General features: G+C 38.4%; 47 protein-coding genes, 1 pseudogene and 3 other annotated features (1 of these 51 only partly in view). Of the genes and pseudogenes, 10 read left to right on the top strand and 38 right to left on the bottom strand.

Features of this window, described 5'->3' with window-relative positions; genetic code table 11:
• The 5 genes and pseudogenes from J2S17_RS18970 to J2S17_RS18990 all read right to left on the bottom strand — a co-directional run.
• A protein-coding gene (locus tag J2S17_RS18970) for an ABC-F family ATP-binding cassette domain-containing protein (protein ID WP_307477343.1) crosses the window boundary here: on the bottom strand, positions 1-176 show its beginning. The gene continues 1,705 nt to the left of window position 1, outside the view; only the first 176 of its 1,881 coding nucleotides appear in the window; its start codon is at positions 174-176; the stop codon falls past the left edge of the window.
• Positions 173-823: an HD domain-containing protein gene (locus J2S17_RS18975; RefSeq protein WP_307477344.1), complete on the bottom strand. Its 651-nt coding sequence runs from the start codon at positions 821-823 to the stop codon at positions 173-175. The genes J2S17_RS18970 and J2S17_RS18975 overlap by 4 nt, the downstream gene beginning before the upstream one ends.
• Positions 824-970: 147 nt before the next feature.
• Positions 971-1,197, bottom strand: a pseudogene (locus J2S17_RS18980) (ethanolamine ammonia-lyase light chain EutC); the annotation flags it as partial.
• A 157-nt stretch (positions 1,198-1,354) separates the two neighbouring features.
• Positions 1,355-1,885, bottom strand: a complete 531-nt coding sequence (locus J2S17_RS18985) for a hypothetical protein (protein ID WP_307477345.1) — start codon at positions 1,883-1,885, stop codon at positions 1,355-1,357.
• Positions 1,886-1,951: 66 nt separating this feature from the next.
• Positions 1,952-3,631 carry a formate--tetrahydrofolate ligase gene (locus J2S17_RS18990; RefSeq protein ID WP_307477346.1) on the bottom strand — a complete coding sequence of 560 codons (1,680 nt, stop codon included), beginning with the start codon at positions 3,629-3,631 and terminating at the stop codon, positions 1,952-1,954.
• 196 nt (positions 3,632-3,827) lie between these two features.
• Here J2S17_RS18990 and metA point away from each other — a divergent pair, with 196 nt between their 5' ends.
• Positions 3,828-4,736 (top strand): homoserine O-acetyltransferase MetA, encoded by a 909-nt coding sequence (metA, locus tag J2S17_RS18995; protein ID WP_307477347.1) that lies wholly within the window; start codon positions 3,828-3,830, stop codon positions 4,734-4,736.
• A 553-nt stretch (positions 4,737-5,289) separates the two neighbouring features.
• Here metA and J2S17_RS19000 read toward each other — a convergent pair.
• The 9 genes from J2S17_RS19000 to J2S17_RS19040 all read right to left on the bottom strand — a co-directional run bounded on the left by J2S17_RS19000 (position 5,290) and on the right by J2S17_RS19040 (position 14,021).
• Positions 5,290-5,982 carry an AIM24 family protein gene (locus J2S17_RS19000; protein WP_307477348.1) on the bottom strand — a complete coding sequence of 231 codons (693 nt, stop codon included), beginning with the start codon at positions 5,980-5,982 and terminating at the stop codon, positions 5,290-5,292.
• Between the two features lie 18 nt (positions 5,983-6,000).
• Positions 6,001-6,678 (bottom strand): class I SAM-dependent methyltransferase, encoded by a 678-nt coding sequence (locus J2S17_RS19005; protein ID WP_307477349.1) that lies wholly within the window; start codon positions 6,676-6,678, stop codon positions 6,001-6,003.
• A gap of 183 nt (positions 6,679-6,861) precedes the next feature.
• Positions 6,862-7,284: a transcriptional regulator MntR gene (gene mntR / locus J2S17_RS19010; protein ID WP_307477350.1), complete on the bottom strand. Its 423-nt coding sequence runs from the start codon at positions 7,282-7,284 to the stop codon at positions 6,862-6,864.
• Between the two features lie 254 nt (positions 7,285-7,538).
• The gene (locus J2S17_RS19015) at positions 7,539-9,704 is read right to left on the bottom strand and encodes a DNA topoisomerase III (protein ID WP_307477351.1); all 2,166 of its coding nucleotides are present in this window, start codon (positions 9,702-9,704) and stop codon (positions 7,539-7,541) included.
• Between the two features lie 136 nt (positions 9,705-9,840).
• The gene (locus tag J2S17_RS19020) at positions 9,841-10,722 is read right to left on the bottom strand and encodes a metal ABC transporter permease (RefSeq protein WP_307477352.1); all 882 of its coding nucleotides are present in this window, start codon (positions 10,720-10,722) and stop codon (positions 9,841-9,843) included.
• Positions 10,719-11,636 carry a metal ABC transporter permease gene (locus J2S17_RS19025; protein ID WP_307477353.1) on the bottom strand — a complete coding sequence of 306 codons (918 nt, stop codon included), beginning with the start codon at positions 11,634-11,636 and terminating at the stop codon, positions 10,719-10,721. The genes J2S17_RS19020 and J2S17_RS19025 overlap by 4 nt, the downstream gene beginning before the upstream one ends.
• A 10-nt stretch (positions 11,637-11,646) precedes the next feature.
• Positions 11,647-12,396, bottom strand: coding sequence for a metal ABC transporter ATP-binding protein (locus J2S17_RS19030; RefSeq protein WP_307477354.1), 750 nt, complete (start codon positions 12,394-12,396; stop codon positions 11,647-11,649).
• Between the two features lie 169 nt (positions 12,397-12,565).
• On the bottom strand, positions 12,566-13,495 hold the full coding sequence (locus J2S17_RS19035) for a metal ABC transporter solute-binding protein, Zn/Mn family (RefSeq protein ID WP_307477355.1): 930 nt from the start codon (positions 13,493-13,495) through the stop codon (positions 12,566-12,568).
• Between the two features lie 235 nt (positions 13,496-13,730).
• A complete protein-coding gene (locus J2S17_RS19040) occupies positions 13,731-14,021 on the bottom strand; it encodes a hypothetical protein (RefSeq protein WP_307477356.1) in 291 nt (96 codons plus the stop codon).
• A gap of 314 nt (positions 14,022-14,335) precedes the next feature.
• Here J2S17_RS19040 and cspD point away from each other — a divergent pair, with 314 nt between their 5' ends.
• On the top strand, positions 14,336-14,536 hold the full coding sequence (cspD, locus tag J2S17_RS19045) for a cold-shock protein CspD (RefSeq protein ID WP_307477357.1): 201 nt from the start codon (positions 14,336-14,338) through the stop codon (positions 14,534-14,536).
• Between the two features lie 59 nt (positions 14,537-14,595).
• Here cspD and J2S17_RS19050 read toward each other — a convergent pair whose 3' ends face one another.
• Positions 14,596-14,772 carry a zinc-finger domain-containing protein gene (locus J2S17_RS19050; RefSeq protein WP_307477358.1) on the bottom strand — a complete coding sequence of 59 codons (177 nt, stop codon included), beginning with the start codon at positions 14,770-14,772 and terminating at the stop codon, positions 14,596-14,598.
• A 16-nt stretch (positions 14,773-14,788) separates the two neighbouring features.
• Positions 14,789-15,445 (bottom strand): reverse transcriptase-like protein, encoded by a 657-nt coding sequence (locus J2S17_RS19055; protein WP_307477359.1) that lies wholly within the window; start codon positions 15,443-15,445, stop codon positions 14,789-14,791.
• Positions 15,446-15,577: 132 nt separating this feature from the next.
• Here J2S17_RS19055 and J2S17_RS19060 point away from each other — a divergent pair, with 132 nt between their 5' ends.
• Both J2S17_RS19060 and J2S17_RS19065 read left to right on the top strand, forming a co-directional pair.
• Positions 15,578-15,967 (top strand): reverse transcriptase-like protein, encoded by a 390-nt coding sequence (locus J2S17_RS19060; protein ID WP_307477360.1) that lies wholly within the window; start codon positions 15,578-15,580, stop codon positions 15,965-15,967.
• A gap of 16 nt (positions 15,968-15,983) precedes the next feature.
• Entirely contained in the window at positions 15,984-16,892 is a 909-nt protein-coding gene (locus tag J2S17_RS19065; protein WP_307477361.1) for a DMT family transporter, read from the top strand.
• Positions 16,893-16,932: 40 nt separating this feature from the next.
• Here J2S17_RS19065 and J2S17_RS19070 read toward each other — a convergent pair whose 3' ends face one another.
• The 3 genes from J2S17_RS19070 to J2S17_RS19080 all read right to left on the bottom strand — a co-directional run bounded on the left by J2S17_RS19070 (position 16,933) and on the right by J2S17_RS19080 (position 18,589).
• On the bottom strand, positions 16,933-17,202 hold the full coding sequence (locus tag J2S17_RS19070; RefSeq protein WP_307477362.1) for a DUF6123 family protein: 270 nt from the start codon (positions 17,200-17,202) through the stop codon (positions 16,933-16,935).
• 113 nt (positions 17,203-17,315) lie between these two features.
• A complete protein-coding gene (splB, locus tag J2S17_RS19075) occupies positions 17,316-18,341 on the bottom strand; it encodes a spore photoproduct lyase (protein WP_307477363.1) in 1,026 nt (341 codons plus the stop codon).
• Positions 18,338-18,589 (bottom strand): transcriptional regulator SplA domain-containing protein, encoded by a 252-nt coding sequence (locus J2S17_RS19080; protein WP_307477364.1) that lies wholly within the window; start codon positions 18,587-18,589, stop codon positions 18,338-18,340. Before J2S17_RS19080 ends, splB begins: the two co-directional genes overlap by 4 nt.
• Positions 18,590-18,744: 155 nt before the next feature.
• Here J2S17_RS19080 and J2S17_RS19085 point away from each other — a divergent pair, with 155 nt between their 5' ends.
• Both J2S17_RS19085 and J2S17_RS19090 read left to right on the top strand, forming a co-directional pair.
• Entirely contained in the window at positions 18,745-19,107 is a 363-nt protein-coding gene (locus J2S17_RS19085; RefSeq protein ID WP_307477365.1) for a carboxymuconolactone decarboxylase family protein, read from the top strand.
• A 17-nt stretch (positions 19,108-19,124) separates the two neighbouring features.
• Positions 19,125-19,547, top strand: a complete 423-nt coding sequence (locus J2S17_RS19090) for a pyridoxamine 5'-phosphate oxidase family protein (RefSeq protein WP_307477366.1) — start codon at positions 19,125-19,127, stop codon at positions 19,545-19,547.
• Positions 19,548-19,758: 211 nt separating this feature from the next.
• Here J2S17_RS19090 and J2S17_RS19095 read toward each other — a convergent pair whose 3' ends face one another.
• The 19 genes from J2S17_RS19095 to J2S17_RS19185 all read right to left on the bottom strand — a co-directional run bounded on the left by J2S17_RS19095 (position 19,759) and on the right by J2S17_RS19185 (position 39,251).
• On the bottom strand, positions 19,759-20,856 hold the full coding sequence (locus J2S17_RS19095; RefSeq protein ID WP_307477367.1) for a prephenate dehydrogenase: 1,098 nt from the start codon (positions 20,854-20,856) through the stop codon (positions 19,759-19,761).
• 28 nt (positions 20,857-20,884) lie between these two features.
• Positions 20,885-21,973 (bottom strand): histidinol-phosphate transaminase, encoded by a 1,089-nt coding sequence (gene hisC / locus J2S17_RS19100; RefSeq protein ID WP_307477368.1) that lies wholly within the window; start codon positions 21,971-21,973, stop codon positions 20,885-20,887.
• A gap of 86 nt (positions 21,974-22,059) precedes the next feature.
• A complete protein-coding gene (gene aroC, locus J2S17_RS19105; RefSeq protein WP_307477369.1) occupies positions 22,060-23,229 on the bottom strand; it encodes a chorismate synthase in 1,170 nt (389 codons plus the stop codon).
• Between the two features lie 58 nt (positions 23,230-23,287).
• Positions 23,288-24,370 (bottom strand): bifunctional 3-deoxy-7-phosphoheptulonate synthase/chorismate mutase, encoded by a 1,083-nt coding sequence (locus J2S17_RS19110; RefSeq protein WP_307477370.1) that lies wholly within the window; start codon positions 24,368-24,370, stop codon positions 23,288-23,290.
• A 172-nt stretch (positions 24,371-24,542) separates the two neighbouring features.
• Positions 24,543-24,771, bottom strand: a binding site (T-box leader).
• 43 nt (positions 24,772-24,814) lie between these two features.
• Positions 24,815-25,042 (bottom strand) — a binding site (T-box leader).
• A 41-nt stretch (positions 25,043-25,083) separates the two neighbouring features.
• Positions 25,084-25,313, bottom strand: a binding site (T-box leader).
• Positions 25,314-25,690: 377 nt separating this feature from the next.
• Positions 25,691-26,581 carry a 5'-3' exonuclease gene (locus J2S17_RS19115; protein ID WP_307477371.1) on the bottom strand — a complete coding sequence of 297 codons (891 nt, stop codon included), beginning with the start codon at positions 26,579-26,581 and terminating at the stop codon, positions 25,691-25,693.
• Between the two features lie 107 nt (positions 26,582-26,688).
• Positions 26,689-26,889 carry a hypothetical protein gene (locus J2S17_RS19120; protein WP_307477372.1) on the bottom strand — a complete coding sequence of 67 codons (201 nt, stop codon included), beginning with the start codon at positions 26,887-26,889 and terminating at the stop codon, positions 26,689-26,691.
• Between the two features lie 76 nt (positions 26,890-26,965).
• The gene (locus tag J2S17_RS19125) at positions 26,966-27,163 is read right to left on the bottom strand and encodes a hypothetical protein (RefSeq protein WP_307477373.1); all 198 of its coding nucleotides are present in this window, start codon (positions 27,161-27,163) and stop codon (positions 26,966-26,968) included.
• Between the two features lie 218 nt (positions 27,164-27,381).
• Positions 27,382-27,537 carry a response regulator transcription factor gene (locus J2S17_RS19130; RefSeq protein ID WP_307477374.1) on the bottom strand — a complete coding sequence of 52 codons (156 nt, stop codon included), beginning with the start codon at positions 27,535-27,537 and terminating at the stop codon, positions 27,382-27,384.
• 230 nt (positions 27,538-27,767) lie between these two features.
• Positions 27,768-28,604: a sulfurtransferase gene (locus J2S17_RS19135; RefSeq protein WP_307477375.1), complete on the bottom strand. Its 837-nt coding sequence runs from the start codon at positions 28,602-28,604 to the stop codon at positions 27,768-27,770.
• On the bottom strand, positions 28,588-28,791 hold the full coding sequence (locus J2S17_RS19140; RefSeq protein ID WP_307477376.1) for a hypothetical protein: 204 nt from the start codon (positions 28,789-28,791) through the stop codon (positions 28,588-28,590). Before J2S17_RS19140 ends, J2S17_RS19135 begins: the two co-directional genes overlap by 17 nt.
• A gap of 18 nt (positions 28,792-28,809) precedes the next feature.
• Entirely contained in the window at positions 28,810-32,469 is a 3,660-nt protein-coding gene (locus J2S17_RS19145) for a dynamin family protein (protein ID WP_307477377.1), read from the bottom strand.
• Positions 32,470-32,840: 371 nt separating this feature from the next.
• Positions 32,841-34,175: a peptidoglycan-binding protein gene (locus J2S17_RS19150; protein WP_307477378.1), complete on the bottom strand. Its 1,335-nt coding sequence runs from the start codon at positions 34,173-34,175 to the stop codon at positions 32,841-32,843.
• 29 nt (positions 34,176-34,204) lie between these two features.
• Positions 34,205-34,453, bottom strand: a complete 249-nt coding sequence (locus tag J2S17_RS19155; RefSeq protein ID WP_307477379.1) for a twin-arginine translocation signal domain-containing protein — start codon at positions 34,451-34,453, stop codon at positions 34,205-34,207.
• A gap of 470 nt (positions 34,454-34,923) precedes the next feature.
• The gene (locus J2S17_RS19160; RefSeq protein WP_307477380.1) at positions 34,924-35,481 is read right to left on the bottom strand and encodes an isoprenylcysteine carboxyl methyltransferase family protein; all 558 of its coding nucleotides are present in this window, start codon (positions 35,479-35,481) and stop codon (positions 34,924-34,926) included.
• A 4-nt stretch (positions 35,482-35,485) separates the two neighbouring features.
• Positions 35,486-36,571, bottom strand: a complete 1,086-nt coding sequence (locus J2S17_RS19165) for a type III polyketide synthase (RefSeq protein WP_307477381.1) — start codon at positions 36,569-36,571, stop codon at positions 35,486-35,488.
• 282 nt (positions 36,572-36,853) lie between these two features.
• Positions 36,854-36,985, bottom strand: a complete 132-nt coding sequence (locus J2S17_RS19170; RefSeq protein ID WP_307477382.1) for a hypothetical protein — start codon at positions 36,983-36,985, stop codon at positions 36,854-36,856.
• Between the two features lie 64 nt (positions 36,986-37,049).
• Complete coding sequence (locus J2S17_RS19175) at positions 37,050-37,850, bottom strand: formate/nitrite transporter family protein (protein ID WP_307477383.1); 801 nt, start codon at positions 37,848-37,850, stop codon at positions 37,050-37,052.
• A gap of 235 nt (positions 37,851-38,085) precedes the next feature.
• Entirely contained in the window at positions 38,086-38,877 is a 792-nt protein-coding gene (fdhD, locus tag J2S17_RS19180) for a formate dehydrogenase accessory sulfurtransferase FdhD (RefSeq protein WP_307477384.1), read from the bottom strand.
• Positions 38,878-38,903: 26 nt separating this feature from the next.
• A complete protein-coding gene (locus J2S17_RS19185; protein WP_307477385.1) occupies positions 38,904-39,251 on the bottom strand; it encodes a Na-translocating system protein MpsC family protein in 348 nt (115 codons plus the stop codon).
• A 383-nt stretch (positions 39,252-39,634) separates the two neighbouring features.
• On the opposite strand from J2S17_RS19185, the gene fdhF reads away from it, so the two are divergent.
• The 4 genes from fdhF (at position 39,635) to J2S17_RS19205 (ending at position 45,176) form a co-directional block, all read left to right on the top strand.
• Positions 39,635-42,571: a formate dehydrogenase subunit alpha gene (gene fdhF / locus J2S17_RS19190; RefSeq protein WP_307477386.1), complete on the top strand. Its 2,937-nt coding sequence runs from the start codon at positions 39,635-39,637 to the stop codon at positions 42,569-42,571.
• A 16-nt stretch (positions 42,572-42,587) separates the two neighbouring features.
• A complete protein-coding gene (locus J2S17_RS19195; RefSeq protein WP_307477387.1) occupies positions 42,588-43,064 on the top strand; it encodes a helical membrane plugin domain-containing protein in 477 nt (158 codons plus the stop codon).
• A 182-nt stretch (positions 43,065-43,246) separates the two neighbouring features.
• Positions 43,247-44,392 (top strand): stage II sporulation protein P, encoded by a 1,146-nt coding sequence (gene spoIIP, locus J2S17_RS19200; RefSeq protein WP_307477388.1) that lies wholly within the window; start codon positions 43,247-43,249, stop codon positions 44,390-44,392.
• 352 nt (positions 44,393-44,744) lie between these two features.
• Positions 44,745-45,176, top strand: a complete 432-nt coding sequence (locus tag J2S17_RS19205; protein WP_307477389.1) for a hypothetical protein — start codon at positions 44,745-44,747, stop codon at positions 45,174-45,176.
• The last annotated feature ends 642 nt before the right edge of the window (positions 45,177-45,818 follow it).

Consider the following 45,818-nt stretch of genomic DNA (forward strand, 5'->3'; position numbering starts at 1 on the left):
TCCCCAGAATCAGGTTGGTCAATACCTGCCACGATTTTAAGAAGCGAGGATTTCCCAGTTCCGTTTACCCCGATAAGCCCAACTCGTTCTTTCTCTGCAATCGTAAAGGAAATGCCGTTGAATAACTCTTTTTCCCCATATGTTTTTGTCACATTTTCTAGTGTGATCATATTCATAATTGACCCTTCCATTCTTTATAAAATTCAGCTAAAAACTCTTCCATAATCCGGTTCCGACTTTCAGCTATCTCTCTTGCTGTATTTGTATTAAGTAAATCCTTTAATTTCAAAAGTTTTTCATAGAAATGGTTGATTGAGGAGGATTTACCATCTCTGTATTCCTTTTCGGTCATTCGCTCCCTCACTGCCAGGGATGGATCATACATTGGCTGGCCCTTCGCTCCGCCATATGCAAATGTCCTGGCAATGCCCATCGCACCAATGGCGTCAAGGCGATCAGCATCTTGAACAACCTTTGCTTCATCGCTTAAATCGTGGACTTGCCCGCCGCCTTTATAGGATACTGATGCAATAACAGCGATTATCTCTCGAGATAATCCTTCAGCTAACTCGAGGGAACCCAGAAAGTGATTAAGTCTTTGTTCCCCTTCCTCTTTAGAGCTATTTAGCTTATCATCTGGAATATCATGCAATAATGCAGCCATCTCTATAATAAACTTATTGCCTATCTTTTCTTTTTCACATATGTATAGGGCTTGATTGCGTACCCGTCTGATATGATACCAATCATGTCCTGTCGAATCTGATTCAAGTGCCTTTTTTACAAACATTTCTGTTGTATGAATGAGTGCTTTTTCGTTCATTGTTCTACACCTGCCTATATTTCTAACTTCTAATTGTAACATGAAGACCCAAGACAAGAAATGTTTCCATCCGATTGCTGCAAAATTTAAAAAGAGAAAAATAAAAAAAGTGCCGATAAGCACTTTTAAAACGCGAGAAACAACCCCTTAATTGTTGCTTCCCTCTTGTCTTATTTTACTGACCAGCGTCACTCCACTTGCTTGATACTTCAGCTGCTTTTGTACAACTGTACCTAAATGAGCACCCGCTTCCACCGGCGGCATTCCTTTTTATGCATATTAGAAATGACCATACGATCAGCTTCAATCGTCCCTTTCCTCGGCTGATAACAAAAATACACGCTTTATGATTCTGCACTGACAAGCCCTGCCCTTATCCTGAATATCTTGAATAATCATAAAACACATGGCGAATTGTCCACTATCATTGTTCTGACAAAACAATTTATTTTTAATGAATATAACGCTTACAAAAATCATCATGCACGAGTAAAGTAGAGAGGATGCAGCCGCAGGTGGCTTAGAACTTACTCAGTCGACGGCTACCTCAAGATGATGAAGGGTTTCTAGCATATGGTTAAACATGGCTATTACATCATCGATCTGATCTTCGGATATTAATCGGTTAAACGTAACGGATATGTCATTTTCAATTCTATTTATATCATTTGCTGTATTTTGCTTAATGATTTGATTAACAATTCTATCCTCACCCCATACAGATTTTACGATTCTTCTCGTTTCCTTTATTAATATGGGATCATTTCGATGAACCGTTATAAAATGAACGGCTAGTTTACAACCGGCTAAGTAACCGCTTTTATCATTCGGCAGCAGTTCTGCAGCAAGATTAGCAAGATCTGCCTTCAGAATAACCTGGCAGTATAGGTCTTTGTCATTCCGCTTATCATTTGTAAAAGAAAGATCAAATTGTCGGGATAGTTTAGATGAGTTAAAAACATCATTGCGGTCAATGATGCTAATATCTCCTGATAAGTCATGATCATAAATATGCCCTTCTAATACAACCCTTAGATTTTCAAAAGCAGTAGGATCAAACATTCAATCATTCCTTTTTTTAAAAAAAGGTGCCACTTTTAACAAATGAGACACCTTTTTGTTGATGATTTAAAATAAACCGATGGCTTGTCCCTTTTCATTAACATCCATTTTTAAAGCCGCTGGTGATTTAGGTAATCCAGGCATTGTCATGACATCTCCGGTTAAGGCAACGATAAAGCCAGCACCAATAGAAGGCTTAAGCTCTCTAATGGTGATAATAAAAGATTCTGGTCTTCCTAATTTTTTTGGATCGTCTGACAATGAATATTGCGTTTTTGCCATACAGATTGGCAGTTGATCCCAACCATGCTCAGCAAATTCGTGAAGTTGTTTTCTCGCTTTTGCTGAAAAGTCCACATTTATTGCTCCGTAAACTTTTTGCGCAATTGTTTTTATTTTATCTTCAAGTGGAAGTTCCAGGTTGTATAGCGGTTTAAAGTTGGACTCTTGCATTTCTATTAAACCTAATACTCTCTTTGCAAGATCCACTCCGCCATCTCCACCCTTTTCCCATACTTCAGTAATTGCATGCGGAATTTCATATTGGTCACATAAAGCGCTTAAAACTTTTAGCTCGTTATCTGTATCTGCAATAAAACGGTTAATGGCAACGACAAAAGGTAAACCAAAGCTTTCGATTGTTTCCACATGTTTTTTCAGATTAGCAAATCCTGATGTTAATGCTTCAATATCTTCGCTCGCCAGCTCATTCTTTTGCAACCCTCCGTGCATTTTCAATGCCCTCACTGTAGCTACAATGACAACTGCTTCTGGCTTTATGCCAGCGCTTCTTGCTTTAATATGAAGGAATTTTTCTGCACCTAGATCGGCACCAAACCCTGCTTCTGTTACCACATAGTCAGCAAGTTTCACTGCAGCCTTTGTCGCAATTACACTATTGCATCCATGGGCAATATTTGCAAAGGGCCCTCCATGAATAAGCGCCGGTGTGTGTTCAATCGTCTGAACAAGATTCGGTTTGACCGCTTCTTTTAATAAAAGTGTCAAGGCACCTTCAACACCAAGGTCTTTAACGGTTACCGGCTTCCGGTCCACATTATATGCGATTACCATTTTTCCCAGTCTTTCTTTTAAATCTGGCAAATCTGTCGCTAAACAGAGAACTGCCATAATTTCTGAAGCAACTGTGATATCAAAGCCATCTTCCCGCGGTACACCTTGTACTGGACCGCCTAGACCAATTATTACTTTACGCAACGCGCGATCGTTTAAATCTAGTGCTCTTTTCCACACAATCCTTCTTTGATCTATACGCAGCTCATTACCTTGCTGAAGATGATTATCAATCAATGCCGCTAAAGCATTATTAGCTGAGGTAATCGCATGGAGGTCACCAGTAAAATGCAAGTTTATGTCTTCCATCGGCAGTACTTGAGAATATCCGCCTCCAGCCGCTCCACCCTTCAATCCCATCGTCGGTCCGAGTGAAGGCTCACGCATAGCGACCATTGCGTTTTTGCCTAATTTATTTAACGCATCTCCTAAACCAACTGTTACTGTGGATTTACCCTCTCCTGCAGGAGTTGGGTTTATCGCTGTGACAAGGATAAGCTTTCCACTTTCCTTCTCACTTAATCTATTTAATACGTCTGTCGATAATTTCGCTTTATATTTTCCAAATGACTCAAGATCATCTTCCCCAAGTCCAATTTTTTTGCCGATTTCTTTAATCGGTTTCATTAAGGCAGCTTGAGCGATTTCTATATCAGATTTTATTAGGTTCATGTTTGTCCTCCTATGTATACAGAACTTTGCACTAAACACCTTACTATTGTATCACTTTCATCACGAAAAATATTTATCTATTTTGAGTCATTCGATTTGAGGAACTATTATCTATTTTTCAAAACATAATCATTGCCCCAGCGCGTAATCGTCTTTATAATGAATTTATTGAAATTTCGGACTGGGAGATGATCATTTGCCTATTACAATTCCGCAAGGGCTTCCGGCAAGGGAGATTTTGGAGGAAGAAAATATATTTATTATGGATGAAAATCGGGCACAAAATCAAGATATCAGGCCATTAAATATTCTTATCTTGAACCTCATGCCACAAAAAGAAAAAACGGAAGCTCATTTATTAAGACTATTAGGAAATACACCTTTGCAAGTGAACATTACCTTTTTAAAAACAGAAACGCATCAATCAAAAAACACGAGCCCCCTTCATTTAGAACAATTTTACACAACCTTCCCTGAGATAAAACATCGAAAATTTGATGGGATGATTATTACAGGTGCACCTGTGGAACTTCTTGATTTTAGACAGGTGGATTATTGGGATGAACTTGTAGAGATGATGGAATGGACGAAGACCAACGTCACATCTACCCTTCACATTTGTTGGGGTGCTCAAGCAGCCTTATATCATCACTTCGGTGTGGATAAATATGAGCTACCAGATAAATGTTTCGGAGTGTTTAATCACACAGTTAAGGATTGGTCAGAAAAACTTTTAAGGGGTTTTGATGATCAATATGTTGCCCCTCATTCAAGACATACTAACGTGCCTATGAAGGATTTAATTGCTCATCCAGACATCAAATTGTTATCTGCCTCAGAGGAAGCAGGCGCTTTTATCATGAGTGCAAACAGCGGCAAACAAATAATGATTACTGGTCATTTAGAATATGAAGCTGCTACATTGGCAGAGGAATATCACCGTGATCGCGCTAAGGGGCTAGCGATTCATATGCCTCGTCATTATTTCCCGAAAGATAATCCAGAAAAACAACCAAGCAACAAATGGCGATCCCACGCCCACCTTCTCTTCTCAAACTGGCTCAACTACTACGTGTATCAGGAAACGCCTTTTAAGTGGGATTGATTGAACTAGAGAGGACTTATATTTAAGTGACTCGAACCTTTATCTTCGGGTCACTAGTAGATTGAGATATTAAACACCTTTGTTTATCCTGTTATTTTCACAAGCCCTGTATGTGAACGAGTTGATAAAAAGATTAAGCTGGGCGACTTGCCCTGGCTGGATAGCTGTGAATTTAAGGGGCTAACTATGTGTTAAGTGCCTAAATTTATTTGATAACTTCGAATTGGGCATCTAACTACTTGTTTGGTTCCCTTTTTTCATTAGATACCCATCGAGTCGGGCATCTAACTACTTGTTTGGTTCCCTTTTTCATTTGATACTCATCGAATTGGGCATCTAACTACTTGTTTGATGCTCGATTTCATTTGATACCCTCAAATTAGTCGCCTAACAATCAGTCAAGTCTTAAAAATAGATTCTCTTCATAAGGAGCGGAAATCCACAGTCCAAGTAATGAACTTTTCATTCTCAAACTAGCTTAATTTTCACTTCTCATCCGCTATAAAAGGTGATTGTAAAAAGATTCATAGATTGTAATAACACCTTCTATCATTTAAGAATCATCAGACGAGCGACCCTCTTCGTATGGTTGAACAACAACAAATCCATTGCCTGTGAATTTCATTTGCAACGAGTCACCGCTTCCTCTCCCAACAAAGGTTTTAAATGAAACGTCTGCGACAAACTCCGGCTGCAAATCTCCCGACCATGCAACCGTTGCGTTAGGATCGGTATATACCGGGTTATGTGGAGTAACAAGCAAGGTTAAGGGTTCGTAATGAGAGGTGATCGCCACCATGCCATGTCCTTCCAATCTTATGTTGAATAGCCCGCCAGATAGTACCCCTGCTATTTTTTTCATCAGTTTTATATCCCAATCAAGAGATGGCTCAAATGCTAATATGTCATTACCGCTGACATAAATAGATTCACCATTCAACTGTAAAATTGATATCTTTTTACCTTGATCGGCCAAGTACAATTTGCCATTGCCAGTCGCTTTCATGAGCGCAGTACCTTCTCCTGAGAAAGCTTTTTTGAACATTTTTCCTATCCCATGCTCAAGAATCCCTTCTCGTTCGAACTTTATTTTTCCGCGATAAGAAATCATCGCTCCTGTTTTTGCCCATACTTGATTGTCCAAATTAATTTCTAGTAATCTTGGTGTCTCTAATTCAAATAACCCTTCACCTTTATCTTGTTGCTTCGTCGCTTCTACAAACTCATTTACAGAGTACCGATTCATCATTTTACCCCCGCTTATTTATTTTCTTAATAGAAATACCCACATGAAGGATAACGCTTGCTTCAATTCAATAGGCAAGGCACCTTTTGAAAGTTGTTCTGCCGCCTTCTTATACACACCGAGCTCGTCTACTTTATTAAAATCCATTTGTAACGCAAGTGCTTCAAATTCCCAGGGCATTATGGTATTGCATATAACTTCTTCTCCATATAGTCGCGGAAAGCTATTTTGGCGAGGTCCAGATGTCGGGCCTAAAATACCAACACATGCTAGCCCGCCGGGTTTTAATACTCTCTTAATTTCCTCTAATACCAACAGGGGCTTTTCTGTCCATTCCAATGAATTAATTGCCAAGATTCCATCAAAGTCTTCATCTTGAAATGGAAGAGAAGCGATATCTCCTTTTATAAAGGTCGCTGATTGTCCTTTGTTTACTGTTCTTGCTTTTTGCACCATTACTTCTGCCACATCTATGCCAGTGACTTCAAACCCTGAGCTGGCTAACTTCAACGACCCATATCCATCACCGCACCCCAGGTCGCACACTTTGCTTCCATCATTTAAATGCTTAATGAAAAATGGGGCAATGTCCTTCCTGCTTCCACTTTCCCACATTTCCTCACTTCTCGAGTTCCATCCATCCGCTCTCTCACCCCATTGCTTTTCTGATTCTTTTGCCCATTCGAATTGCCCCATATATAATCACCCTTTTTATGTATGTTCACTGCTTCTTTTTATTATATACGTAATATTATGAGAATAAGTTTCATTCACTGGTCTGGTCGATTCTCTTTTTTATTGAAAATAACCTAAAAGGTTTGTTTTTAAACAAAAATAAACAGATATCTAAAGAAAAAAACCTGAGTCTCCTCAGGTTTTTCAAGATTCTTCATTATTCTTTTGTACGACTCTTAACGCTTCGATTCGTGATTTGTCTTCTTCGAAATATTGCACTAAGTCACCAATTCGATCGATTGCATCCCAGCTAAGATGATGCTCAATTCCTTCGACATCTTCATAAATATGTTCTTCCTTAACGCCTATGATTCTTAAAAGCTGTTCTAGGAGTTCATGACGGTAGACAAGCCTCTTGCCGATTTTTTTTCCTTTTGAAGTTAGAATAAGACCACGATATTTTTCATATACAAGATATTCATCTTTATCGAGTTTTTGCACCATTTTTGTTACTGAAGAAGGATGTACTGATAGCGCTTCCGCTATATCAGATACGCGGGCATAACCTTTTTCTTCAATTAATAAATATATTTGTTCGATATAATCTTCCATACTCGGTGTTGGCATGAGGACCCTCCCATAAAAAAAGCGTTAGTACCGAGTTTGAGACAAAGAATTAAGCCTTGCCAGTATGAAGGGAAGCCATTCTCTCTGCATAATGTGCGAAATTGATCTCCAAGCCTCAAGGCACTGTTGCTAGACAAATTATCTAATTGCTAAATAGGCTATGCCTATTATTATTCACATGAATATACTCGGTTTTTTAACCATCATTCAAATTTTACTACACATAGAATAAGGAGACAAGACATCCTTGGATACTATGGGAGAATTTTGCTTTCAGGAAAGCTGAATTTGAGCTTATTTTCCCTTTTATCCCATGATAGTGACGCCGCAAATGTACGTTCCTTACTCTTAAATCCTTCAATAACTTCTGTTTCTCCGTCTTTCAAAAGCTGTTTGACCGCTTTTTGCGTAATGGGTTTGCCCATGATTCTTTTTGAAAGAGTAAAACGGCAATTTGTTTTCTTATAATTGGAACAACCATAGAATTCACCTTTATCTAGTACTTTCCCTTCACATAGCATGCATTTTCCTAGCTGCACGGTTCTCTTCTTCTTATATTCCCTAGGTGTGAAATTTTCCTGATCTTCAGCAGAAAACGTCCACTTCTCGGCATTCTCTCCTGATGCATTAATCAAGTGTGTAATCATTCTATTCGTTAACTCCATGAATTGTTTCGGTGAAGCACTTCCTTCAGATATTTCTTTTAATCTTTGTTCCCATTTAGCTGTCATCTCTGGAGAAGCTAATATTTCTTCGCCAATCGCGTTGATCAAAATTTTTGCCTTGGATGTCGCATATACAAGGTTTTTAGTTACTTCAATATATTTTCGATCCTTTAGCATCGTTAATATTCCTGCCCTTGTAGCTTCCGTTCCTAGACCTTCTGTTTTCATCAATACTTTTTCCAGCTCTTTATCCTCGATATGCTTACCGGCCGTTTTCATTAGTGTAATTAACTGTCCTTCTGTGAATCTTTTCGGAGGCTGGGTTTTACTTTCTTTTACCTCCGCTTTGACAGTTTTGCCTATTTCGCCTTGCCTTAAAATAGGTAATGTGGTCTCTTTCTCATTGTCCACTTGCGGAATTACTTTCCGATATCCTTCCTCAAGCTGCACTTTCCCTTTAGAAATAAACACCGCTCTGCCATCAACTTTCGTTCTAACCGTGGTAAACTCAGTCACTGCCTTATCGTAATGGGCTGCTATCAAGCTTTTGGCAACGAGCTCATAGATTTTCTTTTCATCTACTGACAATCTCTCAGTTCGAGGCACTTGCTCTGTTGGAATAATGGCATAGTGGTCAGTGACCTTCTTTTCGTTTACATAACGTTTATTATGCATAATGGAATTTTTAGGCAGAGGAAAGAACGAAGCATATTCTGCTTGCTTTGAAATTTTCTCCAATATTTGCGGAAACATTTCGGCTTCCCCGGGGGTAACATGCCTAGAATCTGAACGCGGATAGGATACCATTCCTTTTTGATAAAGCTTTTGCAGCACATCTAAAGTTTTTTTGGGCGGGAATTTAAAACGGCGATTTGCATCTGCTTGTAGTGCCGAAAGATTATATAATAGAGGAGGTAAAAATTCCTTTTTCTCTGCTTGAACTTCTGCAACTTCAGCCTCCTTACCATGGCAAAAAGAAGCAATTTTCTCGGCAAGCAGCTTCGTTTTAATCCTTGTTTCTCCTTTGTCTTCCCATTTTCCGAGATATGCTTTTCCAGATATATCGAATTTAGCCTGTACCTCCCAAAAAGGTTCTGAAACAAACTTGTCAATTTCCATTTCCCTTTTAACTATGAGCGCCAAAGTTGGAGTCTGTACACGGCCAACTGAAAAAACATCAGAAAAACCTTTCTGCTGCAATAAGAGGCTATATAAACGGGAGGCATTCATCCCTACCACCCAATCGGCGCATGCTCGCGTGTATGCTTCATAGTACAGGTTTCTAGTATCCGACTCTTCCCGTAAACTGAGGAACCCTTCCTTAATCGCTTTTGGTGTGAGTGAGGATATCCACAATCTCTTCATTGGGAGGCGACAGTCTGTAATTCTTAAAATATTGCGGATAATCAACTCTCCTTCTCGCCCGGCATCCCCAGCGTGAATCACTTCTGTCAGCTGAGGAGCAGCAAGAAGCTTCTTAATAATATTAAATTGCTTTGCCTTATCTTTTGTTACTTCGTATTTAAATTGTTCTGGGATGATAGGCAAAGTATCAAGTGACCACTTCTTCCATTTGGCTTCATATTTCTCTGGAGATGATAATTGGCATAAATGCCCAACAGCCCATGTCACATATGCTCCGTCTGGAAAAATATCATTCGGCATGATTTCTACATAACCTTGCTGCTTCTTCATCCGAAAAACTGAGGCGAGCGTCAAACCTTGGTCTGGTTTTTCTGCAATGATTAACTTCATCGTTTATCCACACTTCCATATTTTCATATAGTTTCATCTTACTTAATTAATCGTGAAAGCACCAGAAAAAACATTTAAAAGCAAAAGAAAGCCCGCTCTTATTTTGTGAATGAGCGGGGTCTGATTTTTAATCAATTTAAGACTCTGTATTCAATTTTTTAAATGTAAACTTTTTTGAAATAAGTCCTTTAGATGGCGAGAATAAGAACACGAGAGCAAAAATAATTCCATTCACAGATGCCATGCTTCCTGAAATGGATGCATCGAGAAAACTTGCAGTATAGTAACCCAATACAGCTGAAGCAATGCCAAATACTGCACTTAGCAAAAGCATGATGGTTAACTTATTTGTTAAAAGGTACGCTGATGCCCCTGGTGCAATTAACATCGCCACAACTAAAATTGCTCCAACACTATCAAAAGATGCGACAGTGGTAATAGAGACCATCCCCATCAATAAATAGTGTATGAATAATACAGGGATGCCTATGGCCGCTGCCATTTGCGGATCAAATGACGTAATCTTAAATTCTTTATAAAACAAGACGATAATGAGCAAGTTAGTGATCAAAACCGCAGAGAGCATTAAAAATGCTTTTGGCAACGGTGGTAAAAATCCTAACTGAACTAAATCAAATGGTACAAAAGCAATTTCGCCCATTAATGCATGATCAACATCTAAGTGCACATTGTCGGCAAATACAGTAATTAAAATGACTCCAATCGCGAATAAAAATGTAAAAACAACGCCAATTGACGCATCTTCTTGGATTCCTGAACTGGAGAGAAGCTGTACAAAGACCGCAGTCAAAACGCCAACCACAGCCGCACCAATTAGCATATACATCCCATTCATGCTTTGACTTATGAGAAATGCAAGCACAATCCCAAGGAGAACAGTATGGCTAATCGCATCTGCGAGCATAGAGAGTCTCCGTAAAATCAGGAAGCATCCGATGATGCCGCATGTAACACCAGCTAGTGACCCGATGATCAATATCCATGCCTCATAGCTCATGACATCCCCTCCTTTGCACCTGCTTTATTCAATTGTTTATGGTATATGTTTTGCTTAATTTTCTTTGCAATGATTCCTCTTTCAGGAGCAAAAAGCATCGAAACCAAGAAGATGAATGTAGCAGTAACAACGATAAAGGGACCAGTAGGCAATCCTTGACCAAACGTACTGATAAGCGTTCCGACAACTCCTGATATCGCGCCAAATATACCGGAAATGATAATCATTTTACTTAAAGAATTCGTCCAATAGCGAGCAGCAATTGCAGGAGTGATTAATAATGCTGCCATTAATATCACACCAACAGCTTGGATCCCAATGACTACTACCGCAACTAATAATGACAAAAATAAGAAATTCAAGAAACCTGTCGGCAGTCCAAGACCCTTTGCAAACTCAGGATCAAAAGTTAATACTTTAAATTCTTTAAAAAGCAGCATGGTAATGATGATTAATATAGCAGCTGCTCCTGCCATCAGCTTCACATCACTTCCAACAAGCGAAGCCGCTTGACCAAATATAAAGGCATCCAATCCGCTTTTATTACCTGAAGGCATTTGTTGAACCTTCGTTAATAACACAATGCCAAATCCAAAAAATACCGATAATATTAAACAAATAGCTGTATCTTCCTTAATAATCGAAGAAGAAACAATTAATTGGATACAATACGCGGCTAATAAACCAGTAGTGGTTGCACCTATTAGAAGAACGATTAAAGATTTCTCGCCAGTAAATAAAAAGGCAATACATATCCCAGGTAACGCAGCATGCGCAACTGCATCGCCAATTAAACTCTGTTTTCTAAGCAAGGCAAAGCTTCCCAGCACACCGCTAGCAAGTCCGAGAAGCATAGTCCCAACCAGAACCCATCTCGTATTTGCATCACCTAGCATCATCAAAAGGTCACTCATACTTGCCACCTCACTTTTGTTCAACCATCATTTGTCCTTTATCTAAGAACGATAACTTTCCTCCATACGTTTGATGCAGATTTTCCATTGTAAACACTTCTTCTGTAGGACCGGAAGTAATGATGCTCACATTTAATAAAATACAGTGATCAAAATAATCCTTAACTGTCTGTAAATCATGATGCACGACAAGCACTGTTTTACCTTGACTCTTCAGTTCATTCAATAGGTCAATGATTGCCCGTTCTGTTGCTGCATCGACGCCAACAAACGGTTCATCCATAAAGTATACTTTGGCATCCTGAGCTAGAGCTCTAGCTAAAAATACGCGCTGTTGCTGTCCTCCGGATAACTGGCTAATTTGGCGATCTGCGTACTCTTCCATTCCTACTTTTTTTAGGCTTTCATGAGCGATATTCAAATCTTTCTTACTCGGTCGTTTAAACCAGCCAATATGGCCATATCTCCCCATAAGTACAACATCCAAAGCATTTGTAGGAAAATCCCAGTCAACCGAACCTCTTTGCGGGACATAGCCCACAATTCTATCCTTTGCACGATATTGTTTATCATATATTTTCACATCACCCGCAGCTTTCGGAATAAGACCGAGAATAGCTTTAATCAAAGTTGATTTACCGGCACCGTTAGGCCCGATAATTCCAATCAGTTGACCTTCAGGCACAGTAAAATTAATATCTTTTAACACTGCTTTCTTTTCATAAGCTACTGTCAAATTCTTCACATCAACAGGATTCATAATCATCAACTCCAAAATAGAAATGTGGAGGTGGCTTGTTTAGGGGCGACAAGCTTAAGGCGAGGCTACCGAAAAAGGGGACCTTTCCTTTTTTGGTTGTCTTGACTTAAGACCTCGAGCCTCTAGCCACCGCAACTAGACAAACGAAATGCAAATCTTAAACCTAAAACTATTTCAATGCTTCTGCAATGGTATCTACATTATGTTTGTACATACCGATATAAGTACCTTCTTCTGTGCCTTCTTCACCCATGGCATCAGAGTATAACTCTCCTCCAATACTTACTCCATGTCCTTTTTGCTGTGAACCTTCGATAACAGCGTTGATCGAACGTTCAGAAATACTTGATTCAACAAAAACGGCTTTGATTTCTCTTGTGGCTAAAGTATCAACTAAATGCTTAACGTCACCAAGACCAAACTCTGCATCCGTACTTAATCCTTGAAGACCCATTACCTCCAGGTTATACGCAGCACCAAAATAGCCGAAGGCATCATGTGCTGTCACAAGTACCCGCTGTTCTTCAGGAATTTGAGTTAATTCTTCAGTCGCATAAGCCTTTAATTCGTTCAGTTTATTAAAATATTGTTTAGCATTTTCTTCGTAGTACGCACCATTATCAGGATCTGCTTCAATCAAACCTTCTTTAACGGTTTCAAGGGCTTGGTGCCATAAATCAATATCAAACCATACATGAGGGTCGATGGCGTTATTGTTTTCTACATCATCGAGTAGCTCATCCTCTTTAATCGTTTCTGCAATGGCGTAAACAGGCTTTTGTTCATTCATTTTCTCTAAAATGTCATGTAATTTCCCTTCAAGGTTTAAACCGTTATAAAAAATAATCTCTGCACCTTGCAACTTTGAAATATCACTTTGAGTCGCTTTATAAAGATGGGGATCCGTCCCGGGACCCATTAAGCTTTGTACCTCGACTTTGTCACCGCCAATGTTCTTTACTCCATCAGCGATTTGAGCAATAGTAGTTGTTACCTTTAGTTTTCCATCTCCGTTTTTACTTGTAGAATCAGCTTCATTTGAACAAGCACTTAATAACAATAGTACAGATACAATCAGCCCTGCAAAAATTTTATTCAATTCAGTTTCATCTCCTCTTTTAATTCTCCTAACATGAATATATGCATGTTTTTTTAATAAGCACACAGATTTTAACTTCGGACATGATTTTTTTATTTGGTTATAAAAGTTTCCTATGTGCAACATTTTAAACCCAATTAAACAATCCGTCAATAAATAAATAAAAAAGAAGCTGACTTTTAAAAAGCAGCTTCTTTTTCATGTTTATTTTTTTTCACTTGCGGCCATGTGATGCTTACTTGCCGGTATATCGTTTAACCATTTGCCCATCATACATATACCAGTCCTCATCGCTGACAACATTAGAAACAATTAATATAAATGAAGGTATTGTTTCAACATTAAATACAACCATTCCAATCTCTTTATCAATAATAATAAATGAATCACCATGAGTGAAATGGATTAGCTCACTACCCATTTGAACTATAGCTTTAAAAACTCGCTGCTTTTCCAGTTTTTCCATTGTAACATTAATTGAAAAGCGGAGAATCCATTCTTGTTGATTGATAGAAAAGCGATACATATTTTCTCACCTCAAGGTTTCATCAATTTACACCATTAGTATGAAAAAAAACGAAAAATATGTATAGCAAATTTCTCACAAACCTTTACCAAACCTGAGAAAGATTCATTATTATAATTTTTAAAATATTTTATTTTTTTATCGAAAAACCATTCAGATTTCTTGACTGAATGTTGACATTCGTGTATATTATAAACATCATTTAACTGAATATACTTTCTATATTTGATAATACAATTGCAGTATGTAGGTTGAATGAAAATTTTTTCTGAGGGCTGTAATGGTCTTCTAAGGTTTAGGGAGGAAAAGTTAATATGCAAAATGGTAAAGTAAAATGGTTCAACAATGAAAAAGGTTTCGGATTTATCGAAGTTGAAGGCGGAGACGATGTATTCGTACACTTCACAGCTATCTCAGGCGACGGATTCAAATCACTAGAAGAAGGTCAAGAAGTTTCTTTCGAAATCGTTGAAGGAAATCGCGGACCACAAGCTGCAAACGTTGTAAAACTTTAATCTTATCATAAAACAAGGCTGGCATATTGCCAGCCTTTTATTTATTTCAACACTTCAAATTAAGACAATTTTTTTCCGATTGATTTTATTTTCTGTCCTACTGTACATTCAGAAATACAAAAGCGATGGGCAAAATTCCGCCCCTTTTCCTTGCGGTGATGTTTATACAAAAAGCACTCCTCACAGTAATGCCCCATCAAGCTTCCCACTTCCTGAACGATTTTCTTTTTTTCCAAGGCGGATACTCCCTTCTCAAAGCAGTTGCATTTTACTATGAATCACTTTACCTTCTAAGGCTTGTGATGCCAATTTATCTGCTTCTTTATTTTCATTTCTGGAAATCGGCGTATATCGAGCATGCAAACTTAGTCCGTTTATCTTTTCTTCAATATTATCAAGCCATCGACTTAAGTTTTCTTCATAGCACGGCCAATCACCTTCAAGCTGCTTTAATACCCCTTGCGCATCCCCTTTAAATTCGCAGGACATCTGACTAACACCCAATTCTTCTAATAAGCTGAGCGCATAGTGTAGAGCCGCATATTCCGCTTCATTGTTATTTTCGAGCTCATGAAATAGTTGGTTAGACCTTATCCGGTATTTCTTCTTTCCCTGTTTATAATAAATGACCGCACCAAGCCCAGACTCATTCGTATCCTTATTATACCCACCGTCAAAGAAAACAAGAATATCATGTGGCTCTTCTTCAACTTCGATCAAGAGCTTTTTCATTTCTTTCAATATCCAAGAAGTACCTGCTTCATCATAAAAGGTTAGCTCTTTTCCCTTTCCTGATCTTTCAATCTCTTCTCCAAACAGAAGGGCAGTCTCTCCATCTAACCAATCCGATGTAACTAAGACCCCTTCCCCTCCTTTAAGTTTATAAATCCACTCCAATTTATATTTCATTTTTTTCAACCTTCCTAGATCTTTAAATTATCTTCAAGCTCAAATATTTTTATGATACACTTACTTTTAGTTTATTTCATTCATGATATGTATGTACATCCGTATTTATTGTTAGTGAGAGGTGGTGCGACTTTGATAGAAGTCTATATTGATGGAGCAAGTGCAGGTAATCCCGGCTTAAGTGGAGCTGGTATTTTTATTAAGGCAAACGGGGCGGTCGAGCGTCATTCAATCCCGCTCGGTATGATGGAAAATCATGAAGCAGAATTCCGTGCACTCATTCACGCACTTCATATTTGCATTGATAAAGGTTATACAACTGTATCGTTTCGAACAGACTCACAAGCTGTGAATCGGGCAATTGAAAAAGAATTTGCCAAAAACCAGAAATTTGCGCCTTTACTTAAAGAAGCACTGCTTTTAAGTAATCAGTTGGATCTTTTTTTTATGAAATGGATTCCCAGCACTGAAAACAGAGCAGCTGATGAATTAGCAAGAGCCGCAATCAGAAAAAACGAATAGAAAAGGAACAACAAACATGAAAAAAACTGCTTTCATTGCTGACATTAGTCTGCTTTTAGTAGCACTTATTTGGGGTGTTACTTTTGTAATTGTCCAAAATGCGCTTGCTTTTCTAGAGCCTTTTTCTTTTAACGGGTTTCGCTTTCTTATTGCAGCCTTTTTACTTGGCGGATGGCTAATATTATTCAAGAGAAAACAGCTTCAACACTTGAACAAAAAAGCATTATTCTCAGGAATCTTAATTGGCATTTGGCTTTTTATTGGCTATGCCTTTCAAACCTTAGGCCTTTTATACACTTCTTCCTCTAAGGCAGGCTTTATTACAGGATTAAGTGTTATCCTTGTCCCTTTGATCGCCTTCTTATTTATAAAAGTAAAAATAGGACGCAAAGCCGTTATTGGTGTGAGTATTGCCACTTTTGGCTTGTACTTATTGGCAATGACAGACGCTGTCTCCCTCAACCAGGGTGATGCCTATGTATTCATCTGTGCGTTTGGTTTTGCCCTGCATATTATTTTCACAGGGAAATATGCCAACAAGTATCCTGCGCTGCTTTTAACTGTGATTCAAATTACAACTGTAGCTGTTTTATCTATATTCTTTGCTTTCTTATTAGAAGACCTGCATTCCGCAATAAACCCAGAAATATTGTTTTCCAAAGAGGTCGCAGCCGGACTCATTATTACTTCCGTATTTGCTACCGCTCTAGCTTTCTTTGCGCAAACACACTATCAACAATTTACCACTCCGACAAGAGTCGCACTTATATTTGCGATGGAGCCTGTCTTCGCTGCAATTACAGGATTTATATGGGCAAACGACCGCCTGTCCTACAGTGCAGCCTTGGGATGTCTCTTCATTTTTGCAGGAATGGTATTCGCTGAGATGCCCGATAAGAAATTACGCAAAGCAACAGCCGCCTAACCTTCACAGTAAAGGCGTGTAATAATTACACGCCTTTTGTTTATATCGATATGAGTAAATCCTTCTTCGCAAAAAGGATTGCTTCTTTGCGACTCTCTATATTGTTTGACTTTAAATTCTCAAGCAAAGATAGGTAAAAGCTCCCATCAAAAGACTTTTGAGCTTTCAAGGTCATTTCAACTGCGACATTAACAAGTTCATCTGAAGCATTTGTATAATGCTTGCCAAAATAAATAAAACCAAGCGCATCATCCGCAAGCTGAAAGCCTTTCCCCTGTAAATCGTGCAAATAATCATCCACTGTTTTCACAGATTAAACCATTCCTCTCTGACTTCTCCTCTACAATCTTTGTATAATTTTACCGTATTTTTCGACAATTCGCTACCTTTTTCCTAAAGAAGAAGTGAATACACTACAAGAGTTTATGTGAAATACTCAAGCTTCGCATCAGGAAAAAACTTCTCCATATAACTGTATAAATGAGTCTTCATATCCTCCTCATCTTCTTTTTGATAAATATATTTGCCAATTCCATATTTACCCCATTTGTATCTTCTTTTCTCTTCATCCAACTCTAATTTTGTCATCGGATAGTTTTTTTCAATTACCCTTTTTGCTGGTTTTGTAAAACGATGCTGGATAAATTCGAAGGTTAAATCTTTTCTTGCATCTGCCGGCAATTCTGCATCCAGGCGTTTGAACATTTCATAGTAGCCTTCCTTCCACCCTTCATGAAGATAGATAGGGGCTACAATGAAGCCGAGCGGATAGCCAGCTCTCGCCACTTTTCCCGCTGCTTCAATTCTTTTTGCCAGTGGAGAGGTGCCAGGCTCAAAATTTTTAATAACAAAATCCGCATTGACACTAAAACGGAATCTTGTTTTTCCATTATGCTTCGCATCAAGAAGATGATCGACATGGTGAAATTTAGTCACGAACCGCAGTTTGCCATGTTTTGATTCCCCAAAATGTTCAATCGCCCGCTTTAATGTATGGGTTAAATGGTCAATACCTACGATATCTGAAGTACAGGAAGCTTCAAACCTGGTTATCTCCGGAGCTCGTTCAGCCATGTATTGATCTGCCGCATCAAGAATCTCATCGACATTAACGTATGTACGAATATAGGGCTTGCTTCCCATCGTCGTCTGCAAGTAACAATAATGACAATGCCCCATACATCCTGTAGCAAATGGGATGGCATACTCCGCAGAAGGTTTAGATGTATCAAACTTTAATGTTTTCCTAATACCAACGACCAATGTAGATTTGGCAACTCGATATTTTTGAAAGTCATTTTTTCCTGGAAGGTTTCTTACTTGGTTGTGGGAAGTTGTATATTGGATTTCCACATCCATATTTTCAAATTTTTTTTTCAATGTTTGGCCAAGTGGATAGTCTAGTGCTTTTGGTTCAAAGTAAACCAGCTTTGGATTGAATGGTCTCATACATCAAGCGTCCCTTCCGAAACATCGCCATAATAGTAGGTGTAAGCAGCGTTTGCTTCTTCTTCTGATGAATAGATTGCCATATCCTCCGACACGGGGTAATAGGTTTCATATAAGAATAAGGCTAATTCATTCGGTTGATCAGGGTGATTTACAACCGCTGCAGCTTGAATATTCGCAACATCTTGTGTATGGGGATTGCGATAGAATACATATACAATATCTCCTGCTTCATAATTCAAAGTCATCGTCTCCACCTTTTTTGTCGATTTCAATATTAAAATCTTTCCAAAAGTGAGCAGATATTATGATACTTAATTATGGAAATAAAGTTCACAGATTATTTCTCGAAGATACGTTCATAATAAAAATGATATAAAAAAATGAATGGAGTGCATATATTATGGAATTTCAATCACAGTCATATGCGAAGGAATCATTAATTAAATATAAAGAAGGATTAGGACTTCTTGCAGAGAATCTTCCTTCATTTACGGATAAATTCAATGAGTTTACACAGGAATGCTTCAAAGAAGGAACGCTATCACAGAAGGAAAAACAATTAATTGCTCTTGGAATTAGTGTTCAGGCACAAGATGAGTTTTGCATGATTTATCATACGAAAGGCTGCATTGATTATGGGTGTACCGAGCAAGAGATACTGGAAGCCATCGGTGTAGCCGCGGCATTTGGCGGTGGAGCTGCTATCAGTCAAGGCGCTACACTTGTTCAAGACTGTATCAAAGAATTTAATACATTAAATTAAGATAAGGAGGATCTCGCATGCATGAAACAGAAATCATCTCGCGCGTTACCAAAATCGTCAGCAATCATAAGATTGGCGTTTTATCAACCGTAGAAAATAATCAGCCGCACTCACGATATATGACCTTTTTTCTGCAAGACCTCACTCTGTTTACGCCTACTAAAAAAGATACAGAAAAACTGGCAGAGATCCAGAAGAATCCTTATGTTTCAATATTATTGGGATTTGCAGAAAAGGGAAGCAATGATGAATATATAGAGTTGAAGGGCGTGTGCACATTAAACGAAACAAAAGAAATCAAAAAGAAATTTTGGAATGATTCTTTTAATAGTTGGTTTGAAGGACCAAATGACCCGAACTATATATTCTTGGAGATTAAACCTGAAACCATTCGCATTTTAAATGGGGAACATATGTCTACAAAAGAATACAAGCTTTAAACTTTGGTGTTGACCTTAATAAAACACCGGCAGGTTTCATTCGGATACTTGTGAACTGAGAACTTACCGGTGTTTTTTCATTTGTTTTCATATTTATTGATTTCTATATCCATTGACTCAGCTTTACTACTTTTGATTTCCTTCCTGGGAAATAATTTCATTATTAACGAGTCACTCAACAGCAGACAGCCTTCCAGTTCGATATTCACCTTTAAGCTACCTGACAAATCTGGAAATGATTATTTTCCAGTAATTCACAGGCCTTTAATCGGTCTTCTTCTTTCATAAAACAAAGATTCACTACTTGATTGGCATGCAGCCATTCCAATTGGTAATCTGCAATAAGAATATTTTCATTGTCTAATAAACGGAATAAGCAGTTTAATTCTTCAGGTGCATGATTCACCTGTATGCTCAATCGGAAATATGGAAGTGATGCTTGTTTATTACGAGAGGGTAATGAATCTCTGTATTGCTTGGCTTCTTCAAAAAACTGTGTAGTAACTGTCTCATTGCCCTCCAACAAAACCTCAGATAATCCTTCCAGTTTATGCTGGAAATCACTGATCAGATTTAACAGAACCCTTCGATTTTGCAACGTAATATCTTTCCACATCTTAGGGTTGCTTGAAGCAATTCTAGTAAAATCGCGAAACCCTCCAGCAGCTATCATCGAAGTGATTGGACTGCTACCAGATTGCTGCTTTACTTGATTAACAAGTAAACTCGCAAGTATATGCGGAAAATGACTAATTAGCCCAGTAACGAAATCATGCTCTTCTTTATCCACTATAACAAATTGTGCTTTGATTTTGCTTAGCCATTTTTTTAATTCATCCACTCTTCCAGTACAGGCAATCGTTGCTGGAGTCAAAAGGTAGTAGGCATTCTCAAATAAATGGAGGTCGCTATTATCTACTCCTGATTGGTGTGAGCCGGACATAGGATGACCACCAATAAACGTAACTTGATTATTAAAACATCTGATAGCCGCATCCACTATCTCTCCTTTCGCGCTTCCTGTATCAGTAACAATGACGTGCTCTTTTAGCTTCATTTGTGCTAATTTTTCTATTGTCTTTTTTGATTCTATTACAGGTGTTGATAATATGATTAAATCCGCTGTTCTTGCCCCTTCTTCCAAAGACTGCGCCGCTGCATCGATGATCTTATATTTTAAGGCTTTTTCAATTTCATTTTGATTAACATCGAAACCCATTACTTTTGCATTGGGATGGTGCGTCTTAATAGATAGAGCGAGGGAGCCGCCAATCATTCCAACTCCGACAATCAATACAGTACCAAGCATTGCTGTCCTACCTCCCTACCCATATTAGCTAGTTCTGATGATGGTTTTGCATAAATTCCAATATTTTTTCTCTGACCTTTATGTTTTGCTCTTCTAAACCTATGGTAATTCTTATAGATGTAGGAAACCCCAGCCCGGTGCCCGACCGAAGGATTATTCCGCTTGATTCTAGAAAAGCCTCCAGACGTTCAATGTCGCATTGAAGATCAACTAAAATAAAATTGGTTTCCGATGGAAAGCAATGCAGGTTGTTCTCAGAACAAAATGTATAGTATTTTTCTCGTTCTATTACATTTTTCAATCGACTTGATTCTATAAATGCTTGATCCTCCAAAGCCAGTGACGCTGCATGTTGTCCGTACTGATTATTTGTAAAGGGTAGTCGAATCGATTCCAGGTGTTGAATAATATGATGGGACGCAATGCCATAACCTATACGCAAACTGGCAAGTCCGTATATTTTCGAAAAGGTCCTCATAATGATTAAATTAGCAAAGTCATTTATAAGATCAATAGAATGATACGCTTGATTAATATACTCAAAATAGGCTTCGTCAAGCACAACTAATACATGTGATGGAATCTTCTGCATAAATTCTCTTATTTTATTTTCAGGGATAAATGTGCCTGTTGGATTATTGGGATTGCATACCCATACTACTGCAGTATTTTGGTCAATTTTTGTTATCATTTTCTCCAAATCATGCGTACCATTCAGCAATTCCACTTCTCTTATTTCAGCTCCATCAATGATTGAGTTATTTTTATATTGCGAAAAAGTCTGCGAAGCCATTACCGTATTTTTCCCTGGCTCTAGCAATGTTCTTGAAATCATTTGTATTAACTCATCTGTGCCATTTGAGAAAATAAACTCAGTTTCATTCATATTATATAACGATGCCAACGACTTCCTTAGATGTCCTACATTTCCTTCCGGATATATATTTAAAGGAATTTGCCTCTCCGTTAATAAATCCTTTACTTTGTTTGAATAGCCATATGGATTTTCATTAGAGTTCAGCTTAATAAGCAAATCAGTTTTTGATCGTTCTGCTGCCTCATTAATGGATTTCCCTCTCTTATAAGTTTGCATCTTCAATATTTGTTTTTTCCACATCAATTGTATCTCCCCGCCTTCTTATAGCGTTGTTCTAGCTGAGTTTAATCCCCTATAACCACTTGCTATTGCATCATGCATACACGCTAAAATGCTAGTGCGTCTGCTTTATGCTTTTCGATTGATTCTCGCAATTTATCAAATTTGTCACTGTCAAATTGCTGAGTGAGTGCGGCTGCCAGCTCCCATGAAACCACTGCCTCTGCCACAACACTAGCTGCTGGAACAGCGCAGCTATCAGAACGCTCAATATTAGCTGAAAAGGTTGCTTTAGACTCTATATCAACACTCATCAACGGCTTATATAGTGTGGGTATAGGCTTCATCACTCCCCTTACTACAATCGGCATACCAGTTGTCATTCCACCTTCGAACCCGCCAAGCCTATTTGTTTTCCGCGAAAAACCTTTGTATTCATCCCATATAATTTCATCGTGCACTTTGCTGCCAGGCATCCTTGCCATTTCAAACCCCAAGCCGAATTCTACGCCTTTAAAAGCATTAATGCTGATCATTGTATTTGCAATTTTAGCATCCAGTTTTCTATCGTGGTGAACATAGCTGCCGACCCCTACAGGCATGCCTTCAACAATGACTTCAACGACTCCGCCTATCGAATCACCCTTCTTTTTTGCTTCATCGATTGCTTCCATCATGCCTGTTTCAGCAGCTTTATCACTACATCTGACAGGCGAGTCTTCAGTTACTGCCTTTAACGCGGCTAAATTTTGATATTTGAAATCTTCAGCCCGTACACCACCTATTTCAATGACGCGAGAAGCTACTTCAATGTTTAATAGCGACAATATTTTTTTCGCCACGGCACCAACTGCCACTCTGATTGCTGTTTCTCTTGCTGAAGACCTTTCAAGCACATTCCTCATATCACGGTGACCGTACTTTATTCCCCCTACAAGGTCAGCATGACCAGGCCTTGGCCTTGTTATTCTTCTCTTTATTTCAGCTTCATCTTCTGCCAATGAGTCTATTGCCATGATTTTTGTCCAATGCTTCCAGTCATGATTTTCTATTGTTAAAGCTACAGGCGAGCCTAATGTATAACCGTGCCGCACTCCAGCTGTAATTTCAACCTGATCCTTTTCTATTTGCATTCTTCTTCCTCGTCCATAGCCCTTTTGTCGTTGTGATAATTCTATATTGATGTCTTCAACTGAAAGGGGCATGCCTGCAGGCAAGCCTTCAATAATCGCCGTAAGTCTTGGTCCATGTGACTCTCCCGCTGTAATAAAACGCATTTCTCCAACCTCCATTATGATCAACCAGTATTGTGGGATCTTGATGATGTTCTATTCTTTATACTAAAGCCAATTTTTTCTGCAATACTTTTAATTCTTCAATGAACTCATTGAATTCAGCAATATTCATTTGCTGCGCCGAATCAGATAAAGCAACTGCCGGATCAGGATGCACTTCAGCCATAACCGCATCTGCACCAATTGCCAATGCCGCCTTCGCCGTTGGCAGCAATAAATCTTTTCTGCCTGTGGAATGCGTTACATCTACAATAACCGGTAAATGAGTTTCTTTTTTCAATATTGGGACTGCAGAGATATCCAACGTGTTTCTTGTTGCCTTCTCATATGTCCTTATTCCTCGTTCACAAAGGATGATTTGATTATTCCCATTAGCCATGATGTATTCGGCTGCATTGATAAACTCTTCAATGGTTGCCGAGAGGCCACGCTTTAATAGCACTGGTTTGTCTACCTTTCCAACTGTTTTGAGCAATTCGAAATTTTGCATATTTCTAGCACCAATTTGAATTACATCCACATACGGTAATGCCATTTCTACATCGTTCGAGGAAACAATTTCACTTATAACAGACATTCCTACCTCGTCTCCAACCTTTCTTAATATCTGCAATCCTCTCTCTCCAAGACCTTGAAAATCATACGGAGATGTTCTCGGTTTGAACGCTCCACCTCGCAATAACGTTAAACCTTGCTTTTTCATAGCCAATGCCACAGATTTTACCTGATCGTAGCTTTCAACAGCACAGGGACCCATTATGAACCGCTGGCTTCCATCGCCTATCATTTCACCATTTATATCCACAATCGTATTCTGCGGCTGCATCTTTCGGGAGACGAGCATCTCTTTCTTTTGGTGGTTATTTTGCAGATTTAAACTAGCTTTAAATATCTCTTTAAAAAGAAATTTAATCGTAGATACTTCAAATGGTCCGCGATGATTCTCTATGATTAAGGCTAATGATTCATTTTCGCGGATTGGATCAAAGGCTTTCATGCCCAGCTCTTCTTTCTTCCAGCCGATGTTTTGAGCTACCTCTGCTCTTTCATTGAGCAATTCCAGGATATCTAGATTAATCCTGTCTATTCTTTTTCTTAGTTGTTCCAATTCATTTGCATTCATTTTGCTTCTCTCCTTCACTTTTTTATCATTGATTGAGCAGTTCTATTTTTTCAAACTCATTTGCAGCCTCATCCCAATAAATAGGAATCACCTCCTTTAGTTTTTCGAATTAACGACATCAGAAAATTCCAGCCAACCTTTCAACATAAAAAAGCCCCTACTGAAATGATTCAGTAGGGGCGAATTTGCTCGCGGTACCACCCTAATTGTGAACAGGATTGTTCACTTCTCATTTTTGTTAACGATCATAAGACCGTCTTTCCCTCGTAAAGCTTGCGCTATACTTCGAAAAAGAAGCTCCAGGATTGTAATTCGTGTTTACCTTTGTACTGATTTGCACCAACCATCAGCTCTCTTTAACAGGAAGATATACACTACTTTATTCCTTTCTTCGCCTATCTTATTAAATTTTTTTATATAAAAAAACCCCTACTGAAATGATTCAGTAGGGGCGAATTTGCTCGCGGTACCACCCTAATTGTGAACAGATTTGTTCACTTCTCATTGTGTTAACGATCATATGACCGTCTTTCCCTCATAAAGCTTAAGCTTTACTTCGAAAAAGAAGCTCCAGGATTGTAATTCGCGTTTACCTTTGCACTGATTTTCACCAACCATCAGCTCTCTTTAACAGGGAGGTATACACTACTTTATTCCTTTCTTCGCCGATCCTATTAAATTCTAAATATAAAAAGCCCCTACTGAAATGATTCAGTAGGGGCGAGGTTGCTCGCGGTACCACCCTAATTGTGAACAGATTTGTTCACTTCTCATTGTGTTAACGATCATATGACCGTCTTTCCCTCATAAAGCTTAAGCTTTATTTCGAAAAAGAAGCTCCAGGATTGTAATTCGCGTTTATCTTTGGACTGATTTGCACCAACCATCAGCTCTCTATAGCAGGGAGATAATTACGCTACTGTGTTCCTTTCATGGCTGCATTAAAAATGCTATGAATATTATATTTTTGAATTATACATTGCTTATCATTTTTTTGTCAACAATATTTTTTCAAATAACCGAAGTAAACAAAATCTATTGAAGTGCAAATCCCTTATCACGGCTCTATTTCTTTAGTGATACTCCCTTTTCAAAAAAACATTTTCTGCAGTTCCAAAAAACGTAATGTTTGAATGATTGCTGAGTATAAAGACAGCGTCATCAATTTCATAATAGGGAAAAGGAGAAATTCATCAAATGTTACCGATAGCTTTTTGGAAAGCGAACGTACGCTTCTCGAAGTTCAATGAGATACAATTCATTTCACATTTTTTACACGCAGAATAATTGGCTCTATAGCCTTAGCAGCTTAGTAAAAATTTATGCAAATGATTTGCTATCTTCAAGCAGCTTATGCATTCCGCGAAACTCAACTTCTGTGAACTTTTCTATGACTTTATTTCTGTCCATTCTAAATACTGAATCAGTTAAAGTACAGGCAACAGGCACATCACATTTAATTTCTGCCAGTTGTCGGCTAAGGTGCAGCATGTCCAAGTCCTGTTCGATCTTTACCCGCTGTCCCTTAGTGATAAGGTGAAGGTTTTCCAGCACACCCTCAATATGTTCATAGGATTGCAGCAGCTTTAACGCTGTTTTTTCGCCTATCCCTTTCACACCTGGGTAGTTGTCACTTGCATCTCCCATAAATGCTTTGAGGTCTATCATTTGCTTAGGTGTAATCCCTTTTTCTTCATAGAAAGTCTCATGAGTGTGAACAAGATAATTGCCATACCCTTTTTTTAGCAGCGCAACAGAAATATTTTCTTCAAGTAATTGTAAAATATCTTGATCCCCTGTAAGGATTATTACCTCGGCTGCGTCTTTCATTTCTTTTGCTATGGTACCGATACAATCATCCGCTTCATATCCTGCAAGGCCAATATTAGGGATATCAAAAGCCTCAACCACTTCCTTTACAAGATCGAACTGCGGTATCAGCTCAATCGGAGCTTCAGGGCGATTGGCTTTATATCCATCGAACATTTCCGTCCTGAATGTCTTGCTTCCCATATCCCAGCAAACCGCAACATGGGACGGCTGAAATTGATTGACAGCTGTCAAAAAGTGCTTCACAAATCCGTATACTGCATTCGTAGGAATTCCTTTTGAATTTATCATAAACTGTCCTGTCACAGCTGTTGCAAAATAGGCTCTGAATAGCAGGGCCATTCCATCTACAATTAAAAGTTTCTCTTTATTGTCGTTCAAGTCTTTTCCCTCCTAGCATTTCACGCTAAAAACTATTATAACACGAGGACATTTTTACAAAAGGAATTCTATAAAAAATGAAAAATATCCCTTTTCAAACTCAGATTTTAATCAATGAAAATTTGAATTTTTAAATGATAGTCCTTCCAATAATGCACGCCATCCACTATGAGTTTTTCTGGTTTTTCATCTGATTCGAATTGCAGTGTGCGCTCTTTCAATAAGGTCCGGTCATCTGCTTCAGTTTCAAATTGAATCACAATCGTATTTAAGGGGATCTTCCTTTTTTTCAGCTTTAATTGATACACCTTCCAGCACCACATCCTTATCCGTCACGATCGTCATTTCCCTTATTTCTTCAGAAGTTGACAGTAAGTTGACCGATTAATGTTTATCGCCCAATAAAACGAAAGGATTATTCATTTCCTTTTTTAGTTCAATTTCTTGATGGAGTTCTTCATATCCTGCAAAATTGTCCACCCCTATTTCTAAAGAAGCCAGAGGCTTTGGCAGCGCATTGTACTTCAGCTCAAATTTCCCACCATTGAGGGAAGAACAGTGGCTGCTCCCTTGCATTTCCACTTGTTTTCTATTGGCTATTAACAATATGCCGTCCAATGACTCCGATACGCGATCAAAGTTATCTATGTCTATCACTCCTGTAATGAACGTTGAAGTTAGTGTTGCAGTAATCTTCTTAAAAGCAATTGCCTCCTAATCTACCTGAACCATTTCATTGATTTTTCCCTTCCATTCTGAAGCCATGGCTTGATTAGGATACCAGCCATCCAGCTGAGGCATCATGACATCAGAATAGCTATATCAAATTTTTCTATTTCCAATTTAGTCACAGCTTGAACGCCATCCTCCGCCTCTGATATTTCAAAGCCTTCTTTTTCTAAAAAAAGACGTACAAGCTCATGTATATACGCATCATCAATTAGTAATTTGGTCATCTTTATACTTTCCTTTCGCTCATGTAAGCTGGCTTGAGGTTATAAAGAAACTAATCAATTGCTCTTTCACAACTATCATTACTTAGTAACCATCAATAGTATACATATAAGTTATGAATTGAATATGAACTGACAAAAAAGACTGAAACATAAACAGCAAAAATAAAAAGGACTTAGAATCAATTCATCTAAGTCCTTCTTATTGTTTTTACTTTTTCATCGAACTCCGTTTATTTTCCTGTTCCAATTGGATTTTCATCATAGGAGATCCAATCGCTGAAGCTGCCGGGATACAGCTTGACATTTTTATAGCCGGCTTCCTTTAAAGCAAGGAAGTTAGGCGAAGCTGTTACGCCCGAACCGCAATAAACAATCAGTGGGCGGTCCTTATCAAATTCTGAAAAACGATTTGCCAATGCTTCAGCAGTTTTGAACTTCCCTTCGGACAAAGACTCAGTCCACACTTTATTCACTGCACCTGGTATATGTCCGGCTTTCTTATCAATTGGCTCGATAATGCCTAAGTATCTCTTTTCCTCCCGAGAATCAATTAAGACGGCTCTACTATCTTCATTCAAAGAGATTTTTTTTACTTCATCGTGTGAAGCCATGATGCCTTCGTTGATTCTCACCTTATAAGTTGCTGCAGAATAACTTGGAAGCGCGCTATCAATTGGATACCCTTTAGCAGTCCAATCTTGATACCCACCGTCTAAAACATAGACTTTATCGTGACCCAAGAATTTTAGCAGCCACCAAAAACGGGAAGCAAACGAGTTTTCCCCGCCATCATAAGCAATAATTGTCGTATCATTATTGATGCCGGCATTTTCAAGAGCTTCTGCCAATCTGTCTGCATCAGGAAGAGGATGGCGTCCGCCATGCTCCGATACGGGGCCAGAAAGATTCTTCTCAAGATGAAAGTAGATAGATCCTGGGATATGACCCTTTAAGTATAGGGTTTTTCCTTCTTCAGAAGCGGCTAAATTAAACCGGCAATCTGCAATCCTTACATTCTCGTCGGTTAGATGTTCAAAAAGCCAATCTGCATCAACTAGATTCTTCATCGATCTGTTCCTCCATTCTTTTTTGCATCAGTTTTTTCACATGCTCTTTAGGGGTCCAGCAATTAAATGTGTAATTAGGCTGCGTTTCATAGCCTAACCGTTCGCAAATATAGGAGATCCCATTCTCTCGCTTAATTGCACGAAAGTTCACACAGGTTGCACAAACATGAAATGTATTCTCTTTCATTGCAGCACACTCCTTTATTTACATGTATGACTTTAAGCGATTCTCTATCTCAATCAGCTGGGCAACAGAGAAATCGGCAGTTAAAGCAGCCATCATGCCCTCATAATATTCCTCAACCTGATTACTTAAAGAAGCAATTAGTCGTTCATCTTCTTGCTTCAGCATTCCTTCATAATAATCCTTTAATTGCTGATTAGATTTCTGCAAATAATCATCGGCCGGGACTTGAAGAGCGTTCTCTAGTTCATCGGCAAGATATTTTCTTTCATTTTTTTCGAAAAAGGATTTCGGGTTTTTAAAATGGGACATCGCTTTCTTAAATTGAACCAAGTCTAATTCAACAAATGCTGTTTCAAAGTCAGTTCCTTCCATTGCTTCAACTTCAAGTCTGCTAAATGAAAGCTGCTGATTGATTTCCTGCGCCTGTTTAGTCAAACGATCAAAAGATTGCTGAAGCTGCTTGCCAATATAGACTTCCAATCGAAGGGTGGTTGCCCTTAATTCCTGGGCAAAATCAAAACCAAAGGATTGCAGAAAGTCGTTTAATGCTACCTTCAGCGCTTTCTTCAAATCACGCCCATCATCCTTTAGCAAAGCTGGATTAAATGACTCTTTCAGGAAATCTCCAAATCTCAAAAAGACACGCTGCTTAATATAGAACACAAGCTCATCTGCTTCTTGTTCAAGCCTTTGCGTCAACAAAGATACATCTTGACTTGTTAAAATCCCGTTTATCTCATCCTTCTCCCTTAAAAGCTGCCTCTTTTTGCCATCCTTAGCCTCTTTGCTATCTTGTGAAGATTGGATAAATGATTGCAGCTGGGAAAGCACACGCAACCATTCCGATTCTGCAGATGTAACAGAGATTTTCATTAAATCATTGTTAATAAAAGAATAAAAGTTCTTTTCGAAAGCTTGTATTCCTGAGGAGCCTTGTGTTCCGCTCAGTTTGTCTTGTAGTGCATGCATGCTGGAAAGCCCGTATAAATGAGGCTTTCTAATGCCATATTGAATTAATTGTTCACTTACATAATCCAATACATCATTCTTTTCACTTTCGTTATTTGCTAGATCAATCGCATTGACGACGAAAAACATTTTATCGAGCTCGAATGAATCTTTTACACGTCCCAGCTGGATTAAAAATTCCCGATCAGCTTTTGAAAAGGCATGATTATAATAAGTAACAAAGAGAATGGCATCGGAATTTTTAATATAATCAAAGGCTACACCTGTATGGCGGGCATTGATTGAATCTGCTCCAGGTGTATCAACAAGGCTGATTCCCTTTCTCGTCAGCTCGCAATCATAATAAACTTCAATCATTTCGACAAAGCATGATTTTTCTTCTTTTGCCACGTAATCAGTAAACTCCACTAAATCTGTTTGGATTATGGTGCCCAGTGCGTCTTTAAAATGATCGAATCCTTTTGAAAAAGCTGCTAAAAGGGCGAAATGGGTTTTTTCATTGGCATCAAAATCATGCTGGTCTGCCAGAATGCCTTTGATTTTCTTGATTGCATCGATAAAATCTTTTGCCTCACGTTGAAATACTTGCAAAGAACGATTAATATCAGCAAATAATACTGTTTGTGATTTAACCCTGACAAGCACAGTTCCATGCGGATTTTCCTCGTTTACAGGCATGATTTTATTGATTGCAGCTGTAGTCGGGTTCGGTGAAACAGGAAGAAGCTTCTCACCAATTAAAGCATTGGCAAATGAAGATTTGCCAGCGCTGAATGCTCCGAAAAGCGCAACAGTGAATTGCCTGTTCTCCAGCCTGCCTGCTTTTTGCAAAAGTTCCTTGGAAATTTTCTTAAATCCTGGAACTGAAGCAATTTCTTCTGACGTATACTTAAGCTTTCCTACTAAATGTTTGGTTGTTTCTGCAGAATCTTCCTCACTATTTAATATGAATTGCTCATCTTCATCCGTTGCATCGTTACGCGCTTCTTTTTCCAGCACCTTTTCCTCTTCTCCTGGATGCACAATTTCCGCTTCTTCCTCTTGCTCATGGAGCAGCTGTTCAGATGCCATTTCGTATTTCTCATACTTATATTCACCAGTTAGAAACTTGCCTAGCTCTTCTTTAAAGCGTGCAATATTCTCCTTTAACTGATTCAAGCCTATAAGGGCATCAGCAAAGGTTTGCATAGACTGCAACTCTGTTTCTATCTTTGTTTGTTCTTTTTTCATTTTTGCTTGCAGGGAAGTGACGAAGCCAGACTTTAATCCATTTAAAGCAGTTTTCGTGATTTTCTTTACACTCTCTGCTACATCGTTTGTATATTGCAGGACATAATCGCCGGAAAGTCTCGCACCGCCTTTTACAGCGCTGGACAGCACCTCTTGATCAATTGTCATTTGAAAATTTTGAGCAGCTGCGATAAGAAGGTCATCATGAATATCATGTTCCTTGAATTTTTTTAAGAAAAGCTCTTTCATATGCCATACAATTTGCGCTTGGACTTTTTCGATGAAATCTTCAAATAAACGATCCAACCTGGCTTGTCTTTCCTGCTCTGTTTTTTGCTTGGCAAAAAACAAGCCCATTTTGAAGTCGGACTGCCTTGATTCCAAATACTTCTCCGCTAATTCCCTCGTTTGAAACGGCATTAAGTAAGCATTTTTTAATATTTCATCTATGTCATTGTTTAATTGAACTTCCGTCGATTGAAGAAGCTTATTTATGTTGGCTAACTGAGCTTGAAGCGATTGCACTTTTTCAAATACGAGCGGACGCTCATCTTCAGGCAAATCTGCTAATGCACTTTCGTATCCTTCCAATTCAATCCCTTGTTTTTCTTCTAAATAAACAAGATGTTCTTCAGAAAGCTTTTTCAATGAATGAAAGACTGACTGCGGCAAAAGTTCCTCCTTATTCGCAATCATATCTTGCATAAATGACTGCAATGCAGGAAACTCATTTTCTGCCAAATCCTTTTTCTTCAAAGAAGTATAAAAAATCCTTTGAGGATGCACGCCCCAAGAGGCAAATGAATCCTTCACACTTTCAGTGAACTGTGAGAACGTTAATTCTTCCTCGCGGTGTTTATCAATCTGATTAATGATGAGATACACCTGTTTTCCAGCTGCAGTTAATTCCTTCGTAAACAAAAAGTTCAACTCAGATTGAACATGGTTATAATCCATCACATAAAAGACTAGATCCGCTAAATGCAAAGCGGATTCCGTGGCAATACGGTGAGCATCATCCGTCGAATCAATCCCTGGGGTATCCATAATCACTGTATTCAATGGCAATGTCGTATCCGAATGACTGATTTCGACCGTTCTTATTTGGTCCCCATCTTTGCTGAACCTCTTTATTCGCTCATAATCGTATGGCGCCAGATAAAGCTTTGGCGGACCTTCCTTAAAGAACACTTTTGCATAGTCCTCTCCAGCCTTTACTCTTACCAAATTTGCACTGGTCGGAATTGGACTGGAAGGCAGCAAGTCATCACCAACCATTTGATTGATCATACTTGATTTTCCAGCAGAAAAGTGGCCGCAAAAGGCGATTGAAAATTCTGAATCGCGCAATTTTAAAACGAGGTCCTTTGCCCTTGCTGCCGTTTGCTGATCTCCATTATCGCGAAAAAATGTATATAAAGCCGCAGCTCTTTTTAATAACCCTAATCGATCAAGCTGTTGATCTACTATCTGAACCATAAAAAAATCCCCTTGTCACATCAATTTACTTCTTATTCTATCCGATTTTCACTATATTTCCTATATAGGTACTAATATATTATAAAACATCGGCTATGGGAACAACGAAATGCTGCGCGGGCGCGTTCAACCATGAAAAGCTTAAACGAAATAAGAAATGAAGATGCGTAATGGCATCTGCTTCTTACTTGGCTAAAGAACTCGAAGCGCTATCCTCCAAGGCTGGACAGCTTAGAATTGTCGAGGCAAACATTTTTGCGTATTGAATAGGGGTTTACTTTAGGGATTATCACAATCCAAATTTAAAAACAATATTTTTTGTGAAGTAAAAAAACATTATCATATAGATAATGTTTTTACTTTTATGCTCATTAAGAAAACAGTTTTTGCCATGTAGAGGGGCCCGGAATTCCATCAGCATCGCTGCCAGACCACCCCTGCGCTCTCTGAAAGGCAGCACATGCTTGACGATCCGATTCGCTCCACTTTGGTCCAGCTCCAACAGAATAATATTGGCCATATCCTTTTTGGATTAACCTTTTACCCATTGAAGTTACGTATTCATTGTTTGCTCCGTTACCGAAGAAATGAATACCAGGAAACTTTGATACGTTAGGAGCACTTCCTGCAAGTTGAAATAATCTCTGCCATGTCGAGGGACCGGGATATCCATCTGCATCGCCCCCAGTCCACCCCTGGGACCGTTGGAATTCTTGACAGTTAAGTCTATCTGCTTCTCCCCACGTTGGCCCTGGACCCACAGAGTAATGTCTGCCATACCCTGCTTTTACTAATTGAACACCTAAAATTGTGACATATTGATTAGACGCTCCATTTTTAAAATATTGCGCGCCAGGGAAACCCGGAGGTGAATAACTATTGCCTCCTCCATAAATTCCAGTTAAACGACTCCATGTACTTGGGCCGGGTATTCCGTCAGCATCGCTGCCAGACCACCCCTGTGCTCTCTGAAAAGCAGCACATGCCTGTTGATCAGCGGACGAGAATGTTGGCCCTGGTCCTACTGAATAATATCTGCCATACCCTGCTTTTACTAGCATTTTCCCCAATAAGGTTACATAATTATTGTTTGCTCCTATATAAAAATAGCGGGAACCTGGGAAAGATGATGTACCGCTGCTATCATATGGTGGTCCGATTGGGACTACACCACCTAATTGCGGATAAGGATTATTGCCACTCTCGTAATAAGGAGCAGCAACCCCTGCAATACTGCTATCATTTACATACCGATGTCTTCGGAATACCCCATGTGCTGTTGATATGTAAGGCACGCCTGGCCAAGTATTTCCTTCTATCGTATAAAATACTTTATGTTCATGATCATATCTTTCTATTATTCCTATGTGTGACCAAAAATTGCCTTGTCGGAAGAACAAAAGTCCACCTATTATTCGCTTTAATATTTCCGGCTCTAACCTAGCAAATATTAAAAAATCTTCTTTATTATAGTATTCTCTACTTAGTCCATCGTGAAATCTCCTATGATATTCAACACTTGCACTTCTTGTGAAAATATCGCTATTCCCTGACTGTGCAGCACACCAACTTACAAAGCTTGCACACCAAGGCTGATAATTCATCCCTATCCATTTGCCGTATTTGGTATCATTATTATTCCCTTCCAATGTGCCTATCTGAGATGCTGCAGTTTGGATCATATTTAATCTTCTTGATATCGACATATGTACTATCTCCTAATTTTTCTATTATTCTATTGCAGCAATGAATCAATATCTACTAAAAGAATATTCGGATCTTGGGGCAGCTCAGCATCTTCAGCAAGATACGTATCTCCCCATTGATCTGGCTCAAGGGGCAAACTATTAGGATCTCCTTCAATTGGGGGTGGATTGGTTTCATCTGCAAAAACCTTTAATGGTAAACTTGACGCAGCTATCGTAACTACACCTGCACCAAGGAAGCCTAAAAATTTTCTTCTGCTCACTTTTTTTTCAGACATGCCTATTCTCCTTTCACTAATCAATCTCAACAGTTAATCATGTTTTTTTAAAAATCTACCAAAATCATATATTATTTTCACAATAATCAAAAGATTAGATAGAATCATTTCGTATTTATTCCTTGTTACTTTTTTCCTAAAATATCCAATACATTCTAGGAATAAGTGAATTCACTCAGGCAATAAGTGGCTTAATGCTGCTTTTAACACACTGTATAAAAACAAAAAGAAGCCGCTTCAGCGGCTTCTTTATTTAATATGTATCATTCAAAATTCATTTTAGGATCTAACTTGCGGTTTTGTTACGTTACTTAGGACATATTTCATCACAACGCTATAAACTGCGACAGTGCCAATGACGAAGAGAGTCGTCATATTGCAACAACACCTTTCTACTGAGAATAACTATCATCTTCAATTAGAATCTTATCATAATCGAGAATGATTTTCAATGATGTCCCAAGCATTTTTCAAATTTTTCCGATTCCACTATCGGACTTCATGCGCGGAAAAGCTTCTTCATACTCTGTCAGCTGCTTCAAAGCTTCTTCTTCTGCAGGAATTCTAATTAACAAAATCACAAAATTTAAAATCGTAAAAACCAAAGCCGTATAATATGCATGAAAAAGCAGTGGGATAATAATAAATTCGAGTGTGACAATCAAATAGTTTGGGTGGCGCATCAATCTATATGGCCCCTTTTTAACTACGTCTGCATGCGGCATCACGATGATTTTAGTATTCCAGAAACGACCCAATGAGCTGAGCGCCCATAATCTCCCAGCCTGCGAAAGGATAAAGATGGGCAGCAGGACCGGCCAAAAAGGTGTCAATGAATGATTGAATATAAAGACCTCAGCGAACAGGACAATAAAAAACAGGGTATGCACCATAACAATAAGCGGATAATGTCCTTGTCCAAATTCAATAGCTCCTCGATCCTTCATCCATTTTTCATTTCCTCTTGCCACAACTAATTCGAATAACCTTTGGCAGATTACAAATACCCAAAAAAAGTAGAAAATCATATCATCACTCCCATTTCAACAGCAATAATTCAGAGCTGAACCCTGGTCCTAAGGCAGTAGCAAGTCCATATTCTCCCAGATCTGCAAATTCCATAAACCTTCGCAATACATAAAGAATGGTAGCAGACGACATATTTCCATACTCCTTTAATACATCCAAGGAGATTTTTGTCATCTTTTCATCAAATTGGAGAGATTGTTGATAGGCATCTATGACTTTTTTTCCTCCTGGATGAGCGACAAAATGCTGAATTTGACTCATAACCATGTTTACATCACACAAGAATTTAGACACATTCGGCTTAAGCCATCCTTCTATGATTGATGGTATATCCTTGGAAAAAACGACGTAAAGTCCTTCGTCCTTAACATCCCATCCCATCACATCCAATGAATCTTTCATTGTTGTGGACTGTGTTGCCTGTATATATGGAACAGCAGATAATTTTTGCAGGTTGCCCTTCTCGCACTCATCGCCAACAACTAATGCGCAAGCCACACCATCAGCAAACAGCGATGAGCCAATTAAGTTACTCTTAGAACGATCATTTCTTTGAAAAGTTAGGCTGCAGAGTTCCACGGATAACACCAAAACTTTCACTTTTGGGAAGGCAAGACAGTATTCGTTGGCCCGTGATAACCCTGAAGCACCTCCCCCACAACCTAAACCCCATATCGGGATACGCTTCGTTTGTTCGGAGAAAGGGAGTTTATTCATGATTCTTGCTTCTAAGCTCGGCGTAGCGATTCCAGAGCTCGTAATGGTAAAAATCGCATCGATTTCATCATAGGGTACAACTTGTTTAAGGAAAACTTCACTGCTTAAGCATTTTTCAATTGCTTCGGCACCTAGGCTCACACCTGTTTCTATAAAAGCATTATTTTTTTCAGCAAAGCTTTTGTCTGATTTAAACCAGTCCAGTCCCTTGGCAAAATGTCTTTTTTCAATTTGTCCGTTTTGGAATACCTTTAGCAGGCGATCGATATCCTTAAATGAATCAGAAAATAGGTCTCTTGCAAACTCAACAACCTCATCCTGTTCTAATGTATACTCAGGGGTTGCTTCAGCAACTGATATGATTGATGGCATGTGGAGCTCTCTCCTTCATTAATATAAGGTTAATTTTTCCACAATTGTAGATAATATACGCATATTCGTTATTTCCCCATGCCACATAAAACAAAACACTTCACTTTCTTAAACCACTATATTAACTATAGAAAAAATAGTAAAAAAGACAAAAAAAGCTGAACTTAAAAAAGTCAGTAAGACTTCCCTAAGTTCAGCTTTGAATAGTTTTGAAGGAGTTGCTGTGCTATTAAATGATAAAATAATTCTTATTATTAATCATTACTAAATGTTTTCCAATTGCTAGCTTTGGCGTTTTTTATCATGCTTTTGCACTTCTATAATGATTTTCTTGCCGGCAGCTAGGCCGCATACATGACAAACTCCTGCTTCGTTGTACAAAGTCTTACAATGATCACAATAAAATTTTTCCATCCTCATCACATCCAATAAATTCTAATGAATTATTATATGCAAGGACAAAGAAAAGTTGCTCATTTTATGAAACTTTTCTTAAATGTACTTCTTTCACATCTTGTTTTTGGAAAGCCATAAAGTAAGCAAGTCCCACAAAAATCGCACCGCCGATGACATTTCCAATAAAGGCCGGTATGATATTTTGAATAAAATCTAGCCAAGTATATGAACCAGCAAATATTGCTGCTGGAATAAGGAACATATTGGCTACTACGTGCTGGAAACCAATGGCAACGAAGGCCATAATCGGAAACCAAATCGCAAGAATTTTACCAGCAAAATCATGTGCTCCATAGGATAACCATACAGCTAAACATACAAGCCAGTTACAGCCGATAGCAGAAATGAGCGTTTGCATGAAAGTATCATCAATTTTAGCTCCAGCTAAAGCAACCGTCTTATCTAAAAAAGGACCTGTTTCTGTTAACCCGACAATATGACCGAAAAAATAGGCAACAAAAAGTGCACCGATAAAGTTAGACAGCAAAACCCAAAACCAGTTATTAATCAGCTGCATTAATGAAATCCGCTTAGAAAATAACGCGGTCGATACGGACATCATATTACCCGTAATCAATTCTCCGCCCGCTAAAATAACAAGTATAAGTCCAATTGGGAAGACCGCTGCACCAATAAACGAACCAAAGCTTCCCCATTCTGCTGGCAGATTCCCTATGACTCTTATATCTAGTAAAAATCCTAATGATATAAAAGCTCCGCCTAAAAATCCAAGAATAAGTAAAGCAGGTAAGGGTATCTTTGTCTTTGCTACCCCTGTATTGATTGTTTGTTCCATAATTTCCTGTGGCTTACTAAATGCCATTTTCTCCATCCCCCTTAAACATAAAAAAGACAGCACACAAACAAACCTGCTTCATACAGGCCAATTTGAATGCTGCCTAATCACCTTGCAATCCATACAAGGAAATCAACCATCATAAATGTTCTTTGTGAATAGAAATGAGACAGATCTTGCTTCATTTCCATTTCATAGATGCAAAATATATCCTACCAAAAAAATAAAACCTTGGCTACTGGCAATTTTAAAAACTTTACTGTTAAAAAGTAATCCGCTCTGGACAAGTATATATATTCATTGATTCATTGCGAATAAAACCTACGGTAGTAATTCCTAACTCTTCGGCTGATTGTAGAGCGAATTCAGTTGGAGCAGATTTTGATAAAATCACTTCACAGCCAATTTTAGCTACTTTTAAAAGAATTTCAGATGAGATTCTACCACTAAAAACAATGATTTTCCCTTCCATTGATATACCATTTTTTAAACAATATCCATAGATTTTATCTAATGCATTATGTCTTCCGATATCCATTCGATTCATAATCATCCCGTTTTTATCACATAAAGCAGCTGTATGAACCCCGCCTGTTTGCTGGAAGGTAACTGCTGACGCTTGAAGCTCCTTCATTAATCGAAAGCATTCCTCAGGTGTCAATGTTACTTTTACATCCTGCATCTTCTTTGCAGTTAATGCATCATTCACGAAGACAAACCCTTGTCTGCTCATGCCGCAGCAAGAAGTGATGTAGCGCTTATTTTGGAAATTTTGATAATAAGGATTGATCTTATCTGTTGTCACATGGACAAAACCTTCTTTTTCTTGAATCCAGATATCCTTGATTTCCTCATATTTTTTGATGACGCCTTCAGAAGCTAAATAGCCGATAACCATATCCTCGATGTATTCCGGCGTGCAGACCATTGTTACGAATTCCTGCCCATTTATTTTTACAGTGATTGGATACTCCGTCACGATTGTATCTTGCCTACGCTCAATTTTACCGTTACTGATACGTATAATTTCTCTTTTCGTTTCAATTTCTTTCATGTATGTATCCCCCCACTTTTAAACAACTATTCTGTTATATTTTTATCAAATACAAACACAGATATAGCCATATTTTCCTCTACTTTTATATCTGTGAACAAATGGATAAGCTTGGCACCGATCAGCTCTTCCATACCATCTGGAGTGCTTTCAGCATATACATCTTGAATCATTCTAGTCCTAGCAGCATGTACCATATCTTTTCCTTCAACCGATCTGGATATAAATTGCTCTGTAGGTGTTAAATTTCCATATAAAGTGGACACAGCCATATTTTCAACAAAGACTGTATGGATTTTCTCTGGACCTTTACCGAATAAGTCCTTCCTTAACTTTCGTATAATATCATTAAATTCATGAACAACTTTAGACATTTTTTTACCCCTTTGAAAAAACTTAATAAAGCTTCAATTGTTTTATCATAAAACAACTTTTCTAAAAATTAAAGTGGTAATGTAATGCATTCTTGTGGTTTAACGCTTCAAAAGGTGAAATCTGTTCTGACAATCTAGTATTGTGTCTTTTATACTTTAACGATATAATAGCTAATGGAATTGATGGACTGGTAATATTGGATTGTTATGAATCTATCATTTTTCCTAAAAACCATAATGGTTTGGATTGGTATAATAGCAAGTGTTGTTATTTAACTACTCCACCATGTATTACACCTGCCTATTTTAGGGCTAGCTGTGTAAAACATGGTGGTTTTTTTATGTTTTTATTAGAAAGTTGTTAGTTTTAAGGGGGAAATGTAATGACTTCCAATGTGAATATTAAAATCAATGGAAACGATTACGAGGGAAACGCCGGAAAGACGATTCTTCAAATCATCAATGAAAATGAAATTGCCCATCCACAGATATGTCATGTACCCGAAGTGGACCCAATTGAAACATGTGATACATGTATTGTTGAAGTAGATGGCAAACTTGTCCGTTCTTGCTCAACTGTTGCAACCGCTGGGATGAATATTAGCTTAGACTCCAGCCGCGCCAAAGAAGCGCAAACGGAAGCAATGGACCGGATTCTTGAAAATCACTTATTGTATTGTACCGTTTGTGATAATAATAATGGGAACTGCAAGCTGCACAATACAGCCGAAATGATGGAAATCGAGCATCAAAAATATCCATATACACCGAAATCGGAAAAATCAGAAGTGGATATGTCACATCCTTTTTACCGCTACGATCCTGACCAATGTATCGCTTGCGGACAATGTGTGGAAGTTTGCCAAAACTTGCAAGTAAATGAAACACTAACAATCGATTGGGAAAGACAGCGTCCTCGCGTCATTTGGGATGCAAATACCTCTATTAACGATTCTTCATGCGTATCATGCGGACAATGTGTCACAGTCTGTCCATGTAATGCCTTAATGGAAAAATCAATGCTTGGTGAAGCTGGCTTTATGACGAACATGGGTGATGAATTGCTAACGCCTATGATCGATCTAGTAAAAGAAGTTGAGCCAAGCTACAGCGGAATCTTCGCCATTTCTGAAGTGGAAGCAGCTATGCGAGACACACGTACTGAAAAAACAAAAACCGTTTGTACTTTCTGTGGTGTCGGATGTTCATTTGAGGTATGGACGAAGGATCGTAAAATCTTGAAAGTTCAACCAAGCCACGATGCACCAGTAAATGCCATTTCTACTTGTGTTAAAGGTAAATTCGGCTGGGATTTTGTCAATTCCGAAGAACGAATAACAAAACCGCTTATCCGTAAAGATGGCAGATTTGTAGAATCCAGCTGGGATGAGGCGCTTGATCTTGTTGCAAGTAAATTAGGCTCGATCAAACAAGCACATGGCAAAGATTCAATCGGTTTCATTTCATCATCTAAAATTACAAATGAAGATAACTATGTGATTCAAAAGCTTGCTCGACAAATGTTCGAAACGAATAATATCGATAACTGCTCACGCTATTGTCAATCACCGGCAACAGACGGTCTGTTCCGTACAGTTGGTATGGGTGGCGATGCAGGTACAATTAAAGATATTTCCGAAGCTGGACTGGTTATCATCGTCGGCGCGAACCCTGCTGAAGGTCATCCTGTGCTTGCAACTCGTGTTAAACGTGCACATAAGCTTCATGGACAAAAACTGATTGTAGCAGACTTGCGTAAAAATGAGATGGCTGAACGTTCTGATCTATTCGTTAGCCCACGCCAAGGTACCGACCAGGTTTGGCTAATGGCTGTAACAAAGTACATGATTGACCAAGGCTGGCATGATCAATCATTCATTGAAGAAAACGTAAATTATTTTAATGATTTCAAAGAAGTACTTGAGAAATATACATTGGAATACGCAGAAGAAAATACTGGATTACCTAAAGAAACAATCATCAATATTGCCGAAATGGTTCGTGATGCCGATGGAACATGTATTCTTTGGGGTATGGGAGTTACTCAAAACACGGGTGGATCTGATACATCTGCTGCCATTTCTAACCTATTGCTTGCAACTGGTAACTACCGTCGTCCTGGTGCAGGTGCTTACCCGCTTCGTGGACATAACAATGTACAAGGTGCATGTGATATGGGTACCCTGCCAACTTGGCTCCCAGGCTATCAACATATAACAGATGATGTAGCTCGTGCTAAATTCGAAAAAGCATATGGTGTAAAAATCGATGGCAAGCCAGGAATGGATAATATCCAAATGCTGCAGGCTATTGAAAAAGGTGATATGAAAGCAATGTATCTCGTTGGTGAAGATATGGCACTTGTTGATGCTGACGCCAACCATGTGGATAAAGTTCTTTCAGGGCTTGATTTCTTCGTTGTTCAAGATATTTTCTTATCTAGAACAGCTCAATATGCAGATGTTGTCTTACCAGCTGCCCCTTCTTTGGAAAAAGACGGTACATTCACTAATACAGAACGTCGTGTACAAAGATTATACCAAGCTTTACCAACATTAGGAGATTCAAAACCAGACTGGTGGATCACCCAAGAGGTTGCTAACCGCTTAGGTGCGAACTGGAATTATTCTCATCCTAGTGAAATCTTTGGTGAAATGGCAAGCCTTTCTCCGCTATTTGGAGGAGCAAACTATGATGTTCTTGAAGGCTGGAATAGCTTCTTCTGGGGCAGTTATGATGGTGAAAGTACGCCACTACTTTATACAGATGGATTCAATTTCCCAGATAAGAAAGCTAGATTTGCCCTTTCAGATTGGGTAGAGCCTGCAAGTTTCCCTGAGGAATACGATCTCCATATCAATAATGGACGGATGCTCGAACATTTCCATGAAGGGAATATGACGAATAAATCAACAGGACTTCAATCTAAAGTACCGGATGTTTTCGTTGAAGTATCAGAGAATCTAGCAAAAGATCGTGGTCTGAATGATGGTGCTCTCGTACGTTTAGTCTCTCCTTTCGGGGCGGTTAAACTGAATGTGCTCATTACAGATCGAGTGAAGGCAAATGAGCTTTATTTACCAATGAACTCTGTAAATAAGGATACGGCAATCAATTTCTTAACAGGTCCTTTATATGATTCACGGACACGCACACCTGCTTATAAGCAAACAATGGTTCGTATGGAAGTATTAAGCAATAGTGGAGATCAGCCACTCCCAAGAACGAATCCGCGGAACAAAAAACGCAATCCGCAAAACGGTGTTGAGGTTGCGCGCAAATGGAAACGTCCTGGTTACGTTCACTTAACGGATAATTAAAAGGAGGATGAGATAAATGGCAGCTCCTATAACGGAAATTTATCGTGAAGTCGATGAAGAAGCAGTAAAGCAGCAAAAAATGGAAGAATTGAAATCTCTTGTTTCAGAAAACGAGGATACAATTAATAATCTTTTTAAAATCCTTGGAGAATTGAATGACTCTGGTGTATTAGAAGCAGCGAGTTCCATGCTGCAAGGAAAAGAAAAAATTGCTAAAATTGCTCTAGACCAAGTCTCAAGGGAACCAGTAACCAATCTAATTAACACACTCATGGGTGCTACAGCAGCGTTAATGGAAGCTGATGCTGGACAAACAACCAAGCTCATTAAAAGCGCGCTGTCTGGATTGGATGAAGGAAAAACCTTCCTGGAATCAGAACAAAAAATAGGTGTAATGAACTTAGTAAAAGTCCTAAATGATCCTGATATTAATCGATCAATTGGCTTTGGTATTCACTTCCTCAAAGGTATGGGGAAAGGGTTAAAAGAATAATACATTAAGGCGAAAAAGAAGCATTTCCTTCTTTTTCGCCTTATTTTTTTATAAAATTATAAACCCTTAAATGATGCATGTTCCCTCCTATTTTGATGGCTGAAAATGCTAGATTCTGCAAACACGCTTGTCATATCCTCCTCCACTTTTTCATATGCATTTTAATAGAAAGGATGGATGATATGCAGAAATCACAGGGCTATCAATTATTTCTATTTATCAACGCCACAGTTGTCTTTTTCACACTCGCTTGTATCATCGTTGCCAGTGGAATCACTCTATTCACAGTAAAAATGTCCTCAGACATTGCTAGTTCTGTCATTAATGAGCCACAGTCCAGTTCAATCTATCTTCATCTATTAAAAAGCGCCAATCAAAGCTTTGTCGATGAAAAGGAAATTAAACAGGTTTCGGTCTCAGATATGGCATTTAAATTTGCTACAAGCATTACACCAGAAGATCCAAGGACCTTTTTAGGTAGGGAACTGCCTTCTTTTTCTTTTTTTGATACAAAGATTCATATTGCTGGTCAAGGAACGGATTATACGACATTGCCTATTGAATCATCTCCACCTATGGAGGAATTACTTAAGGATAGAGAAACAGTCCAATCAGAATCTGAAGAAAAAGAACAAACTGACAATAACAACGGTTCTCCCGTTAAGCCTCCCGACAAGAAAAACGTGTATATTTATCATACGCATAGCTGGGAATCTTACCTGCCGTTTATTAAAAACGGAACCGTTCCTGACGATGCCGTAAGCAATAATGAGAAGGTTAACGTCATATCTGTCGGCAATAAGCTGCTGCAAAATTTAAATTCAAAAGGAATTGGCGTCGAGCATAATAAAACCAATATGACTGCAGCACTTCATCAAGACGGTTTAAACGCTAATCATTCGTATCCATTTGTACGAGACCTTGTAACAGAAGCCATGTCCGCAAACAATGACCTGGACTATCTGATCGATATTCATAGAGATGCTCTAAGAAAAGATAAGACCTTTATAAAAATAAACGGGAAAGAGTACGCAAGAGTATTTTTCGTAGTAGGCAGTGAAAGTAAGAACTTTGAAAAAAATCTAAAGTTAGCAGAAGATCTGCATAACATGCTCGAAGAAAAATATCCAGGATTAAGCAGAGGTATTGGGAAAAAAGACTACAGCAAAGGTAACGGCATATACAATCAAGACCTTTCAGACAGAGCCATCCTGCTAGAAGCCGGTGGCGTTGATAATAATCGCAAGGAGCTTGACAATACGATGGAAGCATTCTCAGAAGTGTTTAGTGATTATTATTGGAAACAAAAGGACGCACAAGCAGAATAAACGAACAGTGGTTAAGCCATTTGCAGATCTCATTTGATGGAGATTTGTGGATGGCTATATAACTAAATTTGCTAAAATAAAATGCAAGTTAATATGAACTATAGTTAGTTCTGAAATTCTCATAGGCAAATGTTTTATTATTAATTTTTCCTTATATCTTGCGTTTTTTTTTATTGGCAAGGGAAAATAAAAGTCTCTTAATATCACTCTAATTAATGAAAGAGTATCACTCTGCTGAAAGCATACCCATAATTGTTAGATTACGATAGTTTATCAAATAAAGTTCGTAATCCTTTTTAATCTTTTCTGCTATGAAATAGCCGCCAATTAGCATGAAAAAGAAGTAGTAGTATTGCACTGCTTATTTTTTCTCTTTTTCGAATGTTTTCAACGATTTGAAAAAAGCTTAGGAATCATTACGACTGTACTGAATGGTGTACTCTTATTATTACATTGCTTTATCATCTATTTAGGCTTAGGAAATCCATTTAATATGATTACCCTGCTGCCTATCATAGTTGGTTCGGTTTTTATTATTACCGGGAACACACTGCCCAGACTGCAATTAAAAGATGAAAGCACCCATTCACACTTTAATACTTGGAATCAAGTGGCACGGACGATATCCTATACATTGTTTGCCGGAGGATTCGTAATGCTTTTTTCTGTCTTCTTGCCTCAAAGCTTTATCCTAGTTGGCTTTCTACTAATATTTTTTCTTACAATACTTTTGGCCGCTGCTTTCATCTATATTAAATACTCTCAAAGAACAAATTTGAGTTAATCTTGTTATCCATATAAAAAAGCATTTAGAACGCACTTCTGTGAGGAATCGTTCAATATGCGGGCTCCGATTCTTGATTTGCTACATTCAAACAATATATCGGCGATTTTTAGATTTTATCAGCGATTATCTCAATATATCAGCGACTTTTCGACTTTATCGGCGATCATTCCCTTTTATCGACGATTTTCATTTTTAGCCTAAAAACAGATCTTTAAGAATGGGATTTGGCTCAATATGCGGGCTCCGATTCTTGATTTTTTACATTCCAATCAATATATCGGCGATTTTTAGATTTTATCAGCGATTATCTCAATATATCAGCGACTTTTCGACTTTATCGGCGATCATTCCCTTTTATCGACGATTTTCATTTTTAGCCTAAAAACAGATCTTTAAGAATGGGATTTGGCTCAATATGCGGGCTCCGATTCTTGATATTCTACATTCCAAACAATATATCGGCGATTTTTAGATTTTATCAGCGATTATCTCAATATATCAGCGACTTTTCGACTTTATCGACGATCATTCCCATTTATCGCCAATTTTCATTTTTAGCCTAAAAACAGATCTTTAAGAATGGGATTTGGCTCAATATGCGGGCTCCGATTCTTGATTTTCTACATTCCAAACAATATA

Source organism: Cytobacillus purgationiresistens (assembly GCF_030813235.1).
GTDB lineage: Bacteria > Bacillota > Bacilli > Bacillales > Cytobacillaceae > Cytobacillus > Cytobacillus purgationiresistens.

Bases quoted from the DNA above. Each gene is read 5' to 3' on its own strand.
- J2S17_RS18975 (WP_307477344.1), bottom strand. From the start codon at position 823: ATGAACGAAAAAGCACTCATTCATACAACAGAAATGTTTGTAAAAAAG.
- J2S17_RS18985 (WP_307477345.1), bottom strand. From the start codon at position 1,885: ATGTTTGATCCTACTGCTTTTGAAAATCTAAGGGTTGTATTAGAAGGG.
- J2S17_RS18990 (WP_307477346.1), bottom strand. From the start codon at position 3,631: ATGAACCTAATAAAATCTGATATAGAAATCGCTCAAGCTGCCTTAATG.
- J2S17_RS19000 (WP_307477348.1), bottom strand. From the start codon at position 5,982: ATGAATCGGTACTCTGTAAATGAGTTTGTAGAAGCGACGAAGCAACAA.
- J2S17_RS19005 (WP_307477349.1), bottom strand. From the start codon at position 6,678: ATGGGGCAATTCGAATGGGCAAAAGAATCAGAAAAGCAATGGGGTGAG.
- mntR (WP_307477350.1), bottom strand. From the start codon at position 7,284: ATGCCAACACCGAGTATGGAAGATTATATCGAACAAATATATTTATTA.
- J2S17_RS19015 (WP_307477351.1), bottom strand. From the start codon at position 9,704: ATGAAGTTAATCATTGCAGAAAAACCAGACCAAGGTTTGACGCTCGCC.
- J2S17_RS19020 (WP_307477352.1), bottom strand. From the start codon at position 10,722: ATGAGCTATGAGGCATGGATATTGATCATCGGGTCACTAGCTGGTGTT.
- J2S17_RS19025 (WP_307477353.1), bottom strand. From the start codon at position 11,636: ATGAGTGACCTTTTGATGATGCTAGGTGATGCAAATACGAGATGGGTT.
- J2S17_RS19030 (WP_307477354.1), bottom strand. From the start codon at position 12,396: ATGAATCCTGTTGATGTGAAGAATTTGACAGTAGCTTATGAAAAGAAA.
- J2S17_RS19040 (WP_307477356.1), bottom strand. From the start codon at position 14,021: ATGTATCGCTTTTCTATCAATCAACAAGAATGGATTCTCCGCTTTTCA.
- cspD (WP_307477357.1), top strand. From the start codon at position 14,336: ATGCAAAATGGTAAAGTAAAATGGTTCAACAATGAAAAAGGTTTCGGA.
- J2S17_RS19055 (WP_307477359.1), bottom strand. From the start codon at position 15,445: ATGAAATATAAATTGGAGTGGATTTATAAACTTAAAGGAGGGGAAGGG.
- J2S17_RS19065 (WP_307477361.1), top strand. From the start codon at position 15,984: ATGAAAAAAACTGCTTTCATTGCTGACATTAGTCTGCTTTTAGTAGCA.
- splB (WP_307477363.1), bottom strand. From the start codon at position 18,341: ATGAGACCATTCAATCCAAAGCTGGTTTACTTTGAACCAAAAGCACTA.
- J2S17_RS19080 (WP_307477364.1), bottom strand. From the start codon at position 18,589: ATGACTTTGAATTATGAAGCAGGAGATATTGTATATGTATTCTATCGC.
- J2S17_RS19085 (WP_307477365.1), top strand. From the start codon at position 18,745: ATGGAATTTCAATCACAGTCATATGCGAAGGAATCATTAATTAAATAT.
- J2S17_RS19090 (WP_307477366.1), top strand. From the start codon at position 19,125: ATGCATGAAACAGAAATCATCTCGCGCGTTACCAAAATCGTCAGCAAT.
- J2S17_RS19095 (WP_307477367.1), bottom strand. From the start codon at position 20,856: ATGCTTGGTACTGTATTGATTGTCGGAGTTGGAATGATTGGCGGCTCC.
- hisC (WP_307477368.1), bottom strand. From the start codon at position 21,973: ATGTGGAAAAAACAAATATTGAAGATGCAAACTTATAAGAGAGGGAAA.
- aroC (WP_307477369.1), bottom strand. From the start codon at position 23,229: ATGCGTTTTATTACAGCGGGAGAGTCACATGGACCAAGACTTACGGCG.
- J2S17_RS19110 (WP_307477370.1), bottom strand. From the start codon at position 24,370: ATGAATGCAAATGAATTGGAACAACTAAGAAAAAGAATAGACAGGATT.
- J2S17_RS19130 (WP_307477374.1), bottom strand. From the start codon at position 27,537: ATGACCAAATTACTAATTGATGATGCGTATATACATGAGCTTGTACGT.
- J2S17_RS19135 (WP_307477375.1), bottom strand. From the start codon at position 28,604: ATGAAGAATCTAGTTGATGCAGATTGGCTTTTTGAACATCTAACCGAC.
- J2S17_RS19140 (WP_307477376.1), bottom strand. From the start codon at position 28,791: ATGAAAGAGAATACATTTCATGTTTGTGCAACCTGTGTGAACTTTCGT.
- J2S17_RS19145 (WP_307477377.1), bottom strand. From the start codon at position 32,469: ATGGTTCAGATAGTAGATCAACAGCTTGATCGATTAGGGTTATTAAAA.
- J2S17_RS19150 (WP_307477378.1), bottom strand. From the start codon at position 34,175: ATGTCGATATCAAGAAGATTAAATATGATCCAAACTGCAGCATCTCAG.
- J2S17_RS19155 (WP_307477379.1), bottom strand. From the start codon at position 34,453: ATGTCTGAAAAAAAAGTGAGCAGAAGAAAATTTTTAGGCTTCCTTGGT.
- J2S17_RS19160 (WP_307477380.1), bottom strand. From the start codon at position 35,481: ATGATTTTCTACTTTTTTTGGGTATTTGTAATCTGCCAAAGGTTATTC.
- J2S17_RS19165 (WP_307477381.1), bottom strand. From the start codon at position 36,571: ATGCCATCAATCATATCAGTTGCTGAAGCAACCCCTGAGTATACATTA.
- J2S17_RS19170 (WP_307477382.1), bottom strand. From the start codon at position 36,985: ATGGAAAAATTTTATTGTGATCATTGTAAGACTTTGTACAACGAAGCA.
- J2S17_RS19175 (WP_307477383.1), bottom strand. From the start codon at position 37,850: ATGGCATTTAGTAAGCCACAGGAAATTATGGAACAAACAATCAATACA.
- fdhD (WP_307477384.1), bottom strand. From the start codon at position 38,877: ATGAAAGAAATTGAAACGAAAAGAGAAATTATACGTATCAGTAACGGT.
- J2S17_RS19185 (WP_307477385.1), bottom strand. From the start codon at position 39,251: ATGTCTAAAGTTGTTCATGAATTTAATGATATTATACGAAAGTTAAGG.
- fdhF (WP_307477386.1), top strand. From the start codon at position 39,635: ATGACTTCCAATGTGAATATTAAAATCAATGGAAACGATTACGAGGGA.
- J2S17_RS19195 (WP_307477387.1), top strand. From the start codon at position 42,588: ATGGCAGCTCCTATAACGGAAATTTATCGTGAAGTCGATGAAGAAGCA.
- spoIIP (WP_307477388.1), top strand. From the start codon at position 43,247: ATGCAGAAATCACAGGGCTATCAATTATTTCTATTTATCAACGCCACA.